At 63.0% G+C, this 41,612-nt stretch carries 42 protein-coding genes (1 of these 42 only partly in view); all 42 read right to left on the bottom strand.

Going from position 1 to position 41,612, the window contains the following annotated elements:
- Positions 1-557, bottom strand: a 557-nt coding sequence (locus tag DCO48_RS09895) for a response regulator (RefSeq protein WP_116550419.1), incomplete at its 3' end; no start/stop codon positions are given.
- A 45-nt stretch (positions 558-602) separates the two neighbouring features.
- On the bottom strand, positions 603-2,825 hold the full coding sequence (locus DCO48_RS09890) for a chemotaxis protein CheA (protein ID WP_116550418.1): 2,223 nt from the start codon (positions 2,823-2,825) through the stop codon (positions 603-605).
- Positions 2,826-2,837: 12 nt separating this feature from the next.
- Positions 2,838-3,626 carry a protein phosphatase CheZ gene (locus tag DCO48_RS09885; RefSeq protein ID WP_116550417.1) on the bottom strand — a complete coding sequence of 263 codons (789 nt, stop codon included), beginning with the start codon at positions 3,624-3,626 and terminating at the stop codon, positions 2,838-2,840.
- A 19-nt stretch (positions 3,627-3,645) separates the two neighbouring features.
- Complete coding sequence (locus DCO48_RS09880; protein ID WP_038996366.1) at positions 3,646-4,020, bottom strand: chemotaxis response regulator CheY; 375 nt, start codon at positions 4,018-4,020, stop codon at positions 3,646-3,648.
- A 105-nt stretch (positions 4,021-4,125) separates the two neighbouring features.
- Positions 4,126-4,866 carry an RNA polymerase sigma factor FliA gene (gene fliA / locus DCO48_RS09875; protein WP_116550416.1) on the bottom strand — a complete coding sequence of 247 codons (741 nt, stop codon included), beginning with the start codon at positions 4,864-4,866 and terminating at the stop codon, positions 4,126-4,128.
- A complete protein-coding gene (gene fleN, locus DCO48_RS09870; protein WP_038613333.1) occupies positions 4,863-5,696 on the bottom strand; it encodes a flagellar synthesis regulator FleN in 834 nt (277 codons plus the stop codon). Before fleN ends, fliA begins: the two co-directional genes overlap by 4 nt.
- A 121-nt stretch (positions 5,697-5,817) precedes the next feature.
- The gene (gene flhF / locus DCO48_RS09865; protein ID WP_116550415.1) at positions 5,818-7,125 is read right to left on the bottom strand and encodes a flagellar biosynthesis protein FlhF; all 1,308 of its coding nucleotides are present in this window, start codon (positions 7,123-7,125) and stop codon (positions 5,818-5,820) included.
- A gap of 11 nt (positions 7,126-7,136) precedes the next feature.
- Entirely contained in the window at positions 7,137-9,266 is a 2,130-nt protein-coding gene (gene flhA / locus DCO48_RS09860) for a flagellar biosynthesis protein FlhA (RefSeq protein ID WP_116550414.1), read from the bottom strand.
- Between the two features lie 153 nt (positions 9,267-9,419).
- Positions 9,420-10,556: a flagellar biosynthesis protein FlhB gene (gene flhB / locus DCO48_RS09855; protein WP_116550413.1), complete on the bottom strand. Its 1,137-nt coding sequence runs from the start codon at positions 10,554-10,556 to the stop codon at positions 9,420-9,422.
- 2 nt (positions 10,557-10,558) lie between these two features.
- Positions 10,559-11,335 (bottom strand): flagellar biosynthetic protein FliR, encoded by a 777-nt coding sequence (gene fliR / locus DCO48_RS09850; protein WP_116550412.1) that lies wholly within the window; start codon positions 11,333-11,335, stop codon positions 10,559-10,561.
- A 7-nt stretch (positions 11,336-11,342) separates the two neighbouring features.
- Entirely contained in the window at positions 11,343-11,612 is a 270-nt protein-coding gene (gene fliQ / locus DCO48_RS09845; protein WP_116550411.1) for a flagellar biosynthesis protein FliQ, read from the bottom strand.
- An 18-nt stretch (positions 11,613-11,630) separates the two neighbouring features.
- The gene (fliP, locus tag DCO48_RS09840) at positions 11,631-12,383 is read right to left on the bottom strand and encodes a flagellar type III secretion system pore protein FliP (RefSeq protein ID WP_116550410.1); all 753 of its coding nucleotides are present in this window, start codon (positions 12,381-12,383) and stop codon (positions 11,631-11,633) included.
- Positions 12,383-12,844: a flagellar biosynthetic protein FliO gene (gene fliO, locus DCO48_RS09835; RefSeq protein ID WP_371919496.1), complete on the bottom strand. Its 462-nt coding sequence runs from the start codon at positions 12,842-12,844 to the stop codon at positions 12,383-12,385. The genes fliP and fliO overlap by 1 nt, the downstream gene beginning before the upstream one ends.
- Positions 12,845-13,315, bottom strand: coding sequence for a flagellar motor switch protein FliN (gene fliN / locus DCO48_RS09830; RefSeq protein ID WP_116550409.1), 471 nt, complete (start codon positions 13,313-13,315; stop codon positions 12,845-12,847).
- Between the two features lie 49 nt (positions 13,316-13,364).
- Positions 13,365-14,333 carry a flagellar motor switch protein FliM gene (fliM, locus tag DCO48_RS09825; protein WP_116550408.1) on the bottom strand — a complete coding sequence of 323 codons (969 nt, stop codon included), beginning with the start codon at positions 14,331-14,333 and terminating at the stop codon, positions 13,365-13,367.
- 9 nt (positions 14,334-14,342) lie between these two features.
- On the bottom strand, positions 14,343-14,840 hold the full coding sequence (gene fliL, locus DCO48_RS09820; protein ID WP_116550407.1) for a flagellar basal body-associated protein FliL: 498 nt from the start codon (positions 14,838-14,840) through the stop codon (positions 14,343-14,345).
- Positions 14,841-15,035: 195 nt separating this feature from the next.
- Entirely contained in the window at positions 15,036-16,340 is a 1,305-nt protein-coding gene (locus DCO48_RS09815) for a flagellar hook-length control protein FliK (protein WP_116550406.1), read from the bottom strand.
- 92 nt (positions 16,341-16,432) lie between these two features.
- Positions 16,433-16,780 carry an Hpt domain-containing protein gene (locus DCO48_RS09810; protein WP_116550405.1) on the bottom strand — a complete coding sequence of 116 codons (348 nt, stop codon included), beginning with the start codon at positions 16,778-16,780 and terminating at the stop codon, positions 16,433-16,435.
- Positions 16,781-16,805: 25 nt separating this feature from the next.
- On the bottom strand, positions 16,806-18,509 hold the full coding sequence (locus DCO48_RS09805; protein WP_116550404.1) for a fused response regulator/phosphatase: 1,704 nt from the start codon (positions 18,507-18,509) through the stop codon (positions 16,806-16,808).
- Between the two features lie 8 nt (positions 18,510-18,517).
- On the bottom strand, positions 18,518-18,820 hold the full coding sequence (locus DCO48_RS09800; protein ID WP_116550403.1) for an STAS domain-containing protein: 303 nt from the start codon (positions 18,818-18,820) through the stop codon (positions 18,518-18,520).
- 90 nt (positions 18,821-18,910) lie between these two features.
- Entirely contained in the window at positions 18,911-19,363 is a 453-nt protein-coding gene (fliJ, locus tag DCO48_RS09795; protein ID WP_116550402.1) for a flagellar export protein FliJ, read from the bottom strand.
- A 6-nt stretch (positions 19,364-19,369) separates the two neighbouring features.
- Positions 19,370-20,728 (bottom strand): flagellar protein export ATPase FliI, encoded by a 1,359-nt coding sequence (gene fliI / locus DCO48_RS09790; protein WP_116550401.1) that lies wholly within the window; start codon positions 20,726-20,728, stop codon positions 19,370-19,372.
- Positions 20,718-21,476 carry a flagellar assembly protein FliH gene (fliH, locus tag DCO48_RS09785; protein ID WP_116550400.1) on the bottom strand — a complete coding sequence of 253 codons (759 nt, stop codon included), beginning with the start codon at positions 21,474-21,476 and terminating at the stop codon, positions 20,718-20,720. Before fliH ends, fliI begins: the two co-directional genes overlap by 11 nt.
- 130 nt (positions 21,477-21,606) lie before the next feature.
- Positions 21,607-22,626: a flagellar motor switch protein FliG gene (gene fliG, locus DCO48_RS09780; protein ID WP_116550399.1), complete on the bottom strand. Its 1,020-nt coding sequence runs from the start codon at positions 22,624-22,626 to the stop codon at positions 21,607-21,609.
- Positions 22,619-24,400, bottom strand: a complete 1,782-nt coding sequence (fliF, locus tag DCO48_RS09775) for a flagellar basal-body MS-ring/collar protein FliF (RefSeq protein ID WP_116550398.1) — start codon at positions 24,398-24,400, stop codon at positions 22,619-22,621. Before fliF ends, fliG begins: the two co-directional genes overlap by 8 nt.
- A gap of 15 nt (positions 24,401-24,415) precedes the next feature.
- Positions 24,416-24,742 (bottom strand): flagellar hook-basal body complex protein FliE, encoded by a 327-nt coding sequence (gene fliE / locus DCO48_RS09770; RefSeq protein WP_116550397.1) that lies wholly within the window; start codon positions 24,740-24,742, stop codon positions 24,416-24,418.
- 118 nt (positions 24,743-24,860) lie between these two features.
- Positions 24,861-26,252 (bottom strand): sigma-54 dependent transcriptional regulator, encoded by a 1,392-nt coding sequence (locus DCO48_RS09765; RefSeq protein WP_116550396.1) that lies wholly within the window; start codon positions 26,250-26,252, stop codon positions 24,861-24,863.
- The gene (locus DCO48_RS09760; protein ID WP_116550395.1) at positions 26,249-27,457 is read right to left on the bottom strand and encodes a PAS domain-containing sensor histidine kinase; all 1,209 of its coding nucleotides are present in this window, start codon (positions 27,455-27,457) and stop codon (positions 26,249-26,251) included. The genes DCO48_RS09765 and DCO48_RS09760 overlap by 4 nt, the downstream gene beginning before the upstream one ends.
- A gap of 204 nt (positions 27,458-27,661) precedes the next feature.
- The gene (fleQ, locus tag DCO48_RS09755; protein WP_116550394.1) at positions 27,662-29,137 is read right to left on the bottom strand and encodes a transcriptional regulator FleQ; all 1,476 of its coding nucleotides are present in this window, start codon (positions 29,135-29,137) and stop codon (positions 27,662-27,664) included.
- A gap of 167 nt (positions 29,138-29,304) precedes the next feature.
- A complete protein-coding gene (gene fliT, locus DCO48_RS09750; protein ID WP_116550393.1) occupies positions 29,305-29,601 on the bottom strand; it encodes a flagellar protein FliT in 297 nt (98 codons plus the stop codon).
- A 23-nt stretch (positions 29,602-29,624) separates the two neighbouring features.
- Positions 29,625-30,008 carry a flagellar export chaperone FliS gene (fliS, locus tag DCO48_RS09745; protein ID WP_116550392.1) on the bottom strand — a complete coding sequence of 128 codons (384 nt, stop codon included), beginning with the start codon at positions 30,006-30,008 and terminating at the stop codon, positions 29,625-29,627.
- Positions 30,009-30,136: 128 nt separating this feature from the next.
- Positions 30,137-31,555, bottom strand: a complete 1,419-nt coding sequence (gene fliD, locus DCO48_RS09740) for a flagellar filament capping protein FliD (RefSeq protein WP_116550391.1) — start codon at positions 31,553-31,555, stop codon at positions 30,137-30,139.
- A gap of 82 nt (positions 31,556-31,637) precedes the next feature.
- Positions 31,638-31,991, bottom strand: coding sequence for a flagellar protein FlaG (locus DCO48_RS09735; protein WP_116550390.1), 354 nt, complete (start codon positions 31,989-31,991; stop codon positions 31,638-31,640).
- Between the two features lie 72 nt (positions 31,992-32,063).
- Complete coding sequence (locus tag DCO48_RS09730) at positions 32,064-32,918, bottom strand: flagellin domain-containing protein (RefSeq protein WP_116550389.1); 855 nt, start codon at positions 32,916-32,918, stop codon at positions 32,064-32,066.
- A gap of 228 nt (positions 32,919-33,146) precedes the next feature.
- Positions 33,147-33,413, bottom strand: a complete 267-nt coding sequence (locus DCO48_RS09725) for a hypothetical protein (protein WP_116550388.1) — start codon at positions 33,411-33,413, stop codon at positions 33,147-33,149.
- Positions 33,410-34,702 carry a motility associated factor glycosyltransferase family protein gene (locus DCO48_RS09720; RefSeq protein ID WP_116550387.1) on the bottom strand — a complete coding sequence of 431 codons (1,293 nt, stop codon included), beginning with the start codon at positions 34,700-34,702 and terminating at the stop codon, positions 33,410-33,412. The genes DCO48_RS09725 and DCO48_RS09720 overlap by 4 nt, the downstream gene beginning before the upstream one ends.
- A gap of 71 nt (positions 34,703-34,773) precedes the next feature.
- Complete coding sequence (locus DCO48_RS09715) at positions 34,774-35,700, bottom strand: ketoacyl-ACP synthase III (protein WP_116550422.1); 927 nt, start codon at positions 35,698-35,700, stop codon at positions 34,774-34,776.
- Positions 35,701-35,924: 224 nt separating this feature from the next.
- Positions 35,925-36,974: a pseudaminic acid synthase gene (pseI, locus tag DCO48_RS09710; protein WP_116550386.1), complete on the bottom strand. Its 1,050-nt coding sequence runs from the start codon at positions 36,972-36,974 to the stop codon at positions 35,925-35,927.
- The gene (gene pseG / locus DCO48_RS09705; RefSeq protein ID WP_116550385.1) at positions 36,964-38,442 is read right to left on the bottom strand and encodes a UDP-2,4-diacetamido-2,4,6-trideoxy-beta-L-altropyranose hydrolase; all 1,479 of its coding nucleotides are present in this window, start codon (positions 38,440-38,442) and stop codon (positions 36,964-36,966) included. The genes pseI and pseG overlap by 11 nt, the downstream gene beginning before the upstream one ends.
- Positions 38,439-39,164, bottom strand: a complete 726-nt coding sequence (gene pseF / locus DCO48_RS09700) for a pseudaminic acid cytidylyltransferase (RefSeq protein WP_116550384.1) — start codon at positions 39,162-39,164, stop codon at positions 38,439-38,441. Before pseF ends, pseG begins: the two co-directional genes overlap by 4 nt.
- A complete protein-coding gene (pseC, locus tag DCO48_RS09695; protein WP_116550383.1) occupies positions 39,157-40,347 on the bottom strand; it encodes a UDP-4-amino-4,6-dideoxy-N-acetyl-beta-L-altrosamine transaminase in 1,191 nt (396 codons plus the stop codon). The genes pseF and pseC overlap by 8 nt, the downstream gene beginning before the upstream one ends.
- Before the next feature lie 226 nt (positions 40,348-40,573).
- Positions 40,574-41,612 carry the 3' portion of a TIGR00180 family glycosyltransferase gene (locus DCO48_RS09690; protein ID WP_116550382.1) on the bottom strand. The gene runs 1,865 nt beyond the window's last position, so only the last 1,039 of its 2,904 coding nucleotides appear in the window; its start codon lies off the right edge, out of view; its stop codon occupies positions 40,574-40,576.

Below are 41,612 nucleotides of genomic sequence, written 5' to 3'. Positions count from 1 at the left end.
GTCGGGGCGGGCGGGCTGGGGGCGGCGGCAGCACGCGCCGGGGCCGGGGCAACGCGGCGCGCCGGGGGCGACGTCAGGCTGCTGGGGGCGACAGGCGCGCTGCTCGGGGCCGGACTCGGCGCCGCGCTGGGCATGCTCGCGTAGCTGCTGGCGCGGCGGTTGCTGCGCGAGATGGTGTGAACCTTTTCGCAAAGCAGCTGCTTGACCTTCTCCGGGTTGCGCGAGATGTCTTCGAAGTTCTTCGGCAGGTAATCCACCGCACCGGCATCCAGTGCATCGAGGGTAACCCGAGCGCCTTCATGGGTGAGCGAAGAGAACATCAGCACCGGCGTCGGGCAGCGTTGCATGATGTGACGGACCGCGGTGATGCCATCCATCATGGGCATTTCATAGTCCATGGTGATGACATCGGGCTTGAGCGACAGTGCCTGGTCGATCGCTTCCTTGCCGTTGGTCGCAGTACCCACGACCTGGATAGTCGGGTCCGCTGAAAGAATTTCCGAGACACGGCGGCGGAAGAAACCGGAATCATCCACCACCAGGACCTTGACTGCCATAAACACTCCATTAGGGGGCGCGACCGACAGGCCGCGCCACCGGGATCAAATACGCCGCGCGGCGTAACGCTTGAGCATGCTCGGCACATCGAGGATCAGCGCAATGCGCCCGTCACCGGTAATGGTGGCGCCCGACATGCCCGGGGTGCCCTGGAGCATCTTGCCCAGCGGCTTGATAACCACTTCCTCCTGACCGACCAGTTGATCGACGACAAAGCCGATGCGCTGGGTGCCAACGGAAAGGATCACCACATGGCCTTCATGCTGCTCTTCATGAGCGGCGGAACTGACCAGCCAGCGTTTGAGGTAGAACAGCGGCAACGCCTTGTCGCGCACGATCACCACTTCCTGACCGTCGACCACGTTGGTGCGCGACAGGTCGAGGTGGAAGATCTCGTTGACGTTGACCAGCGGGAAGGCGAACGCCTGGTTGCCGAGCATGACCATCAGCGTCGGCATGATCGCCAGGGTCAACGGCACCTTGATGACGATCTTCGAACCCTGGCCCTTGGCCGAGTAGATGTTGATCGAACCGTTGAGTTGGGAAATCTTGGTTTTCACCACGTCCATGCCCACGCCACGGCCGGACACGTCGGAGATTTCGGTCTTGGTCGAGAAGCCCGGGGCGAAGATCAGGTTGTAGCAGTCCGATTCGCTCAGGCGGTCGGCCGCGTCCTTGTCCATCAGGCCCTTTTCCACGGCCTTGGCACGCAGCACATTCGGGTCCATGCCCTTGCCGTCGTCGGAGATCGACAGCAGGATGTGGTCGCCTTCCTGCTCGGCCGAGAGCACGACCTTGCCACCACGGGACTTGCCCGCCGCTTCGCGCTCTTCCGGGGTTTCGCAACCGTGGTCGACCGCGTTGCGCACCAAGTGCACCAGCGGGTCGGCCAGCGCCTCGACGAGGTTCTTGTCGAGGTCGGTTTCTTCACCGACCAGCTCCAGGTTGATGTCTTTCTTCAACTGCCGGGCGAGGTCGCGAACCAGCCGTGGGAAGCGACCGAAGACCTTCTTGATCGGCTGCATGCGGGTTTTCATCACCGCGGTCTGCAGGTCGGCGGTGACCACGTCGAGGTTCGACACGGCCTTGGACATGGCCTCATCGCCGCTGTTCAGGCCCAGGCGCACCAAGCGGTTACGCACCAGTACCAGTTCGCCGACCATGTTCATGATCTCGTCCAGGCGCGCGGTATCGACCCGCACGGTGGTTTCGGCTTCATGCTTCTCGGCAGCAGGCGCGGCGGCCTGACGGGCCGGTGCCGCTGCGGCAGCGGGTTTCGCCACCGGGGCTGGCGCCGCGGCTGCCGGCTTGGCTGCTGGCTTGGGCGCCGGCTTGGCTTCTACCGCTGCAGCAACGGCCGCGGGGGCGGCAGCGCCGGCCACGCTATCGGCGACGAACTTGCCCTTGCCATGCAACTGGTCGAGCAGCGCTTCGAATTCGTGTTCGCTGATTTCATCGCTGCCGGCAGTTGCCGGAGCAGCAGCGGCGTCGCTGGCTGCTGGCAATGCATCGGCGGCGAAGGTGCCTTTGCCGTGCAACTGGTCGAGCAGCGATTCGAACTCGTCGTCAGTGATCTCGTCGCTGGCGGCAGCGCTGTCCGGTGCAGCGGCAGCGGCAGCCGGGGCCGCCGTGGCGCCCAGGTTGTCGGCGGCGAACTGGCCTTTGCCGTGCAACTGGTCGAGCAGCGATTCGAACTCGGCGTCGGTGATTTCTTCGCCGGCCGGCGCCGCAGCCGGTGCCTCGGCTTCGGCCTTGACCGCATTCAGCGAGTCGAGCAGTTGCTCGAATTCGCTGTCGGTGATGTCACCTGAGGTGTCTTCGGCAGCTGGCTCCGGCGCCACCTCGACTTCCGGCACGGCGGCCACTTCCTCGGCGCCGGCAGGTTCTGCCAGGCGCGCCAGGGCGGCCAGCAGTTCCGGTGTGGCGGCGGTGATATCGGTACGCTCACGCACCTGGCCGAACATGTTGTTGACGGTGTCCAGGGCTTCCAGGACCACGTCCATCAGTTCGGCATCAACGCGCCGTTCACCCTTGCGCAGGATGTCGAACACGTTCTCGGCGATGTGGCAGCACTCCACCAGCTCGTTGAGCTGGAGGAAGCCGGCGCCCCCTTTTACAGTGTGGAAACCGCGAAAAATGGCGTTGAGCAGGTCGGCATCATCCGGACGGCTTTCCAGCTCGACCAGTTGTTCGGACAGTTGCTCAAGAATTTCGCCGGCTTCTACCAGGAAATCCTGAAGGATTTCTTCATCGGCGCCGAAGCTCATTAAACGTGCTCCTTAAAAACCCAGGCTGGACAGCAGATCGTCGACATCGTCCTGACCGGACACGACGTCTTCACGCTTATCGGCATGAATCTGCGGACCTTCACCCCGAGTCGGATGTTTTTCGTGATCTTTTTCAGCACGTAGCTGTTGGTGATCATGTTCGATACCGGCAAAGCGGTCGACCTGACTGGCCATCAGCACGAGCTTGAGCAGATTGCTTTCTACTTCGGTGACCAGCGTGGTAACACGCTTGATCACCTGGCCGGTCAGGTCTTGGTAGTCCTGCGCCAGAAGAATGTCGTTGAGATGACCAGCCACCTTGCGGCTGCCCTCCTCGCTACGCTCCAGGAACCGGTCAATGCGGTGCATCAGCTCGCGGAACTCCGGCGCGGCGACTTCACGGCGCAGAAAGCGCTGCCAGTCGGTACGCAGGTCGCGGGCTTCATCGCTCAGCTCGTGGAGCACCGGAGTGCTCTCCTCGACCAGGTCCATGGTCCGGTTCGCCGCGCCTTCGGTGAGCTTGACCACGTAGGACAAGCGCTCGGTGGCGTCGGTGATCTGCGAGACTTCCTCGGCCTGCGGCATTTGCGGATCGATCTGAAACGAGACGATCGCGCTGTGCAATTCGCGGGTGAGCTTGCCAACTTCCTGGTACAGGCCACGATCACGGGTCTGGTTCAGCTGATGGATCAGTTGTACCGCGTCGCCGAACTGGCCTTTTTCAAGACTGTCGACCAGTTCGCGCGCATGCTTCTTCAGCGTCGACTCGAAGTCGTCCAAAGACGAATGTTTGTGCTCCATAGCGCCCCCGTGGCGTACCTCAGCTATTGACGCGCTCGAAGATCTTCTCGATCTTTTCTTTCAGCACCTGGGCGGTAAATGGTTTGACCACATAACCGTTAACACCGGCCTGGGCCGCTTCGATGATCTGCTCGCGCTTCGCCTCGGCGGTCACCATCAGCACCGGCAGGTGCTTGAGGCGCTCGTCCGCGCGCACCTTGCGCAGCAGGTCGATGCCGGACATACCGGGCATGTTCCAGTCGGTCACGAGGAAATCGAAGTGACCACTTTCCAGCATGGGCAGTGCGGTGGTGCCGTCGTCGGCTTCCTGGGTATTGGTGAAACCCAGGTCACGCAACAGGTTCTTGATGATCCGCCGCATCGTCGAAAAATCGTCAACGATGAGGATTTTCATGTCTTTGTTCAATTAGACCTCCAAGCAGTCTTTAACGCGCTCAGCGCTGAACGCGCACTTCAATCAATTCCGGCACTACATTTCACGACTGCATCGAACCTGCGTTCAACGAGCCCGCCATTCTCCCAGCCGCCCGCGCAAACGTGCGGCGCATTGGCTGTGCAACTGGCTGACCCGCGACTCGCTGACCCCCAGCACCTCACCGATTTCCTTGAGGTTCAGCTCTTCGTCGTAGTACAGCGCCAGGACCAGACGTTCGCGTTCCGGCAGGTTGGCGATCGCATCGGCCAGGGCTGCCTGAAAGCGCTCGTCTTCCAGATCGCGCGAAGGCTCGAGCTGGGCACTGGCGCCATCCTCGTGCAGGCCTTCATGTTCGCCGTCCTGCAACAGGTCGTCGAAACTGAACAGGCGGCTGCCCAAGGTATCGTTCAAAATCCCGTAGTAATCGTCGAGACTCAATTGAAGTTCGGCAGCAACCTCGTGATCTTTAGCGTCACGCCCGGTTTTTGCTTCAATTGCCCGAATCGCGTCACTCACCATACGGGTATTACGGTGTACCGAACGCGGCGCCCAATCGCCTTTGCGCACCTCATCAAGCATTGCCCCACGGATACGGATACCGGCGTAGGTTTCGAAACTGGCGCCCTTGCTCGAGTCGTACTTGTTGGCCACCTCGAGCAGGCCGATCATTCCGGCCTGGATCAGGTCTTCGACCTGCACACTGGCCGGCAGACGGGCCAGCAGGTGATAGGCGATGCGCTTGACCAGCGGCGCATAACGTTCGATCAATTCATACTGGGCGTCGCGCGAAGCCTTGCTGTACATCCGGTAGCCGCTCGCACTCATAGCACGGGCCCTGCGCTGGTCGGCTGTACCAGCCGTTCGACGAAGAATTCCAGGTGTCCACGCGGGTTGGCAGGCAGCGGCCAGGTATCGACCTTCTGAGCAATGGCCTTGAACGCCAGCGCGCACTTGGAACGCGGGAAGGCTTCATAGACCGCTCGCTGCTTCTGCACCGCCTTGCGCACACATTCGTCGTAGGGCACGGCACCGACGTATTGTAGGGCGACATCGAGGAAGCGATCCGTGACCTTGGTCAACTTGGCGAACAGATTGCGCCCCTCTTGCGGGCTCTGTGCCATGTTCGCCAGCACGCGGAAACGGTTCATGCCGTAGTCGCGATTGAGCAACTTGATCAGCGCGTAGGCGTCAGTGATCGAGGTCGGCTCGTCGCACACCACCAGCAGCACTTCCTGGGCGGCGCGAACAAAGCTGACTACCGAGTCACCAATACCCGCAGCGGTGTCGATTACCAGCACGTCGAGGTTGTCGCCGATCTCGCTGAAGGCCTGGATCAGCCCGGCATGCTGGGCCGGCGCCAGGTGCACCATGCTCTGGGTGCCCGAGGCGGCCGGAACGATGCGCACACCGCCAGGGCCCTGCAGGAGCACGTCGCGCAGCTCGCAGCGGCCCTCGATAACGTCGGCCAGGGTCCGCTTGGGCGTGAGGCCCAGCAGGACGTCGACATTGGCAAGGCCCAGATCGGCGTCCAGCAGCATGACACGACGGCCGAGTTCGGCCAGCGCCAGTGACAAGTTCACCGACACATTGGTCTTGCCGACGCCACCTTTACCGCCGGTTACGGCGATCACCTGTACGGGATGCATGCTACCCATGTTTGTTCTTTACCTTGTCTTACTTAGACCGAGGCCACATGACCGGGCTGCGCTTTCAAACACCTGAAAAATGCCTGGCAGACCATTGATGTAGGTACTTTGCAACGTATACACATTCACCTCAGCCGACACGCTTGCCGTTGCTGTGGTAGAGATCGGCGAACATATCGGCCATGGCCTCTTCGCTTGGATCGTCCTGCATCTGCACGCTGACGGCACGACTGACCAACTGGTGCGGGCGCGGCAGGTGCAGGTCGTCAGGAATGCGCGGACCATCGGTGAGATAGGCCACGGGCAGTTCATGACTGATGGCCAGGCTCAGGACGTCGCCCAGGCTGGCCGTTTCATCAAGCTTGGTCAGGATGCAACCGGCCAGGCCACAGCGCTTGTAGCTGTGATAGGCGGCGGTGAGCACCTGCTTCTGGCTGGTGGTGGCCAGGACCAGATAATTTTTCGCCTGGATCCCGCGCCCGGCCAGGGTTTCGAGTTGCATGCGCAGCGCCGGGTCGCTGGCCTGCAGGCCGGCGGTATCGATCAACACCACGCGCTTGCGCAGCAACGGATCGAGCGCCTGCGCCAGGGACTGGCCCGGGTCGACGTGGGTGACCGAGACATTGAGGATGCGGCCGAGGGTTTTCAGCTGCTCCTGTGCGCCGATACGAAAACTGTCCATGCTCACCAGCGCCAGGTTCTGCGCGCCATACTTGAGCACGTAGCGCGCCGCCAGCTTGGCCAGGGTGGTGGTCTTGCCCATGCCGGCCGGGCCGACCATGGCAATCACCCCACCCTCTTCGATCGGTTCGACCTCCGGCACCTGGATCTTGCGCGCCAGGTGCGCCAGCAGCATGCGCCAGGCCTGCCGTGGCTCTTCGATTTCAGCGGTCAGCTCAAGCAGCTCGCTAGCCAGCGGACCGGACAGGCCGATGCGCTGCAGGCGCCGCCAGAGGTTGGCCTGCTGCGGCTTGCTGCCTTGCAACTGGCTCCAGGCCAGCGAGCCGAGCTGCACTTCCAGCAGTTCACGCAGGCCAGACAGCTCGGAACGCATCGAGTCGAACAGGCGCTGATCGATCGGCGCGGCGACCGGCGCCGCCGGCGCCGGCGTCTCGACCGGTGGCTCGACCAGCGGCTCGGAAGCGGTCAGCGACAACCCGGCGAACAGCTGGCGACCGTCGTCTTCGGCTTCTGCGCGGTTGCTCAGCTCGGCCTGGGCGGTAACGATGCGCGACTGGGTCTTGCGCAGCTCGTCTTCCAAGGCGCGGTTAGGAACCCTTGGCGTCAGGGCGGACAGCTTGTAGTCCAGCGCCGCCGTCAGCTCGACACCGCCAGCAATCCGTCGGTTGCCGATGATGGCGGCATCGGCCCCCAGCTCATCACGAACCAGCTTCATGGCTTGACGCATATCGGCGGCGAAAAAACGCTTAACTTGCATAACCCACTACCTCAGCCGTTGGGGCCTACTGTGGCAACGATGGTGACTTGCTTGTTGTCAGGTATTTCCTGATACGCCAAAACATGCAAATTCGGTACAGCCAGGCGGCCGAAGCGCGACAACATCGCCCTGACTGGTCCTGCGACCAGCAGGATCGCCGGCTGCCCTTGCATCTCCTGACGCTGGGCAGCCTCGATCAACGAACGCTGAAGCTTTTCAGCCATGGTCGGTTCAAGAAGAACACCGTCTTCCTGACCCTGCCCGGCCCTTTGCAGACTATTGAGCAAAATCTGTTCCAACCTTGGTTCCAAGGTGATCACAGGCAGCTCGGACTCAACGCCGACAATGCTTTGCACGATAGCGCGACACAATCCGACGCGCACGGCGGCCACCAGCGCGGCGGTATCTTGACTCTTGCCAGCATTGTTCGCGATGGCTTCGGCGATGCTGCGGATATCCCTGACGGGAACCTGTTCGGCCAGCAGCGCCTGCAGCACCTTGAGCAACCCGGACAACGACAGGATGCCCGGCACCAGCTCCTCGGCCAGTTTCGGCGAGCCCTTGGCCAGCACCTGCAACAGTTGCTGCACTTCCTCGTGACCAATCAGCTCATGGCAATGCTTGTAGAGAATCTGGTTGAGGTGGGTGGCGACCACGGTACTGGCATCGACCACGGTGTAACCCAGCGACTGCGCCTGGGCGCGCTGATTGACGTCGATCCACACCGCTTCCAGGCCGAAGGCCGGGTCCTTGGCGGTGATACCGTTGAGCGTGCCGAACACCTGCCCGGGGTTGATCGCCATCTCCCGCTCCGGGTAGATGTCGGCCTCGGCCAGGATCACCCCCATCAAGGTCAGGCGGTAGGCACTCGGTGCCAGGTCGAGGTTATCGCGGATGTGCACGGTGGGCATGAGGAAGCCGAGGTCCTGCGAGAGCTTCTTGCGCACCCCCTTGATCCGTGCCAGCAACTGCCCACCCTGGTTGCGGTCGACCAGCGGAATCAGCCGGTAGCCGACCTCCAGGCCGATCATGTCGATCGGGGTAACGTCGTCCCAGCCCAGCTCCTTGGTTTCCGAGGCGCGCTGTGGCGACGGCAACAGGTCCTGCTGGCGCACCGCCTCCTGCGCGGCCTTGATCTTTGCCAGGTTCTGCTTGCGCCACACCAGGTAGGCCGCGCCACCGGCCAGCAGGCCGAGGCTGAGGAAGGCGATGTGCGGCATGCCCGGGACCAGCCCCATAACGATCATGATCGCCCCGGACACCGCCAGCGCGCGTGGCGATTCGAACATCTGCCGGTTGATCTGCTTGCCCATCTCCTCGGAACCCGAGGCACGCGTCACCATGATGGCGGCAGCGGTGGAAAGCAGCAGCGAAGGCAATTGCGCCACCAAACCGTCGCCGATGGTCAACAGGGCGTAGACCCGGCCGGCGTCGCCGAAGGTCATGCCGTGCTGGAACATACCCACGGCCATGCCACCGATCAGGTTGATGAAGAGGATCAGCAGGCCGGCGATGGCGTCGCCGCGAACGAACTTGCTGGCACCGTCCATCGAGCCGTAGAACTCGGCCTCGGCGGCCACTTCACTGCGGCGGGCCTTGGCCTGGGCCTGGTCGATCAGGCCGGCGTTGAGGTCGGCGTCGATGGCCATCTGTTTGCCGGGCATGGCGTCGAGGGTAAAGCGCGCACTGACCTCGGAGATCCGCCCGGCACCCTTGGTCACCACCACGAAGTTGATGATCATGAGGATCGCGAACACCACGATACCGACCACGTAGTTCCCGCCGATCACCACTTCACCGAAGGCCTGGATCACCTTACCGGCGGCCGCGTGACCATCGTGCCCATGGAGCATCACCACCCGCGTCGAGGCAACGTTCAGTGCCAGACGCAGCAAGGTAGCGACCAGCAGGATGGTCGGGAACACGGCGAAGTCGAGCGGACGCAGGGCGTACACGCAAACCAGCAAGACCACGATCGACAGGGCGATGTTGAAGGTGAAGAACACGTCAAGGAGGAACGGCGGGATCGGCAACATCATCATTGCCAGCATGATCAGCAGCAACAGCGGCACGCCCAGGTTGCCCCGACCGAGGCCGGCCAGGTTGTTACGGGCGCTGTTGATTAACTGGGAGCGATCCACCGATTTTCCTCTTCAAGCAAACTTTTGACGCCACACGGGCGCGTGGCGCTGCCATTGCAAGAAGCCTTCCAACTTTGAAAAAGGGTAGGGATTGGCACATATACGTGCAGGAGCTGGCTTGCCTGCTCCAGGGACAGCGCCTATCAGGGCACCTTAATTATCCCGCCGCAAATCCGGCGGAATCGGCAAGTCCTTCAGCGGCTCCGGCGGTTTGCCCTTGCCGGCACGGTACTGGCGGATCTGGTAGACATACGCCAGCACCTGCGCCACCGCCAGGTACAAGCCCTGCGGAATCTCTTCCTCCAGCTCCGTGGAGTAATAGATCGACCGCGCCAATGCCGGCGACTCCAGCACCTGGATCTTGTGCTCGTTGGCAATCTCGCGAATCTTCAGGGCAATGAAATCGGTCCCCTTGGCCAGCAACAACGGCGCCTTGCCCTTGTCGGCGTCATACTTGAGCGCCACCGCATAGTGCGTCGGGTTGGTAATGATCACGTCGGCCTCGGGAATCGCCGCCATCATCCGCCGCTGGGAGATTTCCCGCTGCAACTGCCGAACCCGCTGCTTGACCTCCGGCTTGCCCTCGGTGTCCTTGTACTCGTCGCGCACTTCCTGCTTGGTCATCATCAGCTTCTGCTTCGACTGCCAGAGCTGAATCGGCACATCCACCGCCGCAATCAGCAACAACCCGGTGGCCATCCACAAGGCACTCCAGCCCACCACCTGCACACTGTGGATAATTGCCCGCTCCAGCGGCTCATGAGCAATCGCCAGGAGGTCGTCGCGGTCGTTGGACAACACCACCAGCGCCACCAGCAAGATCAGAAAGAACTTCGCCAGGGCCTTGAGCAACTCAACCAGCGAATGCATCGAGAACATCCGCTTGATCCCGGCCAGCGGGTTCATCCGGCTGAACTTCGGCGCCAGGGTGCCGGTGGCGAACAACCAGCCGCCCAGCGCGATCGGCCCGACCAGCGCCGCCAGCAGCAAGATCAGCAGCACTGGCTGCACGGCGAGCAGCGCCATCTTGCCGGCAGCCAGCAGGAATGCCGTCATATACCGCTCGTCGACGATCACCTCGCGCGACAAGGTGAAATTGACCCGCATCAGCTCCATCATCGCTTCGGCCAGGCCACCACCAAAGGCCAGGAGCGCACCGGAACCAGCCAGCATGATGGCCACCGTGTTCAGCTCTTTCGACCGGGCGATCTCGCCCTTCTCGCGGGCGTCGTTACGTCGCTTGTCGGTGGGGTCTTCTGTTTTGTCCTGACCGCTTTCGCTCTCAGCCATGTTCAGCGCGCCCGTGCCAGTTCACGCAACCATTGCAGGGCTTCGGAGGCCAGCGTCTGGTAATGCGAAAGGATGTCGGCCAGGCCGATCCAGAAGATCGCCATCCCCAACACCAGGGTCAGCGGGAAACCGATGGCAAAAATATTCAACTGCGGCGCCGCCCGGGTCATCACGCCAAAGGCAATATTGACCACCAGCAGCGCGGTAATTGCCGGCAGCACCAGCAACAGTGCGGCACCGAGCATCCAGGCCATGTGCGCGACCAGGTCCCAGTAGTGATTGACCAGCAGTCCGCCGCCGACCGGCAAGGTGGTGAAGCTCTCGGTAAGCACCTCGAACACCACCAGATGGCCATTCATCGACAGGAACAGCAGGGTCACCAACATGGTCAGGAACTGGCTGACTACCGCTACGTTGACGCCGTTGGCCGGGTCGACCATCGAGGCGAAGGCCATACCCATCTGGATCGCGATGATCTGCCCGGCCACCACGAAGGCCTGGAAGAACAGCTGCAGGGCCATGCCGAACAGCGCACCGATAATGATCTGCTCGGCAATCAGCAGCAAACCGCTGAGATCGAGCGGGCTGACCGGCGGCATCGGCGGCAAGCCAGGCACGATGACCACGGTAATCGCCACGGCAAAATACAGGCGCACCCGCGTCGGCACCAGGGTGGTCCCGAAGATCGGCATGGTCATCAGCACAGCGGCCACGCGGAACAGCGGCAGGATGAAGCTCGCCACCCAGGTGCTGATTTGCGTGTCGGTCAGCTCAAGCATCGCCGACTCAGCCGATCAACTGCGGAATGCTGCCGTACAACGACAGGATGTACTCCATGAACTTCTGCACCAGCCAGGGCCCGGCAACGATCAGCGTCACCAGCATCACCAGCAGGCGCGGGAGAAAGCTCAGGGTCTGTTCGTTGATCTGGGTAGCGGCCTGGAACATCGCCACCAGCAGCCCGACCAACAGGCTCGGGATCACCAGCACCGCCACCATGATGGTGGTCAGCCACAGCGCATCGCGAAACAGATCGACCGCAACTTCAGGGGTCATGTCGTTCTCCTGGGCGCGCTAGACGCCGCCGAAACTGCCAGCCAGGGTGCCGATGATCAACGCCCAGCCATCCACCAGCACGAACAGCATGATCTTGAACGGCAGGGAAATGATCAGCGGCGACAGCATCATCATACCCATGGCCATCAACACACTGGCCACGACCATGTCGATGATCAGGAACGGGATGAAGATCATGAAGCCGATCTGGAATGCGGTTTTCAGCTCCGAGGTAACGAACGCCGGCACCAGGATGGTCAGCGGCGCCTGGTCGGGGGTGGCGATGTCGGTACGCTTGGACAGGCGCATGAACAGCTCCAGGTCGCTCTGCCGGGTTTGTGCCAGCATGAAGTCCTTGAGCGGCACCTGGGCCTTGGCAATCGCTTCCTGGGCCGGGAGCTTCTCCGCCAGGTACGGTTGCAGCGCATCCTGATTCACCCGGTCGAACACCGGCGCCATGATGAACAGCGTCAGGAACAGTGCCATGCCGGTGAGGATCTGGTTCGACGGCGTCTGCTGCAGGCCCAGGGCCTGACGCAGGATCGAGAAGACGATGATGATCCGGGTAAAGCTGGTCATCAGGATGACGAACGCCGGAATGAAGCTCAGCGCGGTCATGATCAGCAGGATCTGCAGGCTGACCGAATACTCCTGCTGACCGTCCGCGCCACTGGACAGGGTGATCGCCGGGATCGACAACGGATCGGCGGCCAGCGCCAATGGCGCCGCCAGTACCAGCAGCAGCGTCAACATCATGCGCAATGCGCCCATCACGACTTGTCCTTCTGATCCTTGCCCAACAATTCCATCAGGCGCTGGGCGAATTCTGGCTGGGCCTGGCGGGCCGGGGTCGACACCTCCACCGGCTCGTTCATCACATGCAGCGCGGTCAGGTTGCCAGGCGTGTGGCCAATGAGAATCTGCTCCTTGCCAACCTGCACCAGCAGCAGCCGGTCACGTGGGCCCAGCGCTCGCGTGCCGAGGATCTCGATCGCCTGGCGGCCGCCCGGCGTGGCGTTTTGCACGCGGCGCAGCAACCAGGCGAGGAAGAAGATCAGCCCCAGCACGAGCAAAAGGCCGAGCACCAGCTGGGTCAACTGGCCGGTCACACTGGTGCTGCTGGCCGCCGCGGTCGCGGTGGCCGCCGCCGGTGCCGCTTGCGCGACCGCTTCGGCAACATCCAGCCAGAAACCGCCGACGCCAAGCAGCGCAAGGCAAAGAAAGCGTTTCACTCAGCGCAACTTCTTGATGCGTTCGCTCGGGCTGATCACGTCGGTCAGGCGGATGCCGAACTTCTCGTTGACCACCACCACTTCGCCATGGGCGATCAGCGTGCCATTGACCAGCACGTCAAGCGGCTCACCGGCCAGGCGATCGAGCTCGATCACCGACCCCTGGTTGAGCTGAAGCAGGTTACGGATGTTGATTTCGGTGCTACCAACTTCCATGGAAATGCTCACCGGGATATCCAGGATCACGTCCAGGTTCGGCCCATCCAGGGTGACCTGTTCGTTGGCGTTGCGCGGCGAGCTGCCGAACTCTTCCATCGGCAGCCGGCTGGCACCACCATCGGCGCCTGCGTCGGCGCCCAGCAGCGCATCGATATCGGACTGGCCGGACTCGCCGGATTCGCTCAGCGCAGCCGCCCACTCATCGGCCAGGGCCTGGTCTTCTGCAGAAGTAAGGTTGTTTTCGTCAGCCATCTTGTCCTCGACGGGGCAATCAATTCGGGGGTTGTAAACCGTTCGGTGCTCAGCGGCGCTCGATCGGCTCGGTCACTTGCAATGCCAGCGTGCCCTTGTGCGAGCCCAGCTTGGCCTTGAACGACGGTACGCCGTTGGCGCGCAGCACCAGTTCGTCCGGCAGCTCTACCGGGATCACATCGCCCGGCTGCATGTGCAGGATGTCGCGCAGCTTGAGCTGACGACGAGCGACGGTGGCACTGATCGGCACGCTGACGTCGAGCACGTCTTCGCGCAGGGCCTTGATCCAGCGTTCGTCCTGGTCGTCCAGGTCGGACTGGAAACCGGCGTCGAGCATTTCGCGCACTGGCTCGATCATCGAATACGGCATGGTCACATGCAGGTCGCCGCCACCGCCATCGAGTTCAATGTGGAAGGTCGAGACCACCACCGCTTCGCTCGGACCAACGATGTTGGCCATGGCCGGGTTGACCTCCGAGTTGATGTACTCGAAGTTGACCTGCATGATCGCCTGCCAGGCTTCCTTGAGGTCGACGAAGGCCTGATCCAGCACCATGCGCACCACGCGCAACTCGGTCGGAGTGAACTCGCGCCCCTCGATCTTGGCGTGACGGCCGTCACCACCAAAGAAATTGTCCACCAACTTGAACACCAGCTTGGCGTCGAGGATGAACAGCGAGGTACCGCGCAGCGGCTTGATCTTGACCAGGTTGAGGCTGGTGGGCACGTACAGCGAGTGCACGTATTCGCCGAACTTCATCACCTGCACGCCGCCCACTGCCACGTCGGCAGAGCGCCGCAGCAGGTTGAACATGCTGATGCGGGTGTAGCGGGCAAAGCGCTCGTTGATCATTTCCAGGGTCGGCATGCGGCCACGCACGATCCGGTCCTGGCTGGTCAGGTCATAGCTTTTGATACTGCCGGGTTCGGCATTGCTCTCGGTTTGCACCAGACCATCGTCGACACCATGCAAGAGGGCATCGATTTCATCCTGGGACAGCAGGTCCTGCACGGCCATCTTCGGCTCCTACTGCAATACGAAATTGGTGAACAGCAACTGGTCGATGACCAGTTTGCCGACTTCCTTCTGCGCCACTTCCTGGACACTGGCGGTGGCCTTCTGGCGCAGCATTTCCTGCCCCACCGGGGTAGCCAGGGTCTCGAACGGTTGCCCGGAGAAGAGCATGACCAGGTTGTTGCGGATCACCGGCATGTGCACTTTCAGGGCGTCAAGCGCCGCCTGATCGCGCCCCTGCATGGTGATGCTCACCTGCATGTAGCGCTGGCGGCCGTTCTGGTTGAAGTTGACCACGAAGGCCGGTGCCAGCGGCTCATAGATGGCAGCGGGCTTGACGTTGCTGACCTGGGCCGGGTCGACTTGCGGCTTGCTCTCGGCCTTGTGCAGGAAGAACCAGGTCGCCCCCACCGACAGACCGACGGCCAGCAGCAGTGCCAGCACCAGCAGCAGGATCAGCTTGAGTTTTCCTTTTACCGCGGGGTCTTTCACTGCGTCGCTCTTCGCCATGCCAATAATCCGTCACTCACAAGAGGTTTGTTCCACATGGCGTGGGGTCGAGCAAGTGTTATGCCAGATTTGCCGAAAGGTCAAAAAGCATCGCGGGACGAGCCCGCGCGCCCAGGAGACTATCGATCGCTGTGAGAGTGACGGCGCGGCGCTCCGACTTGTCCTGCGCGGCAAGGCAAAGCCTTGCCGATACGATCAGGCGTAGTAGTCCACCGCACTGGAGCCAACCACACTCTGCTGTTCGACCAGTTGGGCAGCGGCCGGGGCATCGTCTTCAACCGCCCCGCCCGCCTCGTTGCGGCGTGCAGCCACGCCGCTCAGGCGTGGGCTATCCTGCGGCTGGCCCTGCTGCTGACCACGCTGCTGGTCGGCAACGTTGACGTCCGGTTGCGCGAGCCCCTGCTGGGCAAACATTTCCTTCAACCGGTGCACCTGGCCTTCCAGCGCCTCACGCACGCCGGCATGGCCGCTGACGAAAGTGATCTGCGCCTGCTGTTCCGGCGCCAGGTTCACCCGAATGTCGAGGCGGCCCAACTCGGCCGGCTCCAACTGGATATCCGCCGATTTCAGGCTCTGGCTCGACAGGTACATGACCCGGTTGACCAGCCCTTCGGTCCAGCCGCCCTGGTTCATCGCCAGCGGCTGGTTCAACGGCGCCGCCAACGGCACGGCATTGGCCGTTTTCGGTGTGGCGGCCTGGGTCAGCGCGCTCAGGCGGTTGGCGAAATCATCGACCCGCGTGTCGCTGGCAGCCCCCTTCAGATCCTTCAGGCCGTCGTCCAGCAGACCGGCAAAAGCCTTCTCGCCCGGTTCGCCCTGACCGGCATCGGCCTCAGGCTTGTCGAGCATGGCCGCCAGCGTATTGACGGCCGGCTGATTCGGCGCCGCTTCCGGCTGCGCAGTCGTCGGCTTGGCATGCGCCGAGGTCGTGCCCTGGGCCTGGGCGTTCTGCTCCAGCGCCAGACGCACCGCCGGCAAATCGGCCAGCGGGTCGCTGGCCGGGTCGAACGGCGGCTCCTCAGGAGTTTCCGGCAGTACCGGCGGCACCGTTTGCGCCTGCAACGCCGCAGCCTGCACCACCGGCGCCACCGCTTCGGCCTGCGCCTGGATCAGTTGGGCACCTGGCTGGGCATCGGTGACCTGACCGGCCACCAGGCTCTGGTCGAGCGATTGCGGATCGCCTGCAGCCTCTTGCGTGCCTGGCGTTACGCTTGTCGCGTCGACGCTGCTGTCGTCAGGCAAATCCTTGCCGCTGTCGGCAACCTCGGCCGCCTTGTCGCCTGCCGGCTTGCCGGTGTTTGCCGCACCGGCAACTGGCGGGTTCTTGTCGCGGGCAGGCACCGCATCGGCCTTGTCGCGGGTTTGCTGCGCATACACCGAGGAGAACCCGGAAGCCTTGTCGGTAGAGGGCTGCGGCGATTTGTCCGGCGTGTTTGCGGCCGCCCGCGCGACCGCAGAGGCAGCACCGGATTGCAGCAAGGGATTGGAAGCGACGGGCATGAAAAGGTCTCCGCAAGAGCGCGCATTAACTCGAATAGCGAAGAGATAGCAAAAGTCGCGCCAGGTCCAGCCAGCCTGACGCGAAATCTCGACTAGCCGGCAGCGACCCGCTGGCATTCGTCGCGATAAAGCTGACGAACGTCCGCGTATTCGCGGTCGATCTGGTTGATCAGGTCTTCGATGCCATACAACGGCCGTTGCTTGACGCGCTCTTCGAGCTGACGACACAGCTCGGCCAGCGCCAGCGCGCCCATGTTGCTGCTGCTACCCTTGAAACTGTGCGCAGCCATGCTCAGCTCTTCGGCGCTCTTGGCCTCGTGCAGTTGCGCCAGGCGTTTCTCCGAGTCGTCGAGAAAGGTCTCCAGGAGGTGCTGATACCCCTCCTCCATGACCACCTGCAGGTCGCTGAGCACCTTGCGGTCAATTTGAATGTCGGACACTTGCTCACTCCTTGATCAAGTTTGATTATGCCAGAGCCTCCCAGGCGAACTCCACGCGCGCGCGGCGCCCCTCGTCGGCCCATTCGGCGTGTCGGCTCAAGCGCCGGATCAGGCTCAAGCCACGCCCGCACAAGCGCTGCTCCAGCGCTGGCTGAGCCAGCACCCTACCGACATCGAAGCCCTTGCCGCTGTCTTCGACCTCGATGATCAGACGCCCACCGCTTTCCTGCGGTTCCACATGCAGGTGCAGGCGGATGAAGCCGTCCTGCAGGGCCTGCAAACGCCTGTTGCGCTCTTGATAGTAGGTGGCGAATCCATGGGCGTCACGCTTGAGCCCGGAATCGAGCCCGAGCACACCATGCTCCAAAGCATTCGAATACAGCTCGCTGAGCACACTGTGCAACGCCCCGCTCTGCACCCGCAGGCCGTGGATCTCCTGCAACACCTGCATCAGGTAGGGTAACGGATTGAAGCGCTTGAGCGTCTGCGCACGAAACTCGAACGACAGCGACCAGTCCAACGGGCTGGACTGCCCGCTGTCGGAATAGACCAACGGCGGTGGCGCCAGCGCCTGCGGGGCAACCACGCGAATTTCGAGCAGGCTGACATCGTCGCGTGACTGCCCGCCAAAACGCTGCAAGGCCTCCAGCACGTCTTCGAACAGCCGCTCGGGCTGCCGATTGGCCAGCAGCGTCTGCTTCAGCCGCTCGACGCCAAACAGCTGCTCACGGTCGTTGCAGGTGTCCACCACACCATCGGAGAGCAGCAACAGGCGGTCGTCCAACGCCAGCGGGAAGACCTCGGTACGCTCGTCGAACCGCGCCGAATCGAGCACCCCTAGCGGCAAATGCCGGGAAACCAGCGGCAACGGCTCACCGCCAGCGACCGGCAACAAATAGGCATCAGGCATGCCGCCATTCCACACCTCGACCATGCGCCGCTCGAAGCTCAGGCTGAGCATCAAGGCGCAACAGAACATATCTACCGGCAGGATGCGCTTGAGCTTGGCGTTCATTTCGCGCAGGGTTTCCGCCAGGCCGTAGCCCTTGGCGGTCATGCCGTAGAACACTTCCGCCAGCGGCATCGCCCCCACCGCCGCCGGCAGGCCATGGCCGGTAAAGTCACCGAGCAGCACATGCATCTCGCCGGTCGGGGCAAACGCGGCCAGCATCAGGTCACCGTTGAACAGCGCATACGGCGATTGCAGGTAACGGATATTCGGCGCACTGAGGCACCCGGCATGCGCAACCTGATCGAATACCGCCTTGGCGACGCGCTGCTCGTTGAGCAAATGGTTGTGATGGCGGGTAATCTGGTCGCGCTGCGAGAGGGTGGTCGCATGCAGGCGGCGCATGCGGTCCATGGCCTTGATCTTGGCCGAGAGGATGATCGGGCTGTAGGGCTTGGCCAGAAAATCGTCGCCGCCCGCCTCCAGGCAGCGCACCAGTGCCTGGTCTTCGGTAAGCGAGGTCAGAAAGATGATCGGCACCAGCGCTTCGCCGGCCAGCGCCTTGATCCGCCGCGCCGCCTCGAAACCGTCCATCACCGGCATCATCGCATCGAGCAGGACCAACTGCGGGCGCTTCTCGGCAAACAGCGCCACCGCCTCCTCGCCGTTCTCTGCAGTGAGCACGGCATGCCCCTGCGTACGCACGATCCGCGCAAGCAGCAAACGGTCGGCAGCACCGTCTTCGACGATCAGCACGGTCAGATCCTGCGGATCGGCCATGGCAGCGCTCAACTGATCTGGAACAGCTTGTCGAAGTTGGAGATGGCAAGGATCTTGCGCACGTCGGAATTGGTGTTGATCACCTGGATCTGCGAGTTGTCGCCGCCGGCATGGTCGCGTAGCAGCAACAGCATGCCCAGCGCCGAACTGTCGAGGTAGGTGGCCTCCTTGAGGTCGACCACTACCGTGCTGAGCGTATTGCTGCGCTCGTAAGCGTCACGAAACGCCTGATGCTTGCCGAAATCGAAACGACCCTTGACGCGGATCATCAGTTCCTTCCCATCCTGGGACAGCGCGGATTCAACTGCCATGTAGGCGATTCCTTCGAAAAATGGCAAATGCAGTCAATTGAGGTTTAGCAGCCCCCGGTACGCTCGGCAACCCGAACCGACCAGACGCGCTCAGTAACGGTCATGCCGCGGCAGGCGCTGCGACAGCTCATCGAGCAGCTTCTGCTCGCGCTTGTCTTCAAGCAACCGCGCTTCATCCATGTAGCGCTGCACCAGTTTGCGCAACCCTTCCACCCGCGCATACGCCTGCTGCCAGGTACCACGGGCATTGTTCAGGTTGTTCTGGTGCCAGGTAAGGCTCTGACGCTGCTGACCGACAGCGCTTTCCAACTGATTGAGGAAGCGCTGGTAACCGAGCAGCCAGTTGCCGGAAACCCCCTGGCTGCCCTTGTCGAGCCACTGTTTCTGGTATTCGTTGCGGAATTCGTCGAGCTCGGCCAGCTTGGCCTGGGCCAGGTTGACCTGCTGTTGAAACTGACCGAGACGCTGCGCGGCCTTGCGCTCGGCGTCTTCGGCCATCTCGACCACCGGCGCAAGGCGCGCGGCACGGCTGGGCTGGGCCATAAGCTATCAGCCCTGCTCGGACGGGGCGAACACGCCGGCCAGTTGCTCGCCGCTCTGCTGCAGGCCGACGTTCTCATTCAGCCCCTGACGCAGGAACTGCACCAGCTTCGGTTGCAGGGCAATGGCCAGGTCGGTTTCCCGGTCGCCACCTGGCACGTAGGCACCCACGCTGATCAGGTCGCGGCTTTGCGACAGGCGCGACCACAGCTGCTTGAACTGCTGCGCCTGAGTCATGTGTTCGGGGCTGACCACCTGCGGCATCACCCGACTGATCGACGCCTCGATGTCGATGGCCGGATAATGACCTTCTTCGGCCAGGCGCCGCGACAACACGATATGCCCGTCGAGCACACCCCGCGCCGAGTCGGCAATCGGGTCCTGCTGATCGTCGCCTTCGGACAGCACGGTGTAGAACGCCGTGATCGAACCGCCACCAGCCTCACCGTTACCGGCGCGCTCCACCAGCTTGGGCAGCTTGGCGAACACCGATGGCGGATAACCCTTGGTCGCCGGCGGCTCGCCGATGGCCAGGGCGATTTCCCGCTGGGCCTGGGCGAACCGGGTCAGCGAGTCCATCAGCAACAGGACATTCTTGCCCTTGTCGCGGAAATACTCGGCAATCCGCGTGCAGTACATGGCGGCGCGCAGGCGCATCAGCGGCGCATCGTCGGCCGGCGACGCGACGACCACCGAACGCTTGAGGCCTTCGGTGCCAAGAATGTGCTCGATGAACTCCTTCACCTCGCGCCCCCGCTCACCGATCAGCCCGACCACAATGATGTCGGCCTCAGTGAAGCGGGTCATCATGCCCAGCAGCACGGACTTACCCACACCGGTACCGGCGAACAGACCCAGACGCTGGCCGCGGCCAACGGTGAGCAGGCCATTGATACTGCGGATCCCTACGTCCAGCGGCTGGCTGATCGGGTCGCGATTGAGCGGGTTGATGGTCGGGCCGTCCATCGGCACCCAGTCTTCGGCTTTCATTCCGCCCTTGCCGTCGAGCGGGCGGCCGGCGCCGTCAAGCACCCGCCCGAGCATGCTCATGCCCATCGGCAGCCGACCACTGTCGGCCACTGGCACCACCCGCGCACCCGGCGCGATGCCGGCAACGCTGCCGACCGGCATGAGGAACACCTTGTCACCGGAGAAGCCCATGACTTCGGCTTCGACCCGGACCGGGTGATAGCTGTCGTCGTTGATCACCAGACAGCGGCTGCCAACCGCGGCGCGCAGGCCTTCGGCTTCGAGGGTCAGGCCGACCATGCGCAGCAGGCGGCCTTCGACGACCGGTTGCGCCGGCAGCTCGATGGCCCCGGCATAACTGCCCAGGCGCTTGGCGAAGCTGGTGCGTTCAAGGCGCATCGTTGGGTTCCAGCTCGATCAGGGTGTCCGGCGCAGCCGGGTGCAGGCCCTGGTCGTGCAACTGGTCGAACAACTGGGTGATGGCTTTCTCGATGCGGGTTTCCATGGTTGCATCGATCCGGCTATGCGCCGTCTCGATCCGGCAGCCGCCCGGCAACAAGGCCTCATCTTCGAGCAGGCGCCAGTTTTCTTCGTGGCGCTCGCGCAGGGCCTTGGCCAGCTCGAAATCTTGCGGATTGATATGGATACGGATGTTTTCCGCGCCCATTGGCAACAGCTTCAGTGCTTCGCGCAGCACATGGGTGACCTGGCTGGAGTCGCTGCTCAGCTCACGACCGATAACCTGTCGGGTGATATGCGCCACCAGTTGCACCAGGGATTTCTCGATCTGGCTGTCCTGTTCGGCAATCGGCTCGAGCAGGTGCCCCATCAACTGTTCCAGGCTGGCGAGCTTGGCCGCGAGGGCCACTTCGGCCTCCTGGCGAACCTTGAGCTGGGTGCTGTGGAAACCTTCGCGTTCGCCGGTGGCGAAGCCCTCGTTGTAGGCCTCCTGACGGATTGCCTCAAGCTCTTCGAGGGTCAGCGGCTGGACCTCCTCCAGCGGCACTTCCTCGACCTCCTCCACCACTTCGGGCTCGGGCTCTGGCTCGGGTTCCGGCTCAGGGTCGAAACTGGGCAACGCCCAGCGGTCGACGGTTTCGATATCGCTGGCGCGGATCAGTTCGCTGAGGTGCTCGTTGGTTGACATGGGTTCACGCGATCTGGAAAACAGTTGGGTATAGGGTGACGACGAGGGCCTCATCGCGGGACGAGCCCGCTCCGCCTGGTGGGAGCAGGCTCGTCCTGCGGCCTGCCGCACCGCCACCCCCGCACGGGCGTTAGATCATTTCCTCGGCGCCCTTGCCGCCAAGCACGATCTCGCCGGCCTCGGCCATACGCCGGGCAATGGTGAGGATTTCCTTCTGCGCCGTTTCCACGTCGCTGACGCGCACCGGACCCTTGGCTTCGAGGTCGTCACGCAGCAGTTCCGAGGCACGCTTGGACATGTTCTTGAAGATCTTGTCCTTGACCTTCTCGTCCGCGCCCTTGAGCGAGACCACCAGCACATCCGAAGACACCTCGCGCAACAGTGCCTGGATCCCGCGGTCGTCGACATCGGCCAGGTTGTTGAAGACGAACATGAGGTCTTCGATCTGTTCGGAGAGGTCGCCGTCGACATCCCGAATCGCATCCATGAGCTGGCCTTCGACCGAACTGTCGAGGAAGTTCATGATGTCCGCCGCGCGCTTGATACCACCCAGGGTGGTGCGTGCCGCATTGGAGTTGCCGGAGAACTGCTTCTCGAGAATCTGGTTCAGCTCCTTGAGGGCTGCCGGCTGAACGGTGTTCAGCGAGGACACCCGCAAGATGATATCCAGGCGCACCTTGTGGTCGAAGTTGCCGAGTACTTCGCCCGCCTGATCCGGGTCGAGGTAGGCCACGACAATGGCCTGGATCTGCGGGTGTTCGTAACGGATGACGTCGGCCACGGCACGTGGCTCCATCCATTTCAGGCTGTCCAGGCCACTGGTGTTGCCCCCCAGCAGGATCCGGTCGATCAGGCCGTTGGCCTTGTCTTCGCCCAGGGCCTGGGTCAGCATCTTGCGGATATAACCGTCGGAGCCGACCCCGAGACTGGTCTGGTCGCCGACGATCTCGACGAACTCGCTCATCACCTGCTCGACCTGCTCGCGATGGACGTTGCCCATCTGCGCCATGGCCACACCGACCCGCTGCACTTCTTTCGGGCCCATGTGCCGCAGCACTTGCGCGGCATCGGTTTCACCCAGCGACAGCAGCAGGATCGCTGCCTTGTCGACACGGGTGAGTTTGGCGGTTATGGCTCGATTATCACTCATCGGCGTTGATCCACTCTTTGACGACCTGGGCTACGCGGCCCGGGTCTTCTGCCACCAGACTCTTGATTGCGTTGAGCTGAGCGTCGTAACCCTCGCTCGGGCTCGGCAAGAGAATGCTTTGCGGACCACCCAGGCTGACGCGGTCGTTGGCCAGTTCGCCATCCAGACCGAGCATGCCGCCCAGTTCCATGTCGCCATCGGCACCGGCGCTTTGCTTGCCATTGCCGGTGATGTTGTTGAGTACCGGACGCAGCACGCCGAACACCAGGATCAGGATGAACAGCACACCCATGACCTGCTTGATGATGTCCCAGAACCAAGGCTGCGAGTAGAACGGAATATCGGCAATCATTTCGCCACGATCGGCAGCGAACGGTACGTTGATCACGCTGACACTGTCACCACGGCTGGCGTCGAAGCCGACCGCGTCCTGCACCAGGCGGGTGAAGCGTGCCAGGTCTTCGGCAGCCCAAGGGGTGCGGGTGGCATCGCCGGTGGCCGGGTCGAGCTTGACCTGATCGTCGACCACCACCGCGACCGAGAGGCGGTTCAGGCGACCCTGCTGCTGACGGGTGTGGCTGATCGAACGGTCCAATTCGAAGTTCTTGGTCGACTGCTGACGCTTGTCGGCCGGATACGGTGCGAGCATCGGCTGGCCGGTGGCCGGGTCCATGATCTGCTGGCCGTTGGCATCGAGCAGCGGCTGCCCAGGCTGGATCGCGCTGGCGGCGGCCTGCGCACCACCGGTGGTCTGCGGCGCCGATGCCGGGCCAGGCGGCTGGTTGCTCAGGGCACCCGGCACGCCCTGAGGGCCCATGCTGCTGGAGCGTTGTTCGTTGACCGACTGCTCGCTGCGCAGCGCCGGCTGGTCGGGGTTGAACTGTTCCGAGGTGGATTCGACGGCACTGAAATCGAGGTCGGCAGACACTTCGGCTTTATAGCGGTCGTTGCCCAGCACTGGCTGCAGGATGTTATGCACGCGCTGGGTGAGCATGCCTTCCATGCGGCGGCTGTAGTCGAACTGCTTGCCGGCCATGGTCAGCTCGGAGTTCTCGACCTGATCGGAGAGCAGGTTGCCCTTCTGGTCGACCACCGTGACCTGGGACTTGTTCAGCTCCGGGACACTGGTCGCCACCAGATTGACGATAGCCATTACCTGGCCAGCCTCCAGGGCACGCCCCGGATACAGCTCAACCAGTACCGAGGCGCTTGGCTTGCGCTCGTCGCGCACGAATACCGAGCTCTTCGGAATGGCCAGGTGCACGCGGGCACCCTTGACGTTGTTCAGGCTGGAGATAGTCCGCGCCAGCTCGCCTTCAAGGCCGCGACGATAGCGTGTGGCCTCCATGAACTGACTGGTGCCCAGGCCTTGCTCTTTGTCGAGAATCTCGAAACCGACGTTGCCATCGCCCGGCGCCACACCGGCCGCCGCCAGCTTCAGGCGCGCACGGGAGAGGTCGTCGGCCTTGACCAGCAGCGCCCCGGAGTTGGGCTCTACATTGTAGGGAATGTCGGCAGCGGCCAGGGTTTCCATGACCTGTTTGGTGTCCATGCCGGCAAGGCTGCCGTACAACGGACGGTAGTCGGGCTGCTGCGACCAGAGCACGACAGCAAAACCGATGGCCACGCTGGCAGCCAGACCGACCAGCAGGCCGACCTGACGCAGCACCGGCATCTGCGAGATATTTTCCAGAAAGGACATGCCGAACAGCGGCGGCTTGGGTGCCGGCGGGCTGCCTTTGGCGGGCACGTTATCGGAGACTGCTTCAGCCATGACTCAATCTCGCCCTTATACCGGCATCTGCATGATGTCTTGATACGCCTGCACCAGCTTGTTGCGTACCTGGGTCATGGCCTGGAACGACACGCTGGCCTTCTGCGAGGCGATCATCACGTCGGTGAGGTCGACGCCGCTCTTGCCGATTTCGAAGGCGTTGGCCAACTGGCTGGACGCCTGCTGGGTATCGTTGACCTTGTTCACTGCCTGGCCAAGCATGTCGGCAAAACTGCTGGCGCCGAGCTCAGGCGCCTGGGCAGCCTTGGGCATCGACATCGCGTCCATTTGCATGGCCCGCATGTCCAACATCAATCGATTAAATTCAACACCTTGGCTCATGGACTTCTCTCTCCGACGGCCCGCATTTTTTTGACACTCACGCAGCGGATAGGCAGGACATAGCAACAAGAGTGCCAGCTCCTAGCGTGACCGAACAAAAACTCTAAAACGCCACCTTTCAGAAACCGGTGGCGTACAGACTGGCTTCGACGTCCATGCCGGCATCGCGCATCTGCGCGAGCTTGTAGCGCAGGGTGCGCGGGCTGATGCCCAGGCGCTCTGCGGCCTCCTTGCGACGCCCGCGCTCGGCGCGCAGGGTATCAATGATCATCTGAAACTCGTGCCGGCGCAGGTCGTCGCCCAGGCCACCGGCGTCCGCCGGCTCGGCACTGGCAACGGGCGCCACCGCCAGATTCAGCGTCGGCGCGAGCACTGGCAATACACCAGCAAGGCAGAAATCTGCCGCTTCGATCACCCCGCCCTGCTGCAGAATCAGTGCGCGCTGGATGGCGTTATCCAGTTCGCGTACGTTGCCCGGCCACGGATAGCCTTGCAGGCAAGCCGCTGCCTGGGCCGACAGACGCACCGGCGCGTGCTTCATTTTATTGACGTGGCGTGCCAGCAAGCGCTCGGCGAGCGGCAGAATGTCGGCGCTGCGCTCGCGCAGCGGACGCCAGGCCAGCGGAAACACCGACAGGCGATAGAACAGGTCTTCACGGAAGCGCCCGGCGGCCACTTCTCCGGCCAGGTCACGGTTGGTGGTGGCGACCACGCGGATATCCAGGGCAATCGGCTTGCGCCCACCAACCCGCTCCACTTCACGCTCCTGAAGCACGCGCAATAGCTTGGCTTGCAGGCCCAGCGGCATTTCGGAAATTTCGTCGAGCAGCAGCGTACCGCCGTCGGCCTGCTCGAACTTGCCGGCCTGGGCAGCAATCGCGCCGGTGAACGAGCCCTTTTCATGACCGAACAGGGTCGCTTCAAGCATGTTGTCGGGGATCGCCGCGCAATTGATCGCCACAAACGGCTGACTGGCTCGCGGCGACTGCTGGTGAATGAAGCGCGCCAGCACTTCCTTACCGGTGCCGGATTCGCCGGAAATCAGCACGGTGGAATCGCTACGCGCCACCCGCGCCGCCAGCTCCAGCAACTGTGCGCTGGCCGGCTCGCGCGCCACCGGGCCGTCGGCGTCGGCACCACTGCTGGCGCCAAGCGCATGGCGCGCCACCAGTTCCAGCAGGGCCCGTGGCTCGAACGGCTTGACCAGGTAATCGGCGGCCCCCTGACGCATCGCATCCACCGCACGCTCGACCGCGGCATGTGCAGTCATCAGCAACACCGGCAACTGCGGCTGACACGCACGCAATTCGGCGAGCAGTTGGTGACCGTCCATACCCGGCATGTTGACATCGCTGACCACCAGGTTGAACGCCTCGTCGGCCACGCTGCGCAGGGCCTCCTCCGCCGAGCCGACGGCAGTGTAGGCAAAACCGCCGATTTCCAGGGTATCGCCAAGCGCCTGACGCAGGACACGGTCGTCTTCGACCAGCAGCACCTTCACCGCACTCATGCCACCGCCTCCCGCGCACCGATCAACGGCAGGGTCACCAGCGCGCAGGTGCCGCGCCCCGGCCGCGAGCGCAACTGCAAGCTGCCCTGATGGGCCCGAGCAACTGCCATCGCCACTGCCAGGCCGAGGCCGGTGCCGGTCGCCTTGGTGGTAAGGAACGGTTCGCCCAGGCGCGCCAGCAACGCCGCATCGATGCCCGGACCGGCATCGCTGATGCACAGGCGCAAGCTGTCGCCACGCCGATACAGGTGGATTTTCACCCGCGCTGGCACGCCGCCGGCCTGCAAGGCGTTTTCGATCAGGTTGAGCAATGCACCGACCAGGGTGTCGCGATTGCACAGCAACTCGCCCAGATGGCTGTCGCACTGCCAGCGCACCGAATGACCCTGCACGTGTGTATGCGCCGCCTGCTGCAAGGCCTGGAACAGCGCCTTGGGAGTCAGGCGCTCGGACATCGGCAGTTCGCCACGGGCGAACACCAGCATGTCGCGCACCTGATGCTCCAGTTCGTGCAAGCGCTCCTTGAGGCTGCCGGCGAACCGCTGCTGGGTCTCCAACGGCAGCGTCTGCTCGGCAAGGTGGCTGGCGTACAGCAACGCGGCCGACAGCGGCGTGCGGATCTGGTGCGCCAGCGAGGCGACCATGCGCCCCAGGCTCGACAAGCGTTCATGCCGTGCCAACTGGTCTTGCAGGTGACGGGTTTCGGTGAGGTCGGTGAGCAGCACCAACTGGCCGGGCTCGGCATCCAGCGAGCGAGTGGCGATCGACAAGCGACGGCCGTCGCGCAGCGACACCTCATGCCCGTCGTCGTCGCGCGGGGCAAAACTGCGCGCAATCACCTGGCGCCACAGCTCGCCTTCCAGCGCCCCGCCGAGCAGTTCGCAGGCCGTCGGATTGGCCTCGCGCACCCGACCCTGCCCGTCGATCACGATCACCCCACCTGGCAGCAGGTCGAGCAGGTTCTGCAGCCGGTTGGCCAGGCGCTCCTTCTCTGCCAGTTCCTGCATGCGCTGGGCACTGACTACCGCCAACTCGCCCTTGAGCTCGGTCACCCGGGCTTCAAGCAGGTTGTACGACTGGCTGAGCTGGGTCGACATCTGGTCGAACAGGGCGAACGCCTGTTCAAGCCCGACCCGGCTCTGCTGTTCGATGGCGTCCGGGCGCTTCAGCTCGGACGGGCTGGAGGTGGGGGCGGCGTGGGGCATCGTGCTCTCTCGCGTGGCTCACCGTCATAAAACGGTATGTTGCCTGCGCTGTAGCAATAGGCGTGCCGGATAATTTCAAGCGCGCCGAGGCAGCGCCCCTGGAACCGTGAGAAGGACCGCAGGTACGGGCGTTACAGCCCTACAAAAGAAAGGGGAATTAACCACAGCGGGCCCGCAAGCGGGCCCACTGTTCAGGAACCGGCGTCAATCCTCCGCCTGTTCGTCACCGTCACGACGGCTCATGCCGTACTTGCGCATCTTCTCCACCAGGGTGGTACGCCGGATCCGCAGCCGCTCGGCGGCACGCGCCACAATGCCATTGGCATCGTCCAGCGCCTGCTGGATCAAGCCCTGCTCCAGACTACCGAGGTAGTCCTTCAGATCAAGGCCTTCCGGCGGCAGCATGGCATGGCTGGAGAAATTCGGTGCATGGCCGTTGATCGCCACGCGCTCTTCGAGGTCCGAGCGCAGGCTATCGACCAACTGCTCGTCTTCGTCGTCGACGTAGCGAAATTTCTTCGGCAGCTCAGACACGCCGATTACACCATACGGGTGCATGATCGCCATGCGCTCGACCAGGTTGGCCAACTCGCGCACGTTACCCGGCCAGCCATGCCGGCACAGCGACATGATCGCGGCAGAGTTGAAGCGGATCGAACCGCGCTTCTCGTGCTCCATGCGCGAAATCAGCTCGTTCATCAGCAGCGGGATGTCCTCGACACGCTCGCGCAGCGGGGCCATCTCGATGGGGAAGACGTTCAGCCGGTAATACAGGTCCTCGCGGAAGGTCCCGACCTCGATCATGCTTTCAAGGTTCTTGTGGGTCGCGGCAATGATGCGCACATCGATGCTCTGGGTTTTATTGCTACCCACGCGCTCGAAGGTACGCTCCTGCAACACGCGCAACAGCTTGACCTGCATCGGCAACGGCATGTCGCCGATCTCGTCGAGGAACAGGGTGCCGCCATTGGCCAGTTCGAAGCGCCCTGCCCGGCTGGTGATAGCACCGGTGAAGGCGCCCTTCTCGTGACCAAACAGCTCGCTCTCCAGCAACTCGGCCGGAATCGCCCCGCAGTTGACCGGAACGAACGGCGCTTCGCGGCGCTTGGAATGGTAATGCAGGTTGCGCGCGACCACTTCCTTGCCGGTACCGGACTCGCCGAGGATCAATACGCTGGCGTCGGTGTCGGCCACCTGCTGCATCATCTGCCGCACATGCTGGATCGCCCGACTGGTGCCGACGAGACTGCGGAACAGGTTGGGCTCACGCTGACGACCGCGCTCGCGCGCCTGGTCGTACATCTCGCGGTAAACCTGGGCACGGTGCAGCGAATCCAGCAATTTGCTGTAGCTGGGCGGCATTTCCAGGCTGGACAGGACACGACGGCGAAGGTCTTCAGGCAACTCGGCCGAAGAAATTTCACCCAAAAGCAGAACGGGAAGGAACTCATCCCAGGCAGCCACGGTCCTAAGCAAGCCCAACAGATTGGCCGGAGCACTGACCGTACCGATCAGGACACACAGCACTTCACGACTGGACGACAACGACTCGACAACCTGCTGCCAATCATGGCTGGCACAGGGGAGATTTTCTTCGCCAAGAAAATTCAACACCACCGCCAGGTCACGGCGGCGAGCGCTATCGTCATCGATCAGGAGAATTTTGGTTTCACGCCACATGCAATCGCAACTTCCCTAGTCAACTCGACGCCCTTGAGGGGCATGCTCGACATCATTCCAACTGAACGGTCAGCGTTGAGACGTCTTTAATAAGAAAACAGCCACTAGTTAAGTCAAAAAACCTTACACAGTCAAATTTATGGCGCGTTACTTTTTTTGGCCAACCGTCAGCGGAACAAATGGTATACCTTTGTCGCCGCCTGCGCTTGGTTGATCTTGGACATCTCGTCGGCAATTGCCTGACGCTCTTCGGTGGCCACGTCAATCAGTTGCCGATACACACCGAGCAGGTCTTTCAGATTGTCCCGCAACGCCTCTTCATCTTCCGGCGCAGCACTCACTACTTCTTCCATGCAGACACGGCAGGCCTGATCCAACTGGCCGACGGCCTCCCAGTCACGCTTGGCCAATGCGTCGACCAGCGCCTCCCGGGTTTCCTCGATTCGCTTGAGCACTGCACTCATGACGATAGCCTCACTGCAACCCGTTATTGTTGGGCAACTGCATCCCAACCTTCCTTGACCGTGGTCAATAAACCACTCACTTCGTCGAGGATCGTCAGGTCATTGCTAATGTTGGCTTCGGTCAGCCGGCGGGTCATATACAGGTAGAGCGTGTCGATTCGCTCCAGCTCCGGGGTCATGTTGTCGCGGTCGAGACCTTCGCGCAGGCCGCCGATGATGCCGATGGCCTTGCCGATGGCGATACCCTTGTTCGCCACTTCATTGCGCTGCAATGCACCTTTGGCCTGGGCGATCCGATCCAGGCCACCTTCCATGAGCATTTGTACCAGTCGATGCGGGCTGGCTTCGGATGTCTGCGCCTGAGCACCAATTTTCTGGTACTGCCGAAGGGCTAACATTGGATTCATGCGTGTACCTCACCACCACTCGGTTTGCTGTATACGGACTATCGGCGCCGCGTCAAAAAACTTTAGGCCGCCCACAAAAAAGCCCGACAAAGCGTAGCGCAATGTCGGGCTTTTGGCGTCAGCTTTCGTTACGAATTCTTCTGCTGGGCCGCCATGGCCTCGAAGATCGACACGATGCTGTCGCGCTGGGCGTTCAGCTTGCCGACCAGGGTGTCCATGTTGTTGTACTTCTTGGTCAGCGAGTCGGTCATGCTCTTGACCCGCGAATCCAGGGCCGACTGCTGGATGCTCAGGCTGTTCTTGGCCGACTCCAGCACCTTGGTGCGAGCATCGAGCACACCCGTGGTGCCGCTGCCCCCCAGGAACGGCTCCATGGCCTTGGTCATGCGATCAAGCATGCCGCCATCGCCGTTGAACAGGTTCTGTACTTCACCACCAAGCTTCTGCTTATCGATAGCATTGGTGAACTTGCTGCTGTCGAATTCGAGCAGACCGGTCTCCTGGACCGTGTTGATGCCCAACTGCGAAAGCACCTTGAGCTGCCCGCTACCACCGGCCGCCGGCGAGACCAGCTCGTTGCGCAACGCCGACAGCATGCTGCGGACCGCCGGGTCGCCGGACAGCGCCGGCGGGTCGCCAGGCTTGCCCGAGGGATCCTTGGACGCCATGCTCACGGTATTGATGGTCTTGACCAGGGCGTTGTAGGCGTCGACGAAGCCTTGAACCGACTTCTTCAGGCCCTCGGTGTTGCTGCCCACGGTAATGGTGGTCGGCGTGGCCGACTTGGCCACCAGCTCGAAGGTCAGACCGCTGACCGCGTTCTCGACCTTGTTCGATTTGCTGGTCAGCGTCATACCATCGACCACGAACTCGGCATCCTCTGCCATGGCGCTGATGTAGCCCGCACCACCGCCAGCGGTCATCTGGGTGGTGCCATCGATGGCCAACTCGGGAATGCCGCTAACGGAAATATCCGACTTTTCGCCGGTTGTGGTCGAAGTCAGCACCAGCCGCGAGCCGCTGCCATCATTGATAATGTTGGCCATGATCCCGGAGGCACCGGCCTGATTGTTGATCGAGTCGCGCACCGACTGCAAGGTAGCCCCAGGCTTGATCTCGACCGGGATGCTGCTGCCAGTACCCTGGGTGATGTTCAGGGTGCCAGCACTGATTGGCGCACTGCTATCGCCAAAGCGCTGGCTGGCGACTTTGGAAGCAGTCGCCAGGCGGTTGACGGTCACGCTGTAGATGCCGCCGACCGCGGAGTTGGTCGCGGTGGCCTTGACGGTTTTCTCGTCCGAGGTGGTCGCGGAGTAACCCAGGAACGCCGGGGCGTTCTTGTCATTGAGCTTTTCCAGGGCAGTCTTGTAGGCCGCCAGGGCACTTTTCAGACTGCCGATCGCCGAAATGGACGCCGTGTTCGACTTGGTCTGGCGATCGAGCTGGTTCTGCTTGGGCAGTCTTTCCGCGTCAACCAGGGCCTTGACGATTCCCGCGGTATCGAGGCCGGACCCCAACCCCTTACCCGGTAAAATTGGACTTGCCATCGCTTCTCTCCTTCTCTGGTTAACGCCGAACCCTTGCTCCTTCCTGGAAGATTCGGGAAAGCATCAATTGTAGTACCAGCCTTCAGACTTTCTCGTCAAAAAGAAGGCTGTTGACGTCGTGCAGGCTCTTGGCCAGTTCCAATGCGGTTTCCGATGGAATCTGCCGAATGACTTCGCCGCTGTCGCGGGCGACTACCTTGACCACGACTTGCCCGGTGGAATCGTCCACCGAGAACTCCAGGTTGCGTTGCAACGACTGGACAAAATCCTGTATTTCCTTGACGGCCGTTTGCAGCTGGCGCGTATCGGAAGGTTTTTCAACGGCCTTGCCGTTGAGCTTTTCGGGGGCCGCTTGCTGCTCACCAGCCTTTTCTTGCTGGTTGGCAGTGACTGCCGGCGCCGGATAAGACGAATTCAACCTGACACTCATGTCCATCGTCCATCACCTCCAAAATAAAAAGCGAGGGAATGCGTTGAACGCACGCCCTCGCTGTACTTCATCGCACTATTACTGAAGCAGCTTCAGTACAGCGGATGGCAGTTGGTTGGCCTGAGCCAGAACTGCGGTGGACGCTTGCTGCAGGGTTTGCTGCTTGGTCAGCTGAGCAGTTTCTGCGGCGAAGTCGGTGTCCTGAACGCGACCCTGAGCAGCGGTGGCGTTTTCGGTCATGTTTTGCAGGTTGTTGATGGTGCTCTGGAAGCGGTTCTGGATAGCACCCAGGTCCGACTTCTTGTTGTCGATGGTTTGCAGAGCCGCGTCGATTGCGGTCAGCGCGCCGTCAACGGCGGTGTGTACGGCGGAGTCGGAAGTACCCGAGATCGCCAGGGCGCCAGTGCCGACCGCCAGGGTCGAAGCAGCGAAGCTGGTGCTCATGACAACGCTGATGACCTGGTCGGTACCGGTCATTGCACCTACCTGGAACTGCATGGTGCCAGCCGAACCGTCCAGCAGGTGTTTGCTGGTGCCGTAGGTGGTGGACGAAGCGATACGAGTGATCTCGTCGGACTTGGCCGCGAACTCTTTGTTCAGAGCAGCGCGTTCAGTGGTGCCGTTGGAGTCGTTTCGTGCTTGCAGAGCCAGCTCACGCATACGCTGCAGGATGTTGGTGATTTCCGACAGTGCGCCTTCAGCGGTCTGAGTGATCGAAACACCGTCGTTGGCGTTTTTGATCGCTACGGTCGAACCGGTGATCATGGTTTGCAGCTTGTTGGCGATCTGTTGGCCAGCAGCGTCGTCTTTAGCGCTGTTGATGCGCAGACCGGACGACAGGCGAGTCATCGAGGTGCTCAGCGAGTCGGAAGCGCGGTTCAGGTTCTTCTGCACGCCCAGCGAAGTGGTGTTGGTGTTTACGGTTAATGCCATGACGAATTCCTCGTTGGATGGATACTGCGGCTTCCGGCCCTGGCATCCGCCGGGTGTGGCCTAGAGAACCTTCGTAATGGTTATCGTCGGGAATGCGGGTTGCTTTAGGGCTTTAGCAAAAAAAAATGCCATCACGCTGCCACCCCCCGTAAATCATGGCGTGCAGCCCGGCCGCGCGGGCTTGAGCGAAAACGCGGAATGTGACGACGGTCACATTTCACCAACACGTCAGGCAGAAGCTGCCTGATCGATCAGGTGTACCAGTTCGTACTCGAGGTAATCGGCCAGAGCGATCCAGTCCTGCCCCTGCTGGGCCGCCAGCAACGCCCCGAGCACCTGTGCCGACTGCGCGCGCAATGGCTCCGGCGCCTGCTCGAACAGCGCCAGCAAGCCGTCGAGCAGCTCGACCATGCGCAACGCCCCTTCCACATCGCGCCCCAGGCGGAACAACCCGGCACAGTCACGTGCAGCAAGCAGATGCGAGCTGGCATTCATTGGCAGAACTCCGGATCGAAGTGGGTGCCGGCGATCAGCGCGCCGGCCCGGCTGGTGTTGTAGAAGCGCACCTGCGGGTGGCGGGCAATGAAGCGCTCCAGCTCGCACAGGTAGCTGCGGAAATTCAGTTGCGTGCGCACGCGCTGACCATTGCCGTCCAGCACCCAGTGGCGGGCCACCGCCAACTGAGGGCCGAGGTCACCGTCGTCCCAGCCGGTATGGGTTTTGCCCATCGGGAAAGCGAAGTCGGCGCCGAACAGGGTGACCCGCGTGCTCCCCATGTGCACCGCCAGGTCGACCGCCGGATGAATCACGCTGCCACCGACGAACAGTTCCCCGCGCGGAATCGCCTCGCGCACCTGCGCATACAGGGCGCTGGGCGAGTAGGCGGCGAAACGCGGGCCGCGCCAGGCGGCCAGCAACTCGATATCGAGCATCGGCATGTAGACCAGCGCAGTGTCGGCCGAATCGGCCGCCGGCAGGTGTCGGCTGCGGATATTGTGATCGACGCTGACCACCACATCCGCCTTGATCCCGGCCCTGAGCAGCGGCAGATACGCCGTATCGACACAGATGAACAACGGCCGTTCGGCCTGCTGGCGAATCCGCGCCAGCGCCGGCAGATGCCCGGCCAGGGTCGGCCCCGTACCGATGACATAGCACGCGCGCCCGACACCACTGCCGAACAGCTCGCTAACGTCGCGATCCTGGCGCAGCAATGGCAGGCTGCTGTCGAGCAGCGCCAGCAGGCGCGGGTCGGCCGCAGCGAACGCGCGATTGTTATCGGCCAGGTGGGCTTCGCTGATCAGTCGATCACGAATCTTGGCGTTGAATTCATCGGCCAGCACCAGCTCGGCCGGCAGGGCGAAAAACGGCAGCATGATTTCCGCGCGATCGCCGGCATAGGCCAACTCGACCCGCGGATCGGCCAGCCAGGCCGACTGATCGAGCAGCTCCAGCACCAGCTTGAACAACGCGCCGTTGAGCACCTGGACATGCAGTTGTTGCAGTTCGGCACGCTCAAGCAAGACCGTCTGCAGGTCGCCCAGGCCAGTGCCGTAAAGATGCAGTCGGGGCGCCTGCGCGGGCAGGCTGGCAGCCTGGAAACGGGCCTCGGCCAGCCGGTCATGGCGACTGCTGAGCTGGATACCCTCGACCTGCAGTGTCGAGCCCAGCCCTTCGACCAGTTCGACCTGAAGCGCTGCGGCGGGCTCAGCGAGGACCCGCTCGGACAGCGCCGGCCAGCGGGCCTGGAGGATGGCAGCGTTACGCTGGAAAAACTCGCTCATGGGTTGGAGCTTCCCTTGCCTGCGAAACGCCGCAGATTACCGCACCGGCGCGGTTTTATCAGCCTTGCGGATCAAGCGCGATAGATGATCGCCGAAGCCCACGACAGACCGACGCCGAAACCGCTCAGCGCCACCCGGTTCCAACTGCCGTCGAGCACGTGCTTTTCCAGCAGCAACGGAATGCTCGAGGAGACGGTATTGCCGGTCTCGACCATGTCCTTGACGAACTTGCTGGGGTCTTCTTCGAAGCGGCGAGCCACAGCGTCGACAATCGCAGCGCTGCCCTGGTGAATGCAGAACGCATCGATATCGGCAGGCTTGAGGCCCGACTCGTCGAGCAACTCATGCAGGTGCGCCGGCACCTTGAGCAGCGCAAAGTTGAACACCTGGCGGCCGTTCATGAAGAACACCCCGTCGCTGACCTTCAGGTGCGGCGCGCCGGAACCGTCGGTACCGAACTTGGCCTTGCCCAACTGCCAGGCAGCCTCTTCGCCCATCCAGGTCGCGGTGGCGGCGTCGCCGAACAGCATGGTGGTGTTGCGGTCTTCCGGGTCGACGATCTTCGAGTACGGGTCGGCAGTCACCAGCAGACCATTTTTCAGGCCAGCAGCTTCCATAAAGCCCTTGATGGCGTAGATACCGTAAACGTAGCCCGAGCAGCCCAGGGAGATATCGAACGCGGCGACATTCGTCGGCAGGCCGAGCTTGTCCTGAACGATCGCAGCGGTATGCGGCAGGCCTTCCTCGTCACCGTTCTGAGTGACGACGATCAGCGCGTCGATGGACTCGCGCTTGAGTTCCGGGTTGGCCGCGAACAGGGCGTTTACTGCTTCGACGCACAGATCAGAAGTTTCTTGTTCTGCGGTTTTGCGCGGCAGAAACGCCGAGCCGATCTTGCCGAGGATGAACGCTTCATCCTTGTCGAATTTGGCGCCTTGCGCGTAGTTGTCGAGGCCGGCAGCGGGCACGTAGCTCGCAATGCTTTTTATGCCAATCATCATGGCTTCCCAATAAATAACAGCTCTATATCACCGCTCGCAGGATTCGAGGAGCGCCAAAAAACGGGTTTTTCCGCGCGCCGATCAATGGGCGGACGGTCAAAGGGGCAATGCCTGGGCATGCCCCTTCCATTCACGGTTACAGACAGAGATGCTTGCTCTGACTGATAGGTCACGAAATTCCCCAGACAATCGCATATTTTGCCTGGCGCCGTCACCCGCCCTCAGTCGACCAGCGACCAGTCCAGCGCCGTACCGCGTTGCAATGGCTGACGGGCCTTGCGCCCGAGCAGAGCGTCCAGGTGCCGTGGCGCCAGGCCCAAGCCCGGGCGAATGGCACGCACGTTGGTGTGATCGAAGATTTCTCCTTCACGCATGTCGCGCACGACGTACAACGAGCGGCGGAATCGGCGCGAGGCTTCTTCGGCGGCGGTAGCGCCGTAGCGCACCTTGCCCAGCGATTGCCAGGCCCGCTCGGTTTCCAGCACCAGGCCGGCCAGCTCATGCGGTTCCAGCGAGAACACCGAGTCGACGCCGCCAGCCGCACGATCCAGGGTGAAATGCTTTTCCACCACCGTCGCCCCCAGCGCTACCGCGGCCACCGCGACGCCAACCCCAAGGGAATGGTCGGACAGCCCGACTTCGCAACCGAACAGCTCGCGCAGGTGCGGGACCGTCAGCACGTTGCTGTTTTCCGGGCTGGCCGGGTAGGTGCTGGTGCACTTGAGCAGCACCAGGTCGCGGCAACCGTGGGCGCGCGCGGTGCGTACCGTTTCGTCCAGCTCGGCGAGGCTGGCCATGCCGGTGGAGATGATCATCGGCTTGCCGGTGGCCGCCACCCTGCGAATCAGTGGCAGGTCGGTGTTTTCGAAACTGGCGATCTTGTAGGCCGGCACACCGAGGCTTTCGAGAAAGTCCACCGAGGTATCGTCGAAGGGCGTGGAGAACGCCAGCATGCCATGCGCGCGCGCGCGCTCGAAAATCGCCGAGTGCCATTCCCAGGGGGTATGAGCCTTTTCGTACAGCGAGTACAGCGAGGAACCCGCCCACAGGCTGTTCTTGTCTTCGATGAAGAACTCGCCATGCGCGAGATCCAGGGTCATGGTGTCGGCGGTGTAGGTCTGCAGCTTGAGCGCATGCGCCCCGGCCTTGGCCGCTGCGTCGACGATCGCCAGGGCCCGTTCCAGCGACTGGTTGTGGTTGCCACTCATCTCGGCAATGATCAGTGGCGGCTCGCCTGCCCCGACGCGACGATGCCCGATGTTAAAACTCATGCTGCGAATCCTTGAGAGAACGTTCGAATAGACACTCGCCACGGCTGAAGCCGGCGGCGCTGAACAGTGCCAGGGAGGCCTGGTTATCCGGCAAGACCTGCGCTTCGATAACCTCCAGCTCCGGCCAGGCGGCTACAACGGCCTGCTCGCCACGCGCCAGCAGCGCCCTGCCCCAGCCCAGACCGAAACGCCCCTCGAACAGGTAGATGGAAACCCGCCCGCGCTGCGCCGTGAGTCGGTCGTAGCGAAGCATGCCGACCGGCCCGTCGCCGGCCTCGGCGATCAGCAGCAACCGCTGCGGGTTGTGCAGGGTGGCCGTCAGCCAGAGCAGATGCCGCTCCCAGCTCAGTGGCTGGCTTTCCAGCGACCAGCGCCGCACCGCGTCGGCATTACGCCCGTCGAACAGCAATTGCGCGTCGCGTGCTTCGGCCCGGCGCAGTTGCAGCCCGGCACCGCACAGCGCCACCGCGACGCGGCGGGCGCCCAAGCCATCCACCAGTGCGCGACTGTGGCTGGCAAAACTCTGGCGCAACGGTGCATTGCCCAGCAGCAAAGCCACCGCCTCGCGCAGGGCCGCCAGCGTGACCTGCGCCGCCTCGCCGAGGTACAGGTGCACCCCGGCCCGCGCCAGCGCTTCGGCGTTGGCCCGCTGGTTGTCCGCCACGCACACGCACAGGCTCGGCAAGCCGAGCAAGGCACGCTCCCAGGTGGTGCCGCCACCGGCGCCGATAAACAGGTCGGCGGCGGCCATATGGGTCGGCAAGTCCTCCAGGTAGTCATGCAACTGCCAGTCGGCCCGGCTCGCGCAGAGTGCCTGCAACGCCTCGCGCTGCACGTGCTGCAGGCCAGCGACACAGGTGACCTGCAGCCCCTCGAGCCCGGCGAGCGCCTGCAGCGTCTTGAGCACCATGCCGGCCACATCGAAGCCACCGAAGCTGACCAGCACGCGCCGGCCGTGCGCTGCCAGCGGCTTCGGGGGACGAGCAAAGGCCGGGCGGATCAGGGCGAAGCGCGGCCCGAGCAGGCGCCGCGCGGTAGCTGGCAGCAGCGCCGCATAAAGCGCCGAGCTCGCGTTGAAATTCTGGTTCAGCAGCAGATCGGCAGCCTGCGCGCGGTCGCCCAGGTCATCGATCACCGCGACCTGCCTGGCAAAACCGCGCGCGGCCTGCTGCCAGCGCGCGTCGAGGGCATAATGGTCGACGATCACCCAGTCGAACACCTGCCCGGCCGGCAACAGCGCCGACAGCCGGGCGATTTCACCTTGCCAGTCTTCACCCGGCTGCGGTTCCAGCCCGAACAGCGGATAACCGGCCTGTTCGATGCGGGCCTGCAGGTGCCCGTCGAGCAGTACACAGGCAAAACTCACCTGTGCGCCCAAGGCACGCAGCGCGTCGGCCAGGGTCAAACAGCGGGCAATATGCCCGGTACCGATTTGCGCCGACGCATCGGCGCGAATCAAACACCTCAAAGATCCAGCTCCCCGCCAGCCTGCAAACCGGCATACAGGTACTCGGCGCGAATCCAGTCCTCCTCGGTGTCGATGTCCTGCACCAGGTGGCGCGGCACGATCACCGGCAGGCTGTGCTCGGAGAACAGCGCCGCGCCTTCCAGCCAGGCTTGCCGACGCCCCCAGTAGAACTGCCCGGCATCCTGGAAGGTCGCCGGCAAGTCTTGCGAACGGGTGTCGCGAAACTGTGGGTACAGCGCGGTCAGGGCGCCATCGCCGGTCAGGGTCAGCGCGCGCTGGATCGGGAAGCCGAAGCCGCACACCGAAAAGGCAAAGGCGCGTTGTGGATGCTGCTCCAGCAACGCCAGCCCGTCGCGCAGGAAGCGCGGGCGCAGGAACGGCGCCGTGGCGTAGATGCAGCAGGCATAGTCCGGCAGGTAGCCCTGCTCAGCCAGTTCACCCAGGGCATGCACGATCACCGCGCGGGTGGTGGCATGGTCGTCGGCCAGGTGCGCCGGGCGCATGAACGGCACTTCGGCACCATGTGCCAAGGCCACCTCGGCGATCTGCGGGTCGTCGGTACTGACCACCACCCGGTCGAACAGCTCGCTGGCCAGTGCTGTCTGGATCGAGCGCGCCATGATCGGCAAACCCTGGAACGAACGCAGGTTCTTGCCGACAATCCGCTTGCTGCCACCCCGTGCGGGAATGATCGCAACCGCCCCCCCCTGCACCTCAGGCATTGGCCGCCTCCTGTCGCTGCGGCAACACCACCAATTGCTCGCTCAGGCGCGCAACCACTTCGTCCTGCTGGGCATCGCTCATGCCCGGGTACAGCGGCAGGCTGATCGCCTGCGAGTAATAGTGTTCGGCCTCGGGGAAATCGCCCAGGGCAAAACCGCGCTCGCGGTAGTACGGCTGCAAGTGAATCGGAATGTAGTGCAGGTTCACGCCAATACCGGCCTGACGCAGTGCCTGGAAGATCTGCCGGTGCGACGTCGCCAGTCGCTCGGTGTGCAGCCGTACCACGTACAAATGCCAGGCCGAATTGGCCTCGGGCTGGGCGCTCGGCAGGCTCAATGGCAAGCCTTGCAGCAGTTGCGCATAACGCGCCGCCAGGGCCCGCCGGCGCTCGACGAAACGTTCCAGACGGGCCAGTTGGGACAACCCCAGACCGGCCTGCAGATCGGTCATCCGGTAATTGAACCCGAGGATCAGCTGTTCGTAATACCAGTCGCCATGACTGGCATCGAGCATCTGCTGCGGATCGCGGGTCACCCCGTGGCTGCGCAGCAAGCGCAGACGTTCGGCCAATTGCGGGCGATTGGTCAGGACCATGCCGCCTTCGGCGGTGGTGATGATTTTTACCGGATGGAAACTGAACACGGTCATGTCGGCGAATTCGCCGCAGCCCACCGGCACGCCGGCGTAGCTGGCACCCAGGGCATGGGCGGCGTCCTCGATGAGGACAAAGCCGTAGCGTTTGGCCAGCGCGGCAATCGCACGCATGTCGGCGCTTTGTCCGGCGAAAGCCACCGCCACCAGCACCTTCGGCAGACGCCCGTCGCGCTCGGCCTGTTGCAGCTTGACCTTCAATGCGCGCGGGTCGAGGTTCCAGGTGAGCGGATCGATGTCGACGAAGTCCACTTCGGCGCCGCAATAGCGCGCGCAGTTGGCCGAGGCGACGAAGCTGTTGGGACTGGTCCAGAGCCAGTCGCCCTCGCCCAGGCCAGCGGCCAGGCAGGCGATGTGCAGGCCGGCGGTGGCATTGCACACAGCCACCGCGTACCCGGCAGCACACCGTTGGGCTACCGCCTGCTCGAAGCGCTCGACGGTCGGCCCCTGGGTGAGCCAATCCGACTGCAACACCTCGAGGACGGCGTCGATATCGCTCTGCTCGATGTTTTGCCGGCTGTAGGGAATCATGCCGGCATCTGCTTGAGCCCGCCGCTGAACGCAGCGCAACCCCTGAAGGTGGAAACGGACTTTTCGTAGAACATACCTAGATCCTTGCTGGAGCAGCGCCAGGCACAAGGCCGGCGCTTCCCGAGACTGCATTCGCCGGGCGCGGTCAGAAACGTTTTTCTGACCCCAACGCTGTTTATGCAACCCCGAAGCAAGATGCAGGCCATTCCCTTGGCCGCGCCTACGCTCAGTCGATCAGGCGATTCCAGTCAAAGTGCGCAGGGCCCGCGCCGAGGTCTTCGGCGTGCACCGCGCCCTGCCACTGCGCCGACCATTTGGCGCGCAGCGCTGCCAGAGCAGCGGCGTTGTCCGGCAGAACCCCCGGATGAACCACCTGCACCTGCGGCGTCCAGACCGTGAGCAAGCCGGCGTCGGCCACTTTCAGGCACAGATCGACGTCGGCATAGGCCTCGGCGAAGGCGTCCTGGTCAAAGCCGTCGAGCGCGCGGAACAGCTCGGTACGGATCATCAGGCAGGCCGCCGATACGGCCGGATAGTTCTGCTCGACGTTAAGCCGATCCAGGTAACCACCAGCGCCCTTGGCCTGGCCGACAAACGCCGCTTCTACCTGCCCTTGCGGCGTCAGCAGCAGACCAGCCTGGGTGACCTTGCCATCGGCATCCTGCAGGCGCGCGCCGACCACGCCCACTTCCGGACGTTGCGCCTGGTTGAGCAGGGCTTCGATCCAGTTGGCGTTGACCACTTCGGCCTCGGCGTCGAGCACCACCAGGTACTCGCCAGCGATCTCGCTGCTGGCGGCGTTGTACAACGCGGCGCGGCTAAGGCGCTCAGGGCTTTGCAGCACGCGCACCTTGCCCTTGACCTGCTGCAACAGACCGAGCCATTCGAGCAGCTCCGGCGACTGGCTGGCGTTGTCGGCAATCAGCACTTCGTAGCGCAGGTAGCGGGTGCGTTGCAGCACGCTGTCCAGGCAACGTTGCAACGTCAGCAGATTGTCTTCGCTGAGCAGCACGATCGAAACGAGTGGTCGCTCGATGTGCCGGTAGTCGATTTTCAGCGTGCCTGGCGTGGCGGCCGTGACCTGCGCCTTGTAACCACGGCTGGCAAGGTGGCGGGTCAGGGTCTGGCGGGCGTGGGCATTGTCTTCCAGCAGCGGTGCCTGGGTGATCAGCAACGGCTCGTCGAGGTGCGCCAGGCCACTGAGACCGCCCTGCTCGATCAGGCGCAGGAGCAGGTCGAACTCCAGCGCATCGCTGTACTCGGCC

The sequence above is a fragment of the Pseudomonas sp. SDI genome (genome assembly GCF_003105155.1).
Classification (GTDB): domain Bacteria; phylum Pseudomonadota; class Gammaproteobacteria; order Pseudomonadales; family Pseudomonadaceae; genus Aquipseudomonas.
The sequence above is the reverse complement of the archived record's forward strand: the minus strand, read 5'-3'. Positions and strand labels throughout refer to the sequence as shown.

Excerpts from the sequence above, each read along its gene's own strand:
- fliP (WP_116550410.1), bottom strand. The coding sequence starts at position 12,383 with ATGGGCGCATTGCGCATGATGTTGACGCTGCTGCTGGTACTGGCGGCG.
- fliI (WP_116550401.1), bottom strand. The coding sequence starts at position 20,728 with ATGCGCCTTGAACGCACCAGCTTCGCCAAGCGCCTGGGCAGTTATGCC.
- DCO48_RS09730 (WP_116550389.1), bottom strand. The coding sequence starts at position 32,918 with ATGGCATTAACCGTAAACACCAACACCACTTCGCTGGGCGTGCAGAAG.
- DCO48_RS09715 (WP_116550422.1), bottom strand. The coding sequence starts at position 35,700 with ATGATTGGCATAAAAAGCATTGCGAGCTACGTGCCCGCTGCCGGCCTC.
- DCO48_RS09885 (WP_116550417.1), bottom strand. The coding sequence starts at position 3,626 with ATGGAGCACAAACATTCGTCTTTGGACGACTTCGAGTCGACGCTGAAG.
- pseF (WP_116550384.1), bottom strand. The coding sequence starts at position 39,164 with ATGCCTGAGGTGCAGGGGGGGGCGGTTGCGATCATTCCCGCACGGGGT.
- DCO48_RS09735 (WP_116550390.1), bottom strand. The coding sequence starts at position 31,991 with ATGGACATGAGTGTCAGGTTGAATTCGTCTTATCCGGCGCCGGCAGTC.
- fliM (WP_116550408.1), bottom strand. The coding sequence starts at position 14,333 with ATGGCCGTGCAGGACCTGCTGTCCCAGGATGAAATCGATGCCCTCTTG.
- fleN (WP_038613333.1), bottom strand. The coding sequence starts at position 5,696 with ATGGGTAGCATGCATCCCGTACAGGTGATCGCCGTAACCGGCGGTAAA.
- fliH (WP_116550400.1), bottom strand. The coding sequence starts at position 21,476 with ATGTCAACCAACGAGCACCTCAGCGAACTGATCCGCGCCAGCGATATC.
- fliG (WP_116550399.1), bottom strand. The coding sequence starts at position 22,626 with ATGAGTGATAATCGAGCCATAACCGCCAAACTCACCCGTGTCGACAAG.
- flhB (WP_116550413.1), bottom strand. The coding sequence starts at position 10,556 with ATGGCTGAGAGCGAAAGCGGTCAGGACAAAACAGAAGACCCCACCGAC.
- DCO48_RS09815 (WP_116550406.1), bottom strand. The coding sequence starts at position 16,340 with ATGCCCGTCGCTTCCAATCCCTTGCTGCAATCCGGTGCTGCCTCTGCG.
- pseI (WP_116550386.1), bottom strand. The coding sequence starts at position 36,974 with ATGAGTTTTAACATCGGGCATCGTCGCGTCGGGGCAGGCGAGCCGCCA.
- fliR (WP_116550412.1), bottom strand. The coding sequence starts at position 11,335 with ATGCTTGAGCTGACCGACACGCAAATCAGCACCTGGGTGGCGAGCTTC.
- fliS (WP_116550392.1), bottom strand. The coding sequence starts at position 30,008 with ATGAATCCAATGTTAGCCCTTCGGCAGTACCAGAAAATTGGTGCTCAG.
- DCO48_RS09880 (WP_038996366.1), bottom strand. The coding sequence starts at position 4,020 with ATGAAAATCCTCATCGTTGACGATTTTTCGACGATGCGGCGGATCATC.
- fliN (WP_116550409.1), bottom strand. The coding sequence starts at position 13,315 with ATGGCTGACGAAAACAACCTTACTTCTGCAGAAGACCAGGCCCTGGCC.
- DCO48_RS09805 (WP_116550404.1), bottom strand. The coding sequence starts at position 18,509 with ATGGCCGATCCGCAGGATCTGACCGTGCTGATCGTCGAAGACGGTGCT.
- DCO48_RS09765 (WP_116550396.1), bottom strand. The coding sequence starts at position 26,252 with ATGAGTGCGGTGAAGGTGCTGCTGGTCGAAGACGACCGTGTCCTGCGT.
- fliF (WP_116550398.1), bottom strand. The coding sequence starts at position 24,400 with ATGGCTGAAGCAGTCTCCGATAACGTGCCCGCCAAAGGCAGCCCGCCG.
- DCO48_RS09720 (WP_116550387.1), bottom strand. The coding sequence starts at position 34,702 with ATGAGCGAGTTTTTCCAGCGTAACGCTGCCATCCTCCAGGCCCGCTGG.
- DCO48_RS09800 (WP_116550403.1), bottom strand. The coding sequence starts at position 18,820 with ATGGCAGTTGAATCCGCGCTGTCCCAGGATGGGAAGGAACTGATGATC.
- flhF (WP_116550415.1), bottom strand. The coding sequence starts at position 7,125 with ATGCAAGTTAAGCGTTTTTTCGCCGCCGATATGCGTCAAGCCATGAAG.
- fliT (WP_116550393.1), bottom strand. The coding sequence starts at position 29,601 with ATGAGTGCAGTGCTCAAGCGAATCGAGGAAACCCGGGAGGCGCTGGTC.
- fliE (WP_116550397.1), bottom strand. The coding sequence starts at position 24,742 with ATGAGCCAAGGTGTTGAATTTAATCGATTGATGTTGGACATGCGGGCC.
- fleQ (WP_116550394.1), bottom strand. The coding sequence starts at position 29,137 with ATGTGGCGTGAAACCAAAATTCTCCTGATCGATGACGATAGCGCTCGC.
- fliD (WP_116550391.1), bottom strand. The coding sequence starts at position 31,555 with ATGGCAAGTCCAATTTTACCGGGTAAGGGGTTGGGGTCCGGCCTCGAT.
- DCO48_RS09760 (WP_116550395.1), bottom strand. The coding sequence starts at position 27,457 with ATGCCCCACGCCGCCCCCACCTCCAGCCCGTCCGAGCTGAAGCGCCCG.
- DCO48_RS09725 (WP_116550388.1), bottom strand. The coding sequence starts at position 33,413 with ATGAATGCCAGCTCGCATCTGCTTGCTGCACGTGACTGTGCCGGGTTG.
- fliL (WP_116550407.1), bottom strand. The coding sequence starts at position 14,840 with ATGGCGAAGAGCGACGCAGTGAAAGACCCCGCGGTAAAAGGAAAACTC.
- fliA (WP_116550416.1), bottom strand. The coding sequence starts at position 4,866 with ATGAGTGCGAGCGGCTACCGGATGTACAGCAAGGCTTCGCGCGACGCC.
- pseC (WP_116550383.1), bottom strand. The coding sequence starts at position 40,347 with ATGATTCCCTACAGCCGGCAAAACATCGAGCAGAGCGATATCGACGCC.
- fliJ (WP_116550402.1), bottom strand. The coding sequence starts at position 19,363 with ATGGCCCAGCCCAGCCGTGCCGCGCGCCTTGCGCCGGTGGTCGAGATG.
- DCO48_RS09890 (WP_116550418.1), bottom strand. The coding sequence starts at position 2,825 with ATGAGCTTCGGCGCCGATGAAGAAATCCTTCAGGATTTCCTGGTAGAA.
- fliQ (WP_116550411.1), bottom strand. The coding sequence starts at position 11,612 with ATGACCCCTGAAGTTGCGGTCGATCTGTTTCGCGATGCGCTGTGGCTG.